The sequence below is a fragment of the Nocardia halotolerans genome, from assembly GCF_042650145.1.
Classification (GTDB): Bacteria; Actinomycetota; Actinomycetes; order Mycobacteriales; family Mycobacteriaceae; genus Nocardia; species Nocardia halotolerans.
In genome coordinates this window covers 399,429-455,993 of sequence record NZ_JBHSDL010000014.1, presented here as the reverse complement: position 1 = coordinate 455,993, position 56,565 = coordinate 399,429, and the positions used below count along the sequence as shown (strand labels likewise).

At 67.8% G+C, this 56,565-nt stretch carries 53 protein-coding genes and 1 pseudogene (2 of these 54 running past the window's edge); 39 read left to right on the top strand and 15 right to left on the bottom strand.

From position 1 onward, the window contains the following. On the bottom strand, positions 1–132 hold the 5' end (the start) of the coding sequence (locus tag ACFO5K_RS12665; protein ID WP_378560854.1) for an amino acid-binding protein. It extends 519 nt beyond the left edge of the window; 132 of the gene's 651 nt are visible here — the first part of the coding sequence; its start codon is at positions 130–132; the stop codon falls past the left edge of the window. A 210-nt stretch (positions 133–342) separates the two neighbouring features. On the opposite strand from ACFO5K_RS12665, the gene gatC reads away from it, so the two are divergent. Both gatC and gatA read left to right on the top strand, forming a co-directional pair. Further along, entirely contained in the window at positions 343–639 is a 297-nt protein-coding gene (gatC, locus tag ACFO5K_RS12660) for an Asp-tRNA(Asn)/Glu-tRNA(Gln) amidotransferase subunit GatC (protein WP_067987962.1), read from the top strand. Further along, positions 636–2,123 (top strand): Asp-tRNA(Asn)/Glu-tRNA(Gln) amidotransferase subunit GatA, encoded by a 1,488-nt coding sequence (gene gatA, locus ACFO5K_RS12655; RefSeq protein WP_378560851.1) that lies wholly within the window; start codon positions 636–638, stop codon positions 2,121–2,123. Before gatC ends, gatA begins: the two co-directional genes overlap by 4 nt. Before the next feature lie 54 nt (positions 2,124–2,177). Here the strand turns inward: gatA and ACFO5K_RS12650 are convergent, their stop codons facing one another. Together ACFO5K_RS12650 and ACFO5K_RS12645 are read right to left on the bottom strand one after the other, a co-directional pair. Next, entirely contained in the window at positions 2,178–2,612 is a 435-nt protein-coding gene (locus tag ACFO5K_RS12650) for an SRPBCC family protein (protein WP_378560848.1), read from the bottom strand. A gap of 40 nt (positions 2,613–2,652) precedes the next feature. Continuing rightward, the gene (locus ACFO5K_RS12645; RefSeq protein WP_378560845.1) at positions 2,653–3,408 is read right to left on the bottom strand and encodes a hypothetical protein; all 756 of its coding nucleotides are present in this window, start codon (positions 3,406–3,408) and stop codon (positions 2,653–2,655) included. A 166-nt stretch (positions 3,409–3,574) separates the two neighbouring features. Between ACFO5K_RS12645 and ACFO5K_RS12640 the strand changes: the two genes are divergently transcribed. Further along, on the top strand, positions 3,575–4,738 hold the full coding sequence (locus ACFO5K_RS12640; protein WP_378560842.1) for a sensor histidine kinase: 1,164 nt from the start codon (positions 3,575–3,577) through the stop codon (positions 4,736–4,738). A 9-nt stretch (positions 4,739–4,747) separates the two neighbouring features. Next, entirely contained in the window at positions 4,748–5,413 is a 666-nt protein-coding gene (locus ACFO5K_RS12635) for a response regulator (RefSeq protein ID WP_378560839.1), read from the top strand. 10 nt (positions 5,414–5,423) lie between these two features. On the opposite strand, the gene ACFO5K_RS12630 is transcribed toward ACFO5K_RS12635, so the two are convergent. Further along, entirely contained in the window at positions 5,424–6,320 is an 897-nt protein-coding gene (locus tag ACFO5K_RS12630) for a hypothetical protein (RefSeq protein ID WP_378560836.1), read from the bottom strand. A gap of 259 nt (positions 6,321–6,579) precedes the next feature. Here ACFO5K_RS12630 and ACFO5K_RS12625 point away from each other — a divergent pair. Both ACFO5K_RS12625 and ACFO5K_RS12620 read left to right on the top strand, forming a co-directional pair. Next, positions 6,580–7,236 (top strand): annotated as a pseudogene (locus ACFO5K_RS12625) (serine/threonine-protein kinase); the annotation flags it as partial. A 1,920-nt stretch (positions 7,237–9,156) separates the two neighbouring features. Then, the gene (locus tag ACFO5K_RS12620) at positions 9,157–9,798 is read left to right on the top strand and encodes a hypothetical protein (RefSeq protein ID WP_378563949.1); all 642 of its coding nucleotides are present in this window, start codon (positions 9,157–9,159) and stop codon (positions 9,796–9,798) included. Between the two features lie 37 nt (positions 9,799–9,835). Here the strand turns inward: ACFO5K_RS12620 and ACFO5K_RS12615 are convergent, their stop codons facing one another. The 3 genes from ACFO5K_RS12615 to ACFO5K_RS12605 are packed head-to-tail and all read right to left on the bottom strand — an operon-like array spanning position 9,836 to position 13,404. After that, entirely contained in the window at positions 9,836–12,328 is a 2,493-nt protein-coding gene (locus tag ACFO5K_RS12615; RefSeq protein WP_378560833.1) for an ABC transporter permease, read from the bottom strand. Next, the gene (locus ACFO5K_RS12610) at positions 12,325–13,047 is read right to left on the bottom strand and encodes an ABC transporter ATP-binding protein (protein WP_378560830.1); all 723 of its coding nucleotides are present in this window, start codon (positions 13,045–13,047) and stop codon (positions 12,325–12,327) included. Before ACFO5K_RS12610 ends, ACFO5K_RS12615 begins: the two co-directional genes overlap by 4 nt. A 33-nt stretch (positions 13,048–13,080) precedes the next feature. After that, complete coding sequence (locus ACFO5K_RS12605) at positions 13,081–13,404, bottom strand: hypothetical protein (protein ID WP_378560827.1); 324 nt, start codon at positions 13,402–13,404, stop codon at positions 13,081–13,083. A gap of 156 nt (positions 13,405–13,560) precedes the next feature. On the opposite strand from ACFO5K_RS12605, the gene ACFO5K_RS12600 reads away from it, so the two are divergent. The 7 genes from ACFO5K_RS12600 to gatB all read left to right on the top strand — a co-directional run bounded on the left by ACFO5K_RS12600 (position 13,561) and on the right by gatB (position 23,948). Beyond that, on the top strand, positions 13,561–14,868 hold the full coding sequence (locus tag ACFO5K_RS12600; protein ID WP_378560824.1) for a sensor histidine kinase: 1,308 nt from the start codon (positions 13,561–13,563) through the stop codon (positions 14,866–14,868). After that, positions 14,865–15,554 (top strand): response regulator, encoded by a 690-nt coding sequence (locus tag ACFO5K_RS12595; RefSeq protein WP_378560821.1) that lies wholly within the window; start codon positions 14,865–14,867, stop codon positions 15,552–15,554. The genes ACFO5K_RS12600 and ACFO5K_RS12595 overlap by 4 nt, the downstream gene beginning before the upstream one ends. A gap of 118 nt (positions 15,555–15,672) precedes the next feature. After that, positions 15,673–18,852 carry a serine/threonine-protein kinase gene (locus tag ACFO5K_RS12590; protein ID WP_378560818.1) on the top strand — a complete coding sequence of 1,060 codons (3,180 nt, stop codon included), beginning with the start codon at positions 15,673–15,675 and terminating at the stop codon, positions 18,850–18,852. A 158-nt stretch (positions 18,853–19,010) separates the two neighbouring features. Further along, positions 19,011–19,898 carry a hypothetical protein gene (locus tag ACFO5K_RS12585; RefSeq protein WP_378560815.1) on the top strand — a complete coding sequence of 296 codons (888 nt, stop codon included), beginning with the start codon at positions 19,011–19,013 and terminating at the stop codon, positions 19,896–19,898. Between the two features lie 28 nt (positions 19,899–19,926). After that, a complete protein-coding gene (locus ACFO5K_RS12580; protein ID WP_378560812.1) occupies positions 19,927–20,961 on the top strand; it encodes an ATP-dependent 6-phosphofructokinase in 1,035 nt (344 codons plus the stop codon). Between the two features lie 59 nt (positions 20,962–21,020). Next, positions 21,021–22,397, top strand: a complete 1,377-nt coding sequence (locus ACFO5K_RS12575; protein WP_378560810.1) for an alpha/beta hydrolase family protein — start codon at positions 21,021–21,023, stop codon at positions 22,395–22,397. A gap of 45 nt (positions 22,398–22,442) precedes the next feature. Beyond that, positions 22,443–23,948, top strand: coding sequence for an Asp-tRNA(Asn)/Glu-tRNA(Gln) amidotransferase subunit GatB (gene gatB / locus ACFO5K_RS12570; protein WP_378560808.1), 1,506 nt, complete (start codon positions 22,443–22,445; stop codon positions 23,946–23,948). 62 nt (positions 23,949–24,010) lie between these two features. On the opposite strand, the gene ACFO5K_RS12565 is transcribed toward gatB, so the two are convergent. After that, entirely contained in the window at positions 24,011–25,129 is a 1,119-nt protein-coding gene (locus ACFO5K_RS12565; protein ID WP_378560806.1) for a PQQ-dependent sugar dehydrogenase, read from the bottom strand. Between the two features lie 204 nt (positions 25,130–25,333). Between ACFO5K_RS12565 and ACFO5K_RS12560 the strand changes: the two genes are divergently transcribed. From ACFO5K_RS12560 to ACFO5K_RS12525, 8 genes are all read left to right on the top strand, one after another. Continuing rightward, the gene (locus tag ACFO5K_RS12560; protein ID WP_378560804.1) at positions 25,334–26,065 is read left to right on the top strand and encodes a DoxX family protein; all 732 of its coding nucleotides are present in this window, start codon (positions 25,334–25,336) and stop codon (positions 26,063–26,065) included. 330 nt (positions 26,066–26,395) lie between these two features. After that, positions 26,396–26,608, top strand: coding sequence for a type II toxin-antitoxin system RelE/ParE family toxin (locus tag ACFO5K_RS12555; protein WP_378560802.1), 213 nt, complete (start codon positions 26,396–26,398; stop codon positions 26,606–26,608). Positions 26,609–26,755: 147 nt separating this feature from the next. Beyond that, a complete protein-coding gene (locus tag ACFO5K_RS12550) occupies positions 26,756–27,052 on the top strand; it encodes a helix-turn-helix transcriptional regulator (RefSeq protein ID WP_378560799.1) in 297 nt (98 codons plus the stop codon). 934 nt (positions 27,053–27,986) lie between these two features. Then, positions 27,987–28,439 carry a phage tail termination protein gene (locus ACFO5K_RS12545; protein WP_378560796.1) on the top strand — a complete coding sequence of 151 codons (453 nt, stop codon included), beginning with the start codon at positions 27,987–27,989 and terminating at the stop codon, positions 28,437–28,439. 31 nt (positions 28,440–28,470) lie between these two features. After that, positions 28,471–29,136 (top strand): phage tail tube protein, encoded by a 666-nt coding sequence (locus ACFO5K_RS12540; protein WP_378560793.1) that lies wholly within the window; start codon positions 28,471–28,473, stop codon positions 29,134–29,136. 26 nt (positions 29,137–29,162) lie between these two features. Next, positions 29,163–29,321 (top strand): hypothetical protein, encoded by a 159-nt coding sequence (locus ACFO5K_RS12535; RefSeq protein ID WP_378560790.1) that lies wholly within the window; start codon positions 29,163–29,165, stop codon positions 29,319–29,321. A gap of 104 nt (positions 29,322–29,425) precedes the next feature. After that, the gene (locus ACFO5K_RS12530; RefSeq protein ID WP_378560787.1) at positions 29,426–29,776 is read left to right on the top strand and encodes a hypothetical protein; all 351 of its coding nucleotides are present in this window, start codon (positions 29,426–29,428) and stop codon (positions 29,774–29,776) included. A 167-nt stretch (positions 29,777–29,943) separates the two neighbouring features. Then, positions 29,944–30,225 carry a hypothetical protein gene (locus ACFO5K_RS12525; protein WP_378560784.1) on the top strand — a complete coding sequence of 94 codons (282 nt, stop codon included), beginning with the start codon at positions 29,944–29,946 and terminating at the stop codon, positions 30,223–30,225. 8 nt (positions 30,226–30,233) lie between these two features. Here ACFO5K_RS12525 and ACFO5K_RS12520 read toward each other — a convergent pair whose 3' ends face one another. The 3 genes from ACFO5K_RS12520 to ACFO5K_RS12510 form a co-directional block, all read right to left on the bottom strand. Continuing rightward, positions 30,234–30,545 (bottom strand): hypothetical protein, encoded by a 312-nt coding sequence (locus ACFO5K_RS12520; RefSeq protein ID WP_378560781.1) that lies wholly within the window; start codon positions 30,543–30,545, stop codon positions 30,234–30,236. Positions 30,546–30,706: 161 nt separating this feature from the next. Continuing rightward, positions 30,707–31,780 carry a hypothetical protein gene (locus tag ACFO5K_RS12515; protein WP_378560778.1) on the bottom strand — a complete coding sequence of 358 codons (1,074 nt, stop codon included), beginning with the start codon at positions 31,778–31,780 and terminating at the stop codon, positions 30,707–30,709. A gap of 197 nt (positions 31,781–31,977) precedes the next feature. Next, entirely contained in the window at positions 31,978–33,033 is a 1,056-nt protein-coding gene (locus tag ACFO5K_RS12510; RefSeq protein ID WP_378560775.1) for a hypothetical protein, read from the bottom strand. A 131-nt stretch (positions 33,034–33,164) separates the two neighbouring features. Here ACFO5K_RS12510 and ACFO5K_RS12505 point away from each other — a divergent pair, with 131 nt between their 5' ends. The 10 genes from ACFO5K_RS12505 to ACFO5K_RS12460 are packed head-to-tail and all read left to right on the top strand — an operon-like array spanning position 33,165 to position 44,290. Further along, on the top strand, positions 33,165–35,933 hold the full coding sequence (locus tag ACFO5K_RS12505; RefSeq protein WP_378560772.1) for a hypothetical protein: 2,769 nt from the start codon (positions 33,165–33,167) through the stop codon (positions 35,931–35,933). 30 nt (positions 35,934–35,963) lie between these two features. Continuing rightward, positions 35,964–36,842 carry a phage tail protein gene (locus ACFO5K_RS12500; protein ID WP_378560769.1) on the top strand — a complete coding sequence of 293 codons (879 nt, stop codon included), beginning with the start codon at positions 35,964–35,966 and terminating at the stop codon, positions 36,840–36,842. Next, a complete protein-coding gene (locus ACFO5K_RS12495; RefSeq protein WP_378560766.1) occupies positions 36,839–38,506 on the top strand; it encodes a Gp37-like protein in 1,668 nt (555 codons plus the stop codon). The genes ACFO5K_RS12500 and ACFO5K_RS12495 overlap by 4 nt, the downstream gene beginning before the upstream one ends. Before the next feature lie 27 nt (positions 38,507–38,533). Further along, positions 38,534–38,950, top strand: a complete 417-nt coding sequence (locus ACFO5K_RS12490; RefSeq protein ID WP_378560763.1) for a phage gene 29 protein family protein — start codon at positions 38,534–38,536, stop codon at positions 38,948–38,950. Further along, entirely contained in the window at positions 38,947–40,494 is a 1,548-nt protein-coding gene (locus ACFO5K_RS12485; RefSeq protein WP_378560760.1) for a hypothetical protein, read from the top strand. Before ACFO5K_RS12490 ends, ACFO5K_RS12485 begins: the two co-directional genes overlap by 4 nt. Next, positions 40,491–42,137: a hypothetical protein gene (locus ACFO5K_RS12480; protein ID WP_378560757.1), complete on the top strand. Its 1,647-nt coding sequence runs from the start codon at positions 40,491–40,493 to the stop codon at positions 42,135–42,137. The genes ACFO5K_RS12485 and ACFO5K_RS12480 overlap by 4 nt, the downstream gene beginning before the upstream one ends. After that, positions 42,134–42,325 (top strand): hypothetical protein, encoded by a 192-nt coding sequence (locus ACFO5K_RS12475; RefSeq protein ID WP_378560754.1) that lies wholly within the window; start codon positions 42,134–42,136, stop codon positions 42,323–42,325. The genes ACFO5K_RS12480 and ACFO5K_RS12475 overlap by 4 nt, the downstream gene beginning before the upstream one ends. A gap of 2 nt (positions 42,326–42,327) precedes the next feature. Continuing rightward, positions 42,328–42,657 carry an LtfC-like domain-containing protein gene (locus ACFO5K_RS12470; protein WP_378560751.1) on the top strand — a complete coding sequence of 110 codons (330 nt, stop codon included), beginning with the start codon at positions 42,328–42,330 and terminating at the stop codon, positions 42,655–42,657. Positions 42,658–42,711: 54 nt separating this feature from the next. Then, positions 42,712–43,074, top strand: a complete 363-nt coding sequence (locus ACFO5K_RS12465) for a phage tail fiber protein (protein WP_378560748.1) — start codon at positions 42,712–42,714, stop codon at positions 43,072–43,074. 16 nt (positions 43,075–43,090) lie between these two features. Then, a complete protein-coding gene (locus ACFO5K_RS12460; protein ID WP_378560745.1) occupies positions 43,091–44,290 on the top strand; it encodes a hypothetical protein in 1,200 nt (399 codons plus the stop codon). A gap of 120 nt (positions 44,291–44,410) precedes the next feature. Here ACFO5K_RS12460 and ilvD read toward each other — a convergent pair whose 3' ends face one another. Both ilvD and ACFO5K_RS12450 read right to left on the bottom strand, forming a co-directional pair. After that, positions 44,411–46,252, bottom strand: a complete 1,842-nt coding sequence (ilvD, locus tag ACFO5K_RS12455) for a dihydroxy-acid dehydratase (protein WP_378560742.1) — start codon at positions 46,250–46,252, stop codon at positions 44,411–44,413. Between the two features lie 291 nt (positions 46,253–46,543). Continuing rightward, positions 46,544–47,395, bottom strand: coding sequence for a PH domain-containing protein (locus ACFO5K_RS12450; protein ID WP_378560739.1), 852 nt, complete (start codon positions 47,393–47,395; stop codon positions 46,544–46,546). A 306-nt stretch (positions 47,396–47,701) separates the two neighbouring features. Between ACFO5K_RS12450 and ACFO5K_RS12445 the strand changes: the two genes are divergently transcribed. The 8 genes from ACFO5K_RS12445 to ACFO5K_RS12410 all read left to right on the top strand — a co-directional run bounded on the left by ACFO5K_RS12445 (position 47,702) and on the right by ACFO5K_RS12410 (position 55,834). After that, positions 47,702–49,660, top strand: a complete 1,959-nt coding sequence (locus ACFO5K_RS12445) for an acetolactate synthase large subunit (protein ID WP_378560736.1) — start codon at positions 47,702–47,704, stop codon at positions 49,658–49,660. After that, a complete protein-coding gene (gene ilvN / locus ACFO5K_RS12440; protein WP_189024559.1) occupies positions 49,657–50,160 on the top strand; it encodes an acetolactate synthase small subunit in 504 nt (167 codons plus the stop codon). The genes ACFO5K_RS12445 and ilvN overlap by 4 nt, the downstream gene beginning before the upstream one ends. A gap of 74 nt (positions 50,161–50,234) precedes the next feature. Then, complete coding sequence (gene ilvC, locus ACFO5K_RS12435; RefSeq protein ID WP_378563768.1) at positions 50,235–51,236, top strand: ketol-acid reductoisomerase; 1,002 nt, start codon at positions 50,235–50,237, stop codon at positions 51,234–51,236. 73 nt (positions 51,237–51,309) lie between these two features. Further along, positions 51,310–51,510, top strand: a complete 201-nt coding sequence (locus ACFO5K_RS12430) for a hypothetical protein (protein ID WP_378560731.1) — start codon at positions 51,310–51,312, stop codon at positions 51,508–51,510. After that, positions 51,507–52,091: a nucleotidyl transferase AbiEii/AbiGii toxin family protein gene (locus ACFO5K_RS12425; protein WP_378560728.1), complete on the top strand. Its 585-nt coding sequence runs from the start codon at positions 51,507–51,509 to the stop codon at positions 52,089–52,091. The genes ACFO5K_RS12430 and ACFO5K_RS12425 overlap by 4 nt, the downstream gene beginning before the upstream one ends. A gap of 85 nt (positions 52,092–52,176) precedes the next feature. Continuing rightward, on the top strand, positions 52,177–53,541 hold the full coding sequence (locus ACFO5K_RS12420) for a DUF2252 domain-containing protein (protein ID WP_378560725.1): 1,365 nt from the start codon (positions 52,177–52,179) through the stop codon (positions 53,539–53,541). A gap of 44 nt (positions 53,542–53,585) precedes the next feature. Beyond that, a complete protein-coding gene (locus tag ACFO5K_RS12415; RefSeq protein ID WP_378560722.1) occupies positions 53,586–54,479 on the top strand; it encodes an AAA family ATPase in 894 nt (297 codons plus the stop codon). Next, positions 54,476–55,834, top strand: a complete 1,359-nt coding sequence (locus tag ACFO5K_RS12410; protein ID WP_378560719.1) for a vWA domain-containing protein — start codon at positions 54,476–54,478, stop codon at positions 55,832–55,834. Before ACFO5K_RS12415 ends, ACFO5K_RS12410 begins: the two co-directional genes overlap by 4 nt. Before the next feature lie 153 nt (positions 55,835–55,987). Here the strand turns inward: ACFO5K_RS12410 and ACFO5K_RS12405 are convergent, their stop codons facing one another. Both ACFO5K_RS12405 and ACFO5K_RS12400 read right to left on the bottom strand, forming a co-directional pair. Beyond that, positions 55,988–56,437, bottom strand: coding sequence for a nitroreductase family deazaflavin-dependent oxidoreductase (locus tag ACFO5K_RS12405; RefSeq protein WP_378560716.1), 450 nt, complete (start codon positions 56,435–56,437; stop codon positions 55,988–55,990). A gap of 28 nt (positions 56,438–56,465) precedes the next feature. After that, positions 56,466–56,565, bottom strand: partial view of a carboxymuconolactone decarboxylase family protein gene (locus ACFO5K_RS12400; protein WP_378560713.1) — the final stretch only. Its footprint extends 356 nt past the window's final position; 100 of the gene's 456 nt are visible here — the last part of the coding sequence; the start codon falls outside the window, past its right edge; its stop codon occupies positions 56,466–56,468.

The following is a 56,565-nucleotide window of genomic DNA, read 5'->3' as shown; positions in this document are numbered from 1 at the left end:
GACGGCGAAACCGGCGCCGCGTTCCACGACATCGAGCGAGAGAATGTCCGCGCCGACCCCGCCGAGAGCGAGTGCCAGGGAGCCGAGGCTTCCCGGTCGATCCGGAAGTTGCACGCGGAGCAGGTATGACACGTGCGTTCCTTTCCCTCAGGCGGCCGAGTCGAGCACAGGAGTTGTACCCGGTGGCGCAGGAGATACACCCCGCATGCTTGCGGGGGCATCGAGTCGGAGTTTAGCCGTTGTCCGCCGTCGCAGCCCGGTGATGCCCGGCCCGGACCGCGCCGGACGCGCTGACTAGGCTGTAGCCGCTACTTCCCATCCGAAGCCGAAAGGGGTCCCGCGGTGCCCGCAATCTCCCGCGACGAGGTCGCTCACCTCGCCCGGCTGTCCCGGTTGGCGTTGACCGACGCCGAACTCGACCAGTTCGCCGGTCAGCTGGATTCGATCCTCAGCCACGTGCGGACCATTACCGAGGTCGCCGCCGACGTCCCCGCCACCGCGTCGCCGAACCCGACGACCAATGTGACCAGGCCCGATGTGGTCGTGCCCGGTCTCACCCCCGAGCAGGCGCTGGACCAGGCGCCCGCTGTGGAGGAACAGCGTTTCCTGGTCCCACAGATTCTGGGAGAGGGCGAATGAGCGAGTTGACGCGGCTCTCGGCTGCGGAGCTGGCGAGCAAGATCCACGGCGGCGAGGTGTCCTCCACCGAGGTCACCCAGGCGCACCTGGACCGCATCGGCAAGGTCGACGGCGAACTCAACGCCTTCCTGCACATCGCGGCCGACGAAGCGCTGGCCGCGGCCGCCGTCGTCGACGCCGCGCTCGCGGTGGGCGAGACCCCGGCCTCGTCGCTGGCGGGAGTTCCGTTGGCGCTCAAGGACGTTTTCACCACCACCGACATGCCGACCACCTGTGCCTCGAAAATCCTCGAGGGCTGGATGTCGCCGTATGACGCCACGGTCACCTCGCGGCTGCGCGCCGCGGGCATCCCGATTCTGGGCAAGACCAACATGGACGAGTTCGCGATGGGTTCCTCCACCGAGAACTCCGCCTACGGCCCCACCCGTAACCCGTGGGACACCACCCGCATCCCGGGTGGTTCCGGCGGTGGTTCGGCGGCGGCGCTGGCCTCGTTCCAGGCGCCGCTGGCGATCGGCACCGACACCGGTGGTTCGATCCGGCAGCCCGCCGCGGTCACCGCGACGGTCGGCGTGAAGCCCACCTACGGCACCGTGTCCCGGTACGGCCTCGTCGCGTGCGCGTCGTCGCTGGATCAGGGTGGTCCGTGCGGTCGCACCGTGCTCGACACCGCGTTGCTGCACGAGGTCATCGCCGGTCACGACCCGCGTGACTCCACCTCCCGCAAGGTGCCGGTGGCGCCGGTGGTCGAAGCCGCCAAGCAGGGCGCCAACGGTGACCTGGCCGGCGTGCGAATCGGTGTGGTGCGCGAATTGCATTCCGACAGTTACCAGCCCGGTGTGCTCGCTTCCTTCGACGCCGCCGTGGCGGTGCTGAAGGAACTGGGGGCCGAGGTGATCGAGGTGTCGTGCCCGAGCTTCGAGTACGCGCTGTCCTCGTACTACCTCGTGATGCCCTCGGAGGTGTCGTCGAACCTGGCGCGCTTCGATGCCATGCGCTACGGCCTGCGCGCCGGTGACGACGGCAGCCACAGCGCCGACCAGGTGATGTCGCTGACCCGCGAGGCCGGTTTCGGCCCGGAGGTCAAGCGCCGCATCATGATCGGCACCTATGCGCTCTCGGCCGGTTACTACGACGCCTACTACGGGCAGGCCCTCAAGGTCCGCACGATGATCGCGCGCGACTTCGACGCCGCCTACGAGCAGGTCGATGTGCTGGTCTCGCCGACCAGCCCGTTCACCCCGTGGAAACTGGGTGAGAAGGTCGACGACCCGCTGGCCATGTACCTGTCGGACCTGTGCACCCTGCCCACCAACCTGGCGGGCCACCCCGGCATGTCGGTGCCCTCGGGGCTCTCGGCCGACGACAATCTGCCGGTGGGTCTGCAGATCATGGCACCGGCCCTGGCCGACGACCGCCTGTACCGGGTCGGCGCGGCCTACGAGGTGGCGCGCGGTGCGCTGCCGCTGCCCGGCACCGACTGAGAATGTCACCGGCGGGGTGTGCCGGGTTCGAAAGGACCTGGCACACCCCGTTTCTCAGTGTGAGGTGGCGCGCTGGGCCACGCCCGCCGTCATCGCGCCGAAGCCGGCCCGCAGGTGCTTGCCCAGGGCCAGCGTCACCACGGGGCTGAGCCAGCCCGCGAGGGTGAACCTCGACTCGTATCGGCTGCGGTTCGGTCCCAGCGGTACCACGGTGTGCGAGCGCAGACTGTGCAGTGCGCCCAGTGGCACCGGCTTCATCGCGTAACTGAACTCGGTGCCCTCGGTGTGGCTGCGGATCCATTCGCGCTGGGCCCGGCGGTTGCCACCGAGGTTCACCTGCATGTCGATCGGATCGCCCGGGCGCAGGGTGCTCGCCGCCTCGACGCAGAAGGTGTTCCATTCGCCGTAGCGCTCGAAATCGGTGAGCACCTGCCACACCTCTGCGGCGGGCGCGTCGATTTCGATGGTCTCGTCGATGACTAGTGACATGGGTGCAAGTTAGGACATGTTCTAGTTTTCGGCAACCCGCTCAGGCCGGCTTGCGGCGGCGTTTGCGCAGCGCGTCGATGATCACCGCGCACGCCGCGGTCACCGCGAACAACCCCAGCGCTGTCCGGGCCAGCGGCCACAGATTCGGCTGATCGGCCGGGTGGGTCTGGGCGAAAACGTTCTCCACCACCGGGGCGCCGTACTCCTGCCTGCGCGAATTCACGTCCACCGCGGTGAAGGCGATGTCGGCCATCACCCCGCAGCGGGCCCGGGAGAACTCGTCGTCGCGTCGCTCGCAGGCGGCGTGGATGCGCCGGTTCAGCGCGGCATCGACCGAGCGCCGCGCCCACGCACCCAGCGGTTCGTCGACCCGCTCGGCGTAGCGCAGCATGTCATAGCCCAGGTCGTGGGCTTTGCACGCCGGACCGAACTCGGCGGGCAGCGACACCGGCGAGGAACAGTCGCCGTGCGGATTCACCAGCATGCCGTGCTGCTGGGCCGGGTCGTAGCCGAACTTGTAGCCGAAATCGCGCGGGATCAGCGAGGGCGCGTCGAGGGTGTCATCGGTGAGCGCGCGCACCGCCGCGGCGGCCACGGCGTTCTCGGTGCCCCCAGGGGTGGTGCCCATCGCACCGGGCGCCGACATGACGACCGCCGCGGCCATGGCCAACCCGGCCGTGCACAGCGCGACACCACTGCGGCGGCGGTGCGGAACTTCGGCGGGAACGGGGGAGGCGGCGGAAACTGCGGTACGGACGCGCGCGGCGGCGGGTACCGGGCGAAGCGGGGTGTTCATGGCCTCCGACGGTAAGGAGCGGGTCGTGCGGCGGGCATCCCGCTGCGGACCGGTTTCTCGGGGCGCGCGGGTGGTGGCCCGACGCCGGGGTCACACCAGGGTAGGGGGTCGCGATTGGCCCGTGGGTATGAGGTCCGTCGACGCCGCGGTTCGTAGGCTCACCGGTATGACCGCACAACTGCGCCCCGCCGCTCGCCGCATCGATGGGCGCACCTGGTTCGACTTGGCAACAGTGCTGGTCGCGCTGATTTTGTACAGCATCGCCTGGCCCACGCTGTTCGTCACCCACGAGGTGCCTGCCGCCCTGGCTCCGCTGATCTCGGCCTTCGCCGCGTTCCCGATCCTGTTCGTCCGGACCAACCCGGCACTGGGGTGGGCGATCTCCGCGGGTTCGGCCCTGCTGATCGCGTTGGGCGTGGCACCGTCGGCGGGCAACGACCTGCCGTTCCAGGTGGTGCACGTCATCGTGCTGTTCGTGCTGCTGTTCGCGGTGGCGGTGCGGGCCTCGGTGCCGATCGTGGTCGTCACCTGGGCGGCCACCTCGATGCTGTTCGCCACCACCATGCCCGGCTCGGCCGACGGGCCGCTGTGGGGCTGGCCCATCGGCTTCGGCGCCCTGGCACTGTTCGGTTACCTGCTGCGCACCGTGGTCGCCTCGCGCCGCCAACTCGAACACCAGGAGGAGGCGACCGAACTCGAACGCGCGCGCAGGGCGATCCTCGAGGAGAAGGCGCGCATCGCCCGTGACCTGCACGATGTGGTCGCCCATCACATGTCGATGGTGGTCGTGCAGGCCCAGACCGCCCCCTACCGGATCACCGACCTGGACCCGGCGGCGCGCACCGAATTCGACTCCATCGGTGCCACGGCCCGCACCGCGCTCAACGAGATCCGCGGGCTGCTCGGGGTGTTGCGCAGCGACGGACAGTTACCCGAACACGCGCCGCAACCCCGCGCGGCCGATGTCCCCGACCTCTGCGCGTCGGCGGCGCGCGCGGGGCTGCCGGTCGAATGGACGGTGGACGGTGAACTGAGCAGCGTGCCCGAGACCACGGGGCTGGTGGTGTACCGCGTGGTGCAGGAGTCGATGGCCAACTGTGCCCGGCACGCGCCCGGCGCGCCGGTGCGGGTGGAAGTCGTCGTCGCTACGGGGCTGGTGACGGTGCGCGTGCACAACGGCGCCTCGGCCACGCCCGGGCGTCCGGGAGCCGGCGGCGGACACGGGATCGACGGCATGCGCACCCGGGTCGCGGCCGTCGGCGGCGAACTGCGTGCGGCACCCGACTCGACCGGCGGATTCGAGGTCTCGGCCAAACTACCCACCCCGTAAGGTGGTTGGGTGGCTATTACCGTATTGATCGCCGACGACCAGGCGATGGTGCGCCAGGGTTTCGGAGCGCTGCTGGGCGCGCAACCCGACATCAGCGTCGTCGGCGACGCGGCCGACGGCAAGATCGCCGTCGCCGAAGCCAAACGGCTCCGTCCCGACGTCGTCCTGATGGACGTGCGGATGCCGCAGATGAACGGTCTCGACGCCGCCCGCGCCATCCTGGACGCGCGGTTCGAGCCGCCGGTGCGGGTGCTCATGCTCACCACCTTCGACATCGACGACTACGTCTACGAGGCGCTGAGCCTCGGCGCGAGCGGGTTCCTGCTCAAGGACGCGCCCGCCGAAGAACTGGTGCGAGCGGTGCGCGTGGTCGCCGACGGGGAAGCGCTGCTGGCGCCGACCATCACGCGCCGGCTGATCGCCGACGTCACCCGCCGGCGCAACACCGTGCGCGCCCCCGCCGCCCCCGCGTTGACCTCGCTGACACCACGCGAACGCGAAGTGCTGGAACTGGTCGCCAAGGGCCTGTCGAACACCGAGATCGCGACCTCGCTGTTCGTCGCCGAACAAACCGTGAAAACCCACGTCTCCAAAGTCTTTTCGAAGCTGGGTCTGCGTGACCGGGCGCAAGCGGTGGTGCTGGCGTATGAATCGGGCCTGGTCGTTCCCGGCTGAGCCGGCGCGCTCAGCGCGGGCAGACACCGCCGCTCAGTTCCGGCAGGTGCTCGGCCAGCAGCCGCGCCAACCGGTCCAGCAGCGCGGTGGTGTCGGCGAAGGAGCCCGAATCCGCCTGTGCGGCAAGGGCGACCGCAAGCTGACCGTTACCGACCGGCACCAACCCGAACTGGCGCACCGTGTACACCCCGGTCTCGTCGTCGGGGCCCCAGCCGCCCTTGAACTCGGTGCCGTCGAGCAGGCCCAGACCCCACCCCTGTTCGGGGGTGATCTCGCCCATCAACCGGATGACGGTCTCCGACTGCGGCAGGCACGGCAGCCGCGACGCGAAACGCACCTGGTTGACCAGCGACCACTCGGTGCTGCCGAACGAGGTGTCGTCCATCTGGGTGCGGGGACCGACTCCGTCGCTGGCCAGCGTCCCGGCCTCGTCGAGCACATGCTGCACCGCGTCGGCGGCTTCGTGACCGTCGCCGAGAGACTCCCACAGCTCGGCGGCGGCGTCGTTGTCCGACACCGTGATCGCGGCCCGCGCCATCTCGAAGATCGACTGATCCTGATCGTGGCGCAACGCGGCGACCGCGAGCGGGACCTTGATGGTGGACCAGGCGATGCCGGTGGTCCAATCGCCGAAGACCGTCGCCCGGTCACCGCCGACCGGCATCAACGCCATGCCCACCTGACCGGGCAGCGCGGCCTGCAACTGGGTGAACTCCGCGGCCAGCGAATCGGGCAACACGATCGACATCCCGCGATGCCAGTCCTCGATACTGTTCACTTCCACGACCGGCGCGGTGACCGGGGCCGGGTTGCCCGACACGGCACACGAGGTGGACACCACCGCCGACACCAGCAACACACCTTGCAGCAGCCTGTGACAGGCGGCCGCCCTTCCGGTCGACTTCACCGTGGAATCCTCCCCACCGCCGGTTGCGCATACGCGCCCTGCTCCGGCGGTGCAAACTTCTCGTCGAGCGCGTCCGGACGATACCGGACGTGTGCCAACAAGTTTCGCCGATCGACGGCGAGAATCCGAATGAACGTGGTCACACGTGCGCGGGACGGCCGAGGCGGTCCGGCGAGGGTGCTGAGAGGGGATCGCCGTGCACGACATCGGTGAGGTGTTCGCCGGGTTCACCATCGAGCGAACGCTCGGTCAAGGTGGTATGGGCACGGTGTTCCTGGCGCGCCACCCGCGCCTGGACCGGTTGACCGCGCTCAAGCTGCTCAACCCGGATCTGTTCGCCGACGGGCGGATTCGCGCCCGGTTCGAACGCGAGGCCGACCTCGCCGCCGGACTCGACCACCCCGGCATCGTCACCGTCTACGACCGCGGTACCGAAGGCGAGCAGCTGTGGATCAGCATGCAGTACGTCGACGGAATCGACGCCGCCACAGTCGATCCGCTGACGCTGCCGCCCGAACGCGCGGTGCAGATCGTCGAAGGGGTCGCCGACGCACTGGATTACGCGCACGGCTGTGGTGTGCTGCACCGGGATGTGAAGCCCGCCAACATCTTGCTGGCGCGCTCCAGCGGCGGCCAGGGCGAGCGGGTGTTCCTCACCGACTTCGGTATCGCCCGCCTGCGCGCCGACTCCACCCACCTCACCCAGCAGGGCATGTTCACCGCCACCCTGGCCTACGCCTCACCCGAACAGATGACCGGCTCCGAACTAGACCACCGCTCCGACCAGTACTCGCTGGCGTGCTCGCTGTACTGGCTGCTCACCGGCATCGCCCCCTTCGACTCACCCGACCCGAACGAGATCATCCGCGGCACCCTCTACCTGGCCCCGCCACCGCTGGCCGTGCGCCGCCCCGGCCTGCCCGCCGCCCTGGACGCCGTCCTGTCCGCCGCGATGGCGAAACACCCAGCGGCCCGCTTCGATTCGTGCACCACCTTCGCCAAAGCCGCCCGCCAAGCCCTCACCTCCACCACCCCACCCAACCTCCCGCGCCCACCCGCCTACGCCCCCGCACCACCCACCCACCCTCCGGTAGGGCCGCCCCCCGCCTACCCACCGAACCCTGCGGCACCCGCCGCCTACCCACCTGGTCAGCGGGCTCCATACCCACCGAACCCCGCGCAACCGCGGTCTCCGGGATACCCACCGAACCCCGCGCAACCGCAGTCACCGGGCTACCCACCGAACTTCGGCCGGCCGTCAGCAGCGACACCGGGTTATCCCCCGAACCCTGGTCAATCGGCAGTGGTGCCACCGGGCTATCCGCCGAACTCGGGGCCGCCGGCAGTGCTGCCACCGGGTTATCCGCCCAATGCCGGTCAACCGGTGTCACCACCGTCCTCGAGCCATGCGCCGAATCCCGCCCAGCCCTCAGCGGAGGCGCCGAATTCTGGTCAGCCTGTTGTGGCGCGAGACGCTGGCCAGCCTCCTGCGTCGCCGAACGCGGGTGAGTCTGCTGTGGCGCCGAATCCCGGCCAACCCTTTGCGTCGCCCAACCCCGGTCGGCCTCATGCGGCGCCGAATCCTGGTTATCCGTCCAGTGCCGATCAGCCGTCGGATGTGGGTCAGTTGCCTGGTGCGTCGGCATGTCAGCCGCCGGATCAAGGTAGTCCTGCCCACGCTCGTGCCGGTGTGGCCGACACAGCCACCACCGAGGATTCCGAGGGGGCGACCGCTGGTACAGCCGGGGGTGGTGAGGTTTCCAGCACCGCGGCGACGGACGTGGTGGCGGTCGCGGATACGGACCGTCCGGGCTCGGACCACGCGGCGGCACCCGCCGAGGCGAGTGCGGTCGCCGCGGGACCGCGAGACCGTCGGCTCGGTCCTGAAGTCGAAACAGATGTGTTCGGGGCCGAAGGGGTCGGCGTCGGCGCGGCGACTGGTGCCGATGAACCAGCGGCGACCGGACGTGCCCCTGCGGACGACGCAGCCGTGAGGCCGGATCCAGGCAATGTTGCACCGGGCGAGGCTGCGATCGGCCGCAGTTCGGATTCTGTGCCTGCGTCGGGGGTCGGGTCCGCTTCGGGTTCTGTGTCCGGCTCCGGGATGGCGTCTGTCTCGGGTTCTGTGTCTGGCTCGGGACTCACGCCCGCCCCGGGTTCTGTGTCTGCGTCGGGGGTCGAGTCGGCTTCGGGTTCTGCGTCTGGGTCGATGGTCGAGTCGGCCTCCGGTTCCTTGTCTGGCTCGGAGGCGGCGCTTGCTTCGGGTTCTGTGCCTGACTCTGGGCTTCCGTCCGCTTCTGCGTCTCCCTCAGGACTGACGACCGCCACACGTTCTGCGTCTGGTTCGGAGGTCGCGTCTGCGTCGGGCTCCTCGACCGCTTCAGCACCGGCCGCCGCTTCAGCACCCGCCTCGGCCTCAGCACCCGCATCCGCTTCGGAATCTGCGCCCCGTGCGGAATCTCCGCCCGCTTCGGCACCTCCGCCCGCTTCGGAATCTGCGCCCCGTGCGGGATCTCCGCCCGCTTCGGCACCTCCGCCCGCTTCGGAATCTGCGTCCGGTGCGGGATCAGCGCCGGCTCCGGGATCTGCGCCCGGTGCTGGACCTGGACCCGTGCAGCAGGTGGCGGTCTCCGGGGCTGCTCCGGCGGCCTACGGCGGGCAGCACCCCGTGGTAGCGGGCTCAGAGACCGGGGGCATGCCCCGGTTGCCGCGCGGGGGAGTGCCCGGGGAGCCGGGCCGGGGAGGACCGGTCGGGCCGGGGGTGCCGCAGCAACCGTGGGCGGGTCCGCAGCGACCAGTTCCTCGGCGGGCGTCGGGATTGCAGCGGTTCGGGTGGGTGGTCTTGGCGGCGCTGGTGGTGGCGTTGTCGGTGATCTTGGTGGCGCTCGTTGTCGTGGTGCTGCCCGATGACGATGCGGACGAGGCGGCCGGATCGGTGACGACATCGTCGAACGTGGTGACGACGGCGGGAAATTCGTTCACGAAGAGCAGGCGGGTGTTTCCCACGCTGGTTCCGCAGGGCGTCGCCGCGGAGGGCACCGGGTATGGCGGAGCGGAGTGTGTGGCGGTGCGGATGACCAGTGATCTGGCGTGGAAAGAGCCTGCACTGCAATGGAACCCGATCACGGCGGGCTGGCAGTGCGCGGAGGGTGCGAACAGTTCCGCGCCGGTCACCTACCTGGTGCTGGAGTACGCGAACGCCGCACAGGTGCGATCGGTGGTGGAGGCGATGCCCGCCGCGGTGCGCTACGACAGCGACAAGGACGACGTGCCGGTGACCGTGCGCCGCTGGGTGGTTCCGGATCCGGCGAGCAGCCGGGTGCACACCGCCCACCAGGTGCTGACCTTCCCCGGCAACTCCGACCGGGCCGACTACCTTGTCGCGGTGAGCCGCCGGGGTAGCAGCGGTACCGGTGGCGCGCCTCGCCCGTCCGCCCAGGACCAGGTCGTGGCGTGGTGGGAAGAGGTCGAGCTCTGAGCAGGGGTGCGGTTCCGGGGAACCGCACCCCAGCGGGTCAGTCCACCGCCAGTGCGGCCACGATCGGCATCCGCGCGGCCCGCATGGCGGGCGGAATGGAACCGAGCAGCGCCAGGCCGAGCGCGACGACGCCGTAGACCAGCACCAGCGGGCTCGCCGAGTACACGATGTCGATCGTCATCGCGTGCCCGATCGCCACCGTGCCCAGGTACTGCACCGCCACCCCGATCACGAGTCCGATTCCGGCACCGACGAGTCCGATGCCCGCTGCCTCGGCCAGCACCGAACGCAGCAGGAACTTGCGGTTGGTGCCCATCGCCCGCAGCACCCCCAGTTCTCTGCGCCGTTCCAGCACCGACAACATGAGCGTGTTCAGCAGCGCCACCGTCGCCACCAGGACCACGATCCACAGGATCATGTTGCTCATCGCGGCACCCTGCTGCACGCTCGACGAGATGGCGGCCAGCATCGTCGCGCCGGTGTCGACATGGATTTCCGGCGGCACCGCCGCGCGCACGGCCGCCTGTACCGCGGCGGGGTCGGCGCCGGGTGCGAACTCGATCGTCAGGATCGTCTCACCGGGACGCTGATACCACTCGCGCATCTGGTCCAGACTCATCATCACCACCCCGGAGACGGCGGTGAAGTACGGAATCACCTGCAACACAGTGGTGGTGCGCTCACCCGATGGCGTGGGCATGGTGATCTCGTCGCCGACGGCGAGGTCGAGCGATCGGGCCACATCGCGGGTGATCACCACGCCGTCGCCACGCGCCATCCGGTCGATCACCGCCGGGTCGACGGCACCGAGCCGGGCATCCTCGGCCTGCGGGGGATAACCCTGCAACATCACCCGGCCACTGCCCAGCGTCGCGAACGCCATCTGCGCGGGGTGCACGCCCGCCACACCGGGTACCGCCGCCACCCGGTCGGCCAGTTCGGCGGGCAGGGCGGGGCCGGTCGGGAACTGTTCGACCGGGCTCGGACTCACATACAGGTCGGCCTCGCCGAGGCTCTGGAACGATTCGGTGGCCGAGTCGACCATATTGCTGGAGGCACCGCCGAGCGCGACGACGGCCGCCACCCCGATCATCACCGTCATCGCGGTGGCCCACACCCGTCGCGGCGCACGCTCGAGGGTGGTGGCACCGAGAGCGCCCGGCGCACCGAACCAGCGCGCGATCGCGGCGGCGGCGCGCACGATCGGGCCGGTCGCGGCGAAACACAGCAGCACGGTGGCGGTGAACGACAGGGTGATCGCACCCAGCGATACCCGGCCGAGGTCGGTGAACGCCAGGGCCACCGCCCCGGCGCCGAGAGCCAGGCCCCCGGCCAGCGCCGCCCAGCGCAGGCCACGGCCGGTGGCGGCGGCATCACTGGCCTCCACCGGCGCCAGCGCCTCCACAGGGGCGACCTTGTACACCTGCCGGGCGGCGAGCGCCGCCGCGAGCACCGTGGCCAGCACGCAGGCGACGATCGCCACGGGCACAGCGTAATTCGGCACCAAGAACTCGGTACGTGCCTCGACCGACTGCACGATCGCGGCGGGTAGCCGTCCGATCGCGATCCGGCCCATCAGCACGCCGATCGCGGAACCGATCACCCCGCCGACGAGGCCCAGCAGGGCCGCTTCGACGAGCAGCTCGCGCACCATCGGGCCGCGCTGCCCACCGATCGCGCGCAACAGCGACAGCATCGGCCTGCGCTGGGCCACCGCCATACTCATTGCGTTGTAGATCAGGAACGCCGCCACGATCAACGCCGCGGCCGAGGACATCAGCGTGGAATACCGCATGATCTGGATGGCGCCACCGGCCTGCGCGGTGCGCAGACTGGGTTCGGCGACCACAGCCCGGCCGTCGACCGCTGTGGTGAGCGCGGTCCGCAACTCGGCGATGTCGGTGCCGGGTCGCGCGATGATCTGTACCGAATCGAGCTTGCCGACCCGGTCGGTCAGGAACTGCGCCAGCGGCAGCGGCGCGGCGATCAGGTGTCCACCGTTGAGTCGATTGGTGGCCTCGTCGTCCAGTACCGCGGCGACAGTCGCGGAACCACCGCCGATGGGCACCGAATCCCCGACCTGATAGCCCGTCGCGGCGCCGACCAGCACGCCCCGCGGCGTGCTGGTCAGCTTGCGCGTGTGCTCGGCCATGGGACCGGCGAGGTCGCTGTCCAGGGCGCTCACGTTCTGGTCGGCACCGATGAGCAGGGTGCGGTCCGGGCCCCCGCCGAGACTCACGCGCAGCATCGGGACCGCGGTCTGTACGCCCGGGGTTTGTGCGATGGCCGGCAGCAGATTCTGCTCGAAGCCGGCGTCGGTGATGCCGGTGATCTCGAGTTCGGCGTTACCGGCCAGCCCCTTGGTGAGCCGGTCGACCGAGCCGGTCACCGAACCCGAAATGCTCAGCACCGCCACGAGCAGCGCCGCCGACACCGCCATCACCGCCGTCGACATGATCGTGCGGCCCGGATGACGGATCAGTTCACCGAAGTTGAACAGCCGCAACCGGTCCCAGGATGCCGCGATCATGCCTGCACCCGGGCCGGCACCACGTCGTCGGCGCCGATGCGCCCGTCGCGCAGGGTGATCACCCGGTCGCAGTAGGCCACCGCGCCCATGTCGTGGGTGACCATCACCACCGAATTCCCCTGTGCGGTGATGTCTCCCAGCAGCGCCAGGATGGATTCACCGGTCTTGGAGTCGAGATTGCCGGTCGGTTCGTCGGCCAGGATCAGCGGCGGGTCCATGATCATCGCGCGCGCCACCGCCACCCGCTGCATCTGGCCACCGGACAGCTCGCCCGGCCGGTGCTGGGCCCGGTCGCCGAGCCCGACCAGTTCGAGCAGCTCCAGCGCCCGTGGCTTGGCCTTGCGTAATCCGGTGCCGTCCAGCAGTTTCGGTACCGCCACGTTCTCCCACGCCGACAAGGTGGGCAGCAGATTGAAGAACTGGAAGACGAAACCCACCTGCTCGAGCCGGAAGGCGGCCTGCCGGTCCTCGTCGAGCCCACCGATCTCGCTGCCGCGGAACCGGATCGAGCCCTCGTCGGGGCGATCCAGGGCGCCGAGCAGGTGCAGCAGGGTGCTCTTGCCCGAGCCGGATGGGCCGATGATCGAGGTGAACTGTCCGGTCTCGATGCGCATGCTCACCTGGTCGAGCGCGCGGACCTGCTGATCGCCGACGCGGTACTGCCGGACCACGTCACGCAATTCCAGCATCGGCGCCTGCGATGGGCTGGTTTCGGTCATAGCTTGTCCCCCAGGGGTATTCGGGTGGCGGTCTCAGCGCGCGAGGGCGCGGTCGCGGGCAGTCTGCCCGATGTCGGCGCGGGCGTCGAGCAGTGCGCGCAGCTCCGGTTGCTCGGCGGCCAGTTCCAGATAGGCCTCCACCTGCGTGCGACCGTCGATTTCGGCCTGTTCGATCTTGACGTGCAGGTGGTTGTTCCAGCGATTGGTCAGTGCCCGCACGAGTCCGTCGATGCCGCCGAAGAGCCGGTCGAGGCCGGGCAGCTCGGCGAACAGCGCGGGGTCGTTCGGGTCGATCGCGGCCCTGGCGAGCACGGTGTGCACGATCTCGGTGCGTTGATGCAGGTCGGTCCAGGTCATGAACTTCACCTTCCGTGAGCGGGTGCAACCGACGCTACGGAGCCCAGCGGCCCGAATCGTCGTGCCGGGGACGCGACTTGTTCTCCTACCCCGGTAGGACAGCGCTACCGCTCACGGCACGATGTCGGGCACCGCGGTGACGGCTAGCCTTGCACCATGGAGGTGATCCACGCCATCCCCGCGAGCGAGACCGGCCGGGCGCGACTACCGGCCCGGCTGCGGGCGCTGGCTCGCCGCTGCACCGAATCGGTGCGGGTGCGGATCGAATCGTTGCCCTTCGACTATCCGCCCGCGGTGATCATCGCCGCCGACCTGGCCCTGCTGGCCGTCACCGGCGCCGCCGTCGTGCAGCGCCACGCCTACTTCCCGACCGTGCTGCCGCTGCTGGCGATGCTGGTGGCGTTCCTGCCGGTGCCGCTGTTCGCGATCTTCGGGGTCAAACCCAGCCCGATGCTGCTCAAGAGTTGTGGGCTGGCCTCGTGCGCGCTGTTCCTGCTGCAACCGGTGAACGCCGACTTCGCGCCGTTCGTGCTGGTCATCGTCGCCGGCGAGGTGGCGGCGGTGGCCACGCGCGGCATCACCCTGGGGTTCACGCTGCTCGCCATCGGCGAACTGTTCGCCTTCGACCTGGCCGGGCATCTGGGCTGGGGTGGACAGCGGCTCGACGGTCTGCCGATGTACGTGCTGGGCATCGTGCTCGGCATGTTCGTCGGGGTGATGTTGCAGTACCAGCGCCGATTCCTGTACCAGGAACGCGAGAATCAGGCCATCCGCGCCGGGCACGCGGCCGACGAGGAACGCCGCCGGATCGCCAGGGAAGTACACGACGTGATCGCGCATTCGCTGTCGATCACGCTGCTGCACCTCACCGCCGCCCGGCGCGCACTGCAAACCGACGACGACGTCACCGAGGCGGTGGAGGCCCTCGTCGACGCCGAACGCCTCGGCAGACAGGCCATGGCCGACATCCGGCGCACCGTCGGGATGCTCGACACCGGCCCCGCCCGGCCGGGCCCCGAACCCGGCGCCGCCGATATCGACGAACTCGTCGGCGACTTCCACCGCGCCGGACTCGCCGTCGACTACGCGCGCACCGGCGACCTGGCCGTCGTCACCGGCGCGGTGGGGCACGCCCTGTACCGGATCGCCCAGGAATCGCTGTCCAATGTCGCCAAACACGCGCCCGGTGCGCCGGCGACCGTGCGCCTGGCGGTCACCGCCGAACTGGCCACACTGGTGGTGTGCAATGTGTCCGAGGTCGGACCGCCGCCCCGGCGCGGCACCGGCATGGGCCTGCGCGGCATGCGCCAACGCGCCGAACTGCTCGGCGGGTCCATCACCGCGGGCAGCGGCGACGACGGCTGGACCGTACGGGCGGAGTTCCCCTTGAAACCCGGTGCCTGCACCACACTGTCGACGATCCTGCCCGCCAAATTTCGCCCCAAACCCCAGGAGGATCTGTGACGGCCGCTGCGCCGATCGAGAACCCGGTCACCGTGCTCGTCGTCGACGATCAGGAACTGGTGCGCGGCGGACTGCGCCGCATCCTGCGCCGTCGCGACGGCTTCACCGTGTGCGAATGCGCCGACGGTGACGAGGTGGCCGCCGCGGTCGCCGCCGGACGCCCCGACGTGGTCCTGATGGACCTGCGGATGAAGCGGGTCGGCGGCATCGACGCGACCCGGTTGCTGCGGGCTCGCCCGGACGCGCCACCGGTGCTCGTACTCACCACTTTCGACGACGATCAACTGCTCTCGGCAGCGCTGCGCGCGGGCGCGGCCGGGTTCCTGCTCAAGGATTCACCCGCCGAGGATCTGATCCGCGCGGTGCGCACGGTGGCCGCGGGCGGCGCCTGGCTCGACCCGGCGGTGACCGGACGGGTGCTCACCGCGTACCGAACCGTCAAACCGGTCGGTACCCGCACTGACCGCCGCCTCGGCGAACTCACCGCTCGCGAATACGAAGTGCTCGAACTGATCGGTCGCGGCCGGGTCAACAGCGAGATCGCCGCCGAACTCGGCATCTCCGAAGTCACCGTGAAAAGCCATGTCGGACACATATTCGGCAAGCTGGAGCTACGCGACCGCGCCGCCGCGATCGTGTTCGCGTTTGACCACGGCGTGGTGACACCGGGAGAATCTGCCTTCTGACACGCAGGCTCTTCGGGCCTGCATGAGCTGGGAGGCGACGCTGGTGCAGGCACCTGGGTCACGGACGGGGAGCAGCTTCGGCCCGTACGAGTTGCGGTCATTGCTGGGCAAAGGCGGAATGGGTGAGGTCTACGAGGCCTACGACACCGGCAAGGACCGGGTGGTCGCCCTGAAGTTGCTGGCCCCGGAACTCGCGCAGGACCCGACCTACCAGGTCCGGTTCCGTCGCGAATCACAGGCCGCGGCGAAACTGGCCGAACCGCACATCATCCCGATCCACGACTGGGGCGTGATCGACAGTGTGCTGTTCATCGACATGCGCCTGGTCCCCGGGACCGATCTGCGCACCGTGCTGCAAACGGGCGGGCCGCTGAGCCCGGATCGCGCGGTCGCGGTGATCGAGCAGATCGCGGCCGCCCTCGACGCCGCACACGCGAGCGGGCTCGTGCACCGCGATGTGAAACCGGCCAACATCCTCGTCACCCCCGCCGACTTCGCCTACCTGGCCGACTTCGGCATCGCCCACACCGAGGGCGACAGCGCGATGACCCAGGCGGGCACGGCGATGGGCTCCTACATCTACATGGCGCCCGAACGCTTCGACGTCGCCCCCATCTCGCACCACGCCGACGTCTACTCACTGGCCTGTGTGCTGCACGAATGCCTCACCGGCGCCTCACCGTTCCCGGCCGCGAGCATGAGCGTGCTGGTGCGCGCCCACCTCTCCGACGCACCGCCGCGGCCCAGCGACATCCTGCCCGGCCTGCCCGTGGCCCTCGACGAGGTCATCGCGCTCGGCATGGCCAAGGATCCCGCCGAGCGCTACCCGAGTGCGGGCGCGCTCGCGGTGGCGGCGCGTCAGGCACTGGTCGGCGCGGTGCAGGACGTTCCGGCGATGCCGGTTCGTGGTCCCGCCGGTGTGCAGCAGGTTCCCGGGCATGGTGTGCCCGGCGCCGGATACAACGCGACGCCTGGTTCGTCCACCGGACCTGGTCGTACCTTTCCCGGCCCCGGCCCCGGCCCCGGCCCCGGCCCCGGCCCCGGTGCCGGGGCCGGGGCTGCGTCGGCAGACGCGCAGACAGCTCGGGGCGGACGCTTCGAGCCCGCAGCGCCGGTCGGTGACTCGGCTGCGGAACGTGATGGTGCCAGTGGTGGGCGCAAGCCTGTCGGCGGTGCGGCGGCGGAGCCGGGTCGTGTCGGCGGGTCCAGGAAGTCCGGTGGTCCGGGCGACGATGCGGAGCCGGTGCAGCCGACTCCGACCGGGGAGTTCCGTGTCGTCGGCGCGGTGACCGCGACCGGTGGCATCGAGACCTCACGCAGCAAGTCCGCCGGTACCGGCCCGCAGCCGACCTTGATCATTCGACCGCCCGAGCAGCGTGTGGGTGGTGCGGAGACCAGCGGTTTCCGGCGTGTCCAGGCGGAGGGCTCGGGCGAGGTCGCCATCCCGGCGCTGGTCCAGCCGACCAGCCCCACCGAGATCCGCCCGGCCGACACCTATTTCGCGCCCCTGCCCACCGATGACGACCCCGCGCCGGTCCCGGAAGCCCCCCCGGCCTACACGCCCGACCAGGGGCTCCCACGGACGCGCCCCTTCCCGGACGCCCACCTCTACGGTGACGCGCAACCCGGCCGAACCTCCGGCCCGGTCCCACAGCCCCGCAACGGACCGCACCCCGATCCGGCTCCACACCCCGGCCGGGCCCCGCACCCCGCTCGAGCACCGCACCCTGTCCAGGACCCGCAGCGCGCGGCTTACGACGCGCACCGTGCGGGCCAGGACGCGAAGCGCTCAGTCGAGGACTCGTACCGTACGGGCCAGGATCCGCAGAGCTCTGCCCAGGACCCGTACCGTGCCGACCCCGCCCAGCGCTACTCCGGTGAGCATCCTCTGCCAGGTCGGCCGGGGCCTGCGTCGGCTCGTTCTGCTCCGACCGAGCACTATTCCGGTGAGCATCCTCTGCCAGGTCGGCCGGGGCCTGCGTCGGCTCGTTCTGCTCCGACCGAGCATTACTCCGGCGAGCACCCTCTCCCAGACCGCCCCGGCCCCGTCCCTGCCCGCTCCGCCCCGACCCAGCGCTACAGCGGCCCGCCTCTGAATCCGCCCGCGCCACCATCCGACGACACCCGCGCCGCGAACCCGACCGAATTGCACGGCGGAGCTGACGGTTTCGCTGCCGCCCGTCGCGGCGACGCGCCGGAAGACCGGTTCGGCCCGGCGAACGAGTGGGCAGCCGAGAGGCCGCAGTTCGGTCCGCCGAGCGGGCGACCGGACGGTGCGCAGTTCCGTCCGACCCCGGCGCCGCTGGGTGGCATGCCGCCGGCGCACCCGCCACACGCGGATGCGCAGTTCGGTCCGCCGACCGAGCAATACGCCGCGGGCTCGGCGGATGATCCGCAGCGTTTCGCCGCCACAGAGCATTTCGGTGGCGCGCCGGAGGACCGGTTCGGTCCGCCGGACGCGCAGCCCAGTCCGCCCACCGAGCAGTTCCGCCCGATGTCCCCCGACGCCCAGCGTTCCGCGCCGACTCAGCACTTCGGTGAGCCGGATCCGCAGCGCGCTCAGGCGACGCACCAGTACCGGGGCGGCGCTGCGCCGTTCGGCGCGCACCAGGCCGCGCCCGGTGAGTTCGACGACCGGGCTCGCTCGGCCGCGATCCAGCAGTACGGCGGTCCGCCGCCGAATGCCTACTCGCAGTACGACGATCAGCACAACGCCTATGGCGACCATGCTTACCAGGACCCGGCGTACGGGCCGGACCTGTACGCTCCCGAACCCGCGTACGGTCCGGATCCGGCGTGGGGGCAGCAGGACCCGGGTCGCAAGCGTTCGCTGCTGCTGCCCGTGCTGGTCGGTGTGTTCGGGGTGATCGTGCTGGTGATCGGCGGTGCGATCGGTTGGCGGTTGATGTCGTCGGCGGATTCGGAGAACACCGCCGCCGCCGCGTCGACGACCGCGATGGTGCCCGCGGGCCCCGTCGCGACCACGGCACCGCGCCCGACCACCGCGGCGCCGAGCACCTCGTCCGCTCCGGTCACGCTCCCGGTCGGCGCTGAGCCGTGCGACTCCGGCTCCGCCACCGGCGCTTTCGGGAAGTCAGCGGCCGGAAACTCGGTCACCAGCTGCCCCTTCGCCAGCGCGGTACAGCAGGCTTATGCGGCGGGTGGCACCACTGCCGGGCCACGAACGGTGGTGGCGGCGAGCCCGGTCACCGGGCGGACGTACACGATGTCGTGCACCCCGGACGGCGAACTGGTCACCTGCACCGGCGGCGAGAACGCCATCGTCTACGTGTACTGACGGCTGGTGAGCAGCCGCCCGCCGGCCCCGGGAATACCTGGTGACCTGAGCTTTTACCGGTCGAGGTGGGCGATCGGACATACTCCCCAGTACGGTGTCGGGACGGCTACCCAGCATCGCAAGCCCGGGGGAGTTTACAAACGAAAATGCTTCACATAATGACGAACAACCGACGCCGCCGTCTCCGGGTGGCGCTGTCGACCGTGCTCGGCACGGTCGTGGTGCTCACCGCCGGGTGCGGTACCGAGCCCGCACCGCCCGCCCCCGAGGTGACGACGACGGCAGCGCCCGTCGTCGATCCGGGCACGGACGTCGGCAGCTTCTCCGTGGCGCTACCGGGCAGCCTCGCCGGCGATTTCAGCGAGCTGCAGCGGAACTTCCGTGGTCGCGCCGGGCTGGCGATCATGCCGGTCGGCGGCGACAAGATGGTCACCCTCGGCAACTGGACGACGGGTCCGGCCTGGTCGACGATCAAGATTCCGCTCGCCATCGCCGCCCTGCGTGCCGACGCCGCCTACAGCACCTCCGCGGCCGCGGCCATCACCGCCTCCGACAACAGCGCCGCCGACACCCTGTGGGGTTCGCTCGGGCGTGGCGCCGAAGCGGCCGCGGCCGTGGAATCGGTGCTGCGCGAAGGCGGTGACACCAACACCACCGTGCCCGCGGTGCGCACCCGCTCGGACGCGTCGGTGTTCGGGCAGGCCCAATGGGCGCTGGCTGATCAGGTGCGTTTCGCCTCGCAGCTGCCGTGCCTGCCGCGCAGCGAACGCGTGGTCGGGCTCATGCAGCAGATCGTGGTGAGTCACCGCTGGGGTCTGGGCGCCTTCACCAGCGCCGAGTTCAAGGGCGGGTGGGGTCCGGACACTTCGGGCAACTACCTGGTCCGCCAGTTCGGGCTGATCGATTCGCCGTCGGGCCGCGTCGCCGTCGCTTTCGCCGCGCAACCGGATTCGGGTGCCTTCGCCGACGGTATGACCATGCTCGACAAGATGTCGACGCTGTTGTCCGGGCACCTGAGCGAGCTCGCCGGAGGCCACTGCCCCTGATCGCGGCCGGTGCGGCAAGATGGGCGACATGCGCATCGGAGTCTTGACCGGAGGCGGGGACTGTCCAGGGCTGAACGCGGTGATCCGGGCGGTGGTCCGCACCGCGAACGGCCGCTACGGCGACGCGATCGTCGGCTTTCAGGACGGCTGGCGCGGCCTACTCGAGGACCGCAAGATTCGCATCAACAACGACGACCGCACCGACCGCCTGCTCACCAAGGGCGGCACCATGCTCGGCACCGCTCGCACCAACCCGGAGGTGCTGCGTGCCGGACTGCCCCGCATCCAGCAGACCCTCGACGACAACGGCATCGAGGCGCTGATCCCGATCGGCGGCGAAGGCACGCTCACCGCCGCGAGCTGGCTCGCCGACGAAGGTGTGCCAGTGGTCGGCGTACCCAAGACCATCGACAACGACATCGACTGCACCGACGTCACCTTCGGCCACGACACCGCCCTGTCCATCGCCACCGAGGCCATCGACCGCCTGCACACCACCGCGGAGTCCCACCAGCGGGTGATGCTCGTGGAGGTGATGGGCCGCCACGCCGGCTGGATCGCGCTCAATTCCGGCATCGCCGCGGGCGCGCACCTGACCCTGGTGCCCGAGGAACCCTTCGACGTCGCGCGGGTGTGCTCGATGATCAAGAGCCGGTTCCAGCGCGGGGAGAAGAGCTTCATCTGCGTGGTCGCCGAGGGCGCGCATCCGGCGCCCGATTCCGGATTCGCGCTGCGGGAAGGCGGAATCGACGAGTTCGGGCACGAACGGTTCACCGGTGTCGCCCAGCAGCTGGGTTCGGAGATCGAACGCCGGATCGGCAAGGAAGTACGCACCACCGTGCTCGGCCACGTCCAGCGCGGCGGCAGCCCCACGCCGTACGACCGCATCCTGGCCACCCGGTTCGGCGTGCACGCCGCCGAAGCCGTACACGCCGGGCACTTCGGGATGATGGTGGCGCTACACGGCACCAGCATCGGCCTGGTGCCGCTGTCGGAGGCGACGAAACAGCTCAAACGTGTCCCCGCCGAACGACTCAGCGAGGCGCAGGCCTTCTTCGGCTGAGGGCGCCACCGGCGACGAGAAATCGCGAACTTGTCGGTGCGGATGGGTACCGTGGCCCCATGCGCACCGCTCGAGTGATCATCACGGTCCTGTCGGTCGTCGCCGCCCTGGTGGCGGGATGCTCGCAAGACACCGACTCCCCGGCGCCCACCGTGCAGGGCAGTTGGCACGGCGACATCGAAGTGCCGGGCCGGCCCATCCCGGTCGGGGTGACCTTCGCCGAAGACGGTTCGGCCACCATCGACATCCCCATGCAGGGCGTGCGCGCAGCGCCACTGAAAGATGTGCGCACCGAACCGGATCGGGTCGAGTTCACGATGCCCGACGTTCCCGGCGACCCGGGCTTCCGCGGGACATTGGAGAACGACCGGCTCACCGGTGACTGGGCGCAGTCCGGTGAGACGGTGCCGCTCACCCTGCAGCGCGGTGCCATCGAAGGACCGGCCCGGCCGCAGGACCCGGAACCGCCCTTCCCGTACCGCAGCGAGGACGTCACCTATCGCAGCGGCGACATCACCATCGCGGGCACTCTCACCGAACCCGAAGGCACCGGTCCCTTCCCGGCCATCGTGATGATCACCGGCTCCGGCCCGCAGGACCGCGACGAAGAGATCATGGGTCACCGCCCGTTCCGGCTGCTGGCCGACACTTTCACCCGTGCCGGCTACGCCGTACTGCGCACCGACGACCGCGGTGTCGGCGGCACCGGCGGCACCCTCGACGAAGCGACCTACCCCGACCTGGCCGCCGACGCCGCGGCCGGCATCGACTTCCTGCGTGACCGTGCCGAGATCGATCCGGACAAGGTGGGACTGTTCGGCCACAGCGAGGGCGGCTACCTCGCCCCGCTGGTCGCGTCCCAGCCCGACAGCAACGTCGCCTTCGCGATTCTGATGGCGGGCCCGGCGGTCTCCGGCGCCGACGTGCTGATCGAGCAGAACAAGGTGATCATGAGCTCGGCCGGCGCCCCGCAGGAAGAGATCGATGCCCAGGTCGACTACCTCACCAGGTGGTCGGCACTGCTGGAAGCCGGCGACATCGACGGTGCCAAAGCCTTCTCCCGGCAGCACAACGACTCACAGCCCGAAGGCGAACGTGCCCCCCAGGAGGCGGTTGACACGTTCAACACCCCATACATGACCTCGTTCGTCACCTACGACCCGAAACCGGCGCTGGAGGCGTTACGGGTGCCGGTGCTCGCCTTCTTCGGCGGCAAGGACCAGCAGGTCCCCGCGACACAGAGCGAACAGCCGATGCGCGAGTACCTGGCGGGCGCACCCGAGGCGACCGTGCACACCTTCCCCGGGGTCAACCACCTGATGCAGCCCACCGAAACCGGCAAGCCCAGCGAGTACGGCACCATCGAGACCACCATCGATCCGGCCGTGCTCACCTATGTCACCGACTGGCTCACCGAGCGCGTCCCACCCCGGTAGGACCACCAGCCGAAGCCGTCGGTGGCTTTACATAGACTCCTCACCATGAGTGCACCCACGGTCGAGTTGATGGATTACGCCGATGTCATCTCCCGGTACGAGCCGGTGCTCGGCATGGAGGTCCACGTCGAGTTGTCCACGGCGACCAAAATGTTCTGCGGTTGCCCCACCGAGTTCGGCGCCGAACCCAACACCCAGGTGTGCCCGGTGTGCCTCGGCATGCCCGGTTCACTGCCGGTGGTGAACGAGAAGGCCGTCGAATCGGCCATCCGCATCGGTCTCGCGCTGAACTGTTCGATCACCCCGTGGGGCCGGTTCGCGCGCAAGAACTACTTCTACCCGGACCAGCCGAAGAACTACCAGATCAGCCAGTACGACGAGCCGATCGCCACCGAGGGCTTCCTCGACGTGATCCTCGACGACGGCAGCATCTTCCGCGTCGACATCGAACGCGCGCACATGGAAGAAGACACCGGCAAGTCGCTGCACGTGGGTGGTGCCACCGGGCGCATCCACGGCGCCAGCCACTCGCTGCTCGACTTCAACCGGGCGGGCGTGCCGCTGATCGAGATCGTCACCAAGCCGATCACCGGTGCCGGGGAACGCGCCCCGGAGGTGGCCCGCGCCTACGTCACCGCGCTGCGTGAGGTGCTGCGGTCGCTGCACGTCTCCGACGTCAAGATGGAGCAGGGTTCGCTGCGCTGTGACGCCAACGTGTCGCTGATGCCGATCGGCGCGCAGGAATTCGGCACCCGCACCGAAACCAAGAACGTGAACTCGCTCAAGAGCGTCGAGGTCGCGGTGCGCTACGAGATGCGCCGCCAGGCCGCCGTGCTCACCGCCGGTGGCGAGATCGTGCAGGAGACCCGCCACTTCCAGGAGGCCGACGGGTCCACCGCCGCCGGGCGGCGCAAGGAGACCGCCGAGGACTACCGCTACTTCCCCGAGCCCGACCTCGAGCCCGTCGCCCCGGCCGCCGAGTGGATCGAGGAACTGCGCGGCACCATCCCCGAGTACCCGTGGCTGGTGCGCGCGCGCATCCAGGCCGACTGGGGTCTGTCCGACGAGGTGATGCGCGACCTGGTCAACGCCGGTGCCCTCGACCTCATCGTCGCCACCGTCGAGGCGGGCGCCCCCGCCAACGAGGCGCGCTCCTGGTGGGTGGCGTACCTGACCGAGAAGGCCAAGGAACGCGACGTCGCCCTGCCCGAACTGCCCATCACTCCCGCCCAGGTGGCCGCGGTGATCGCCCTGGTGGAGGCCAAGACGGTCAACAACAAGGTCGCCAAGCAGGTCGTCGATTTCGTGCTGGCCGGTGAGGGTGAGCCCGCCGCCATCGTCGAGGCCAAGGGCCTGGGCATGGTCAGCGACGATTCCGCGCTGCAGACCGAGGTCGAGAAGGCCCTCGCCGCCAACCCCGACATCGCCGACAAGATCCGCGCCGGCAAGGTGCAGGCCGCGGGCAAGATCGTCGGTGACGTCATGAAGGCCACCCGCGGCCAGGCCGACGCCGCCCGGGTCCGCGACCTGGTCATCGCCGCCTGCAGCTGAGCTGACGAGAACGGCCGCCCGTACTGCGCAGTGCGGGCGGCCGTTTCGTGCTCGGGCAGGGTCTAGTCCGGACCGCCCGCACTGCCACCGGTCAGCGGGATGCGCACGACACGGTCGTCGAATTCGCCGGGTTCGCCGCCGGATTTGTTGATGGTGGTCACCCAGACGGTGCCGTCGGCGCCCGCGGTGGCGCCGAGGAGCTTGCCGTACTTGTCCTGCGAGATGAGCGTGGGGTCGGCGGTGACGGCGTAGGTGTTGGGGTCGGCGGTGACAACGGCGAGGGCCTTGGCTTCGCTCATGGCCACGGCGACGCCGTCGGGAGTGCCGGTGCAGCCGCCGGCACCGGGGTGGTCCGGCCAGGTCCAGGAGACGGTGAGGTTGCCGTCGGGGCTCAGATGCTGCAAGCGGTCTTCGGCGGCGGTGCGGTCGGTGACCCACATGCCGTCCTTGCCGTCGCGGCAGATGTCACCGGCCGAGCCGATGCCCGAGGCCACCACCTGCGGCGTGTTGGTGCCCGAGGACGGCGAATCCAGCCGCAGCAGTTTGCCGCCCAGCGATGCGGGATCGGCTGCGGCACCGGGGCGTCCGGCATCGCCGGTGAGCACCATCAGTTGTGAGGGCGTCGCCCACTCCAGTGCCCCACGGTTGCCGGTGGTGCCCTTGGGGATCCCGGTGAGAATTTCCTTGGGGGCGCCGTTGCGGGACAGTCGCACCACCCGGTTGTCGCTGCCGGTGGTGATGTAGGCGTAGATCAGCCCGTCCTCACCGAAGGTGGGGGAGAGGACGAGATCGGAGATGCCGCCGTCGCCCGACCCGTCGACAGCCAGGCTCGCCACTTCCTCCGGCGGGGGTTGCGGCGTGCTCGCGTCGACCGGCGTCACCGCGAGAATCCGGCCGGTGCGCCGCTCGGCCACCAGCGCCCGCTCGCCGAGCCCGACCAACCCGGCGCCCGAATCCATGCAGGTGGCGATGACATTGGGATCGGGGTCGATGCACGGGCCGGTCGGCCGCGGCGCCTGCCCGGGCGGATCCTCGGGCGGTTTCGGCTCCGCGTCGAGACCGACGGTCGGTTCTTCGGTGAACGGGCTCGACGCCGACTCGTCGAAGCGGGCGCACCCGGCGACCAGCGCGGTGCACACTGCCAAGCCGACTACTACGCGGGCCGCGAATACCGAACTCATGGCCCAGACGTTACCGGCAGTCGAGCGGGGCGGACACGCCTGATGCGGAGAAGGACAGCACACCACGTGCACACGTCATAAGGTGAGGTGGTGACGGACAAGTCGAATGACCCTTCGAAGGCGGATGACCCGGCGCAGGCCGGAGCGGCTGATCCCTCGGCTGGTCACCCGGTGGCCAGCCCGTACGATTCGCCGACGGGGCAGATGCGTAAGCCGGACCCGAAGGACGTCCCCCGCACCGACGAGGACCTCGGGCTCGACCCCGGCGACGAAGTGCCCGACGCGAGTACCGCCCGGACCACCGGCGGGAGCGGCGACGACTACGGGTACGCGACGATCCCGCCCGCGACCGCCGCGTCGGCCGACTCGGTCCGCCTGCAGCGGCGCAACCGCGAAGCCCGCCGCGGCACCTTGGACCTCGGCCTGTTCGTGCTGCGGCTCGTGGTCGGTTACACCTTCATCTACCACGGCCTGCAGAAGCTGGCCGGCTGGTTCCACGGCCCCGGCCTCGACGGCACCGAGTCCATGATGGAGAACGGCGGCTGGGATCACCCGTCGCTGGCGACCGCGCTGGTGATCGCCGGTGAACTCGGCGGCGGCATCCTGCTCGTGATCGGCCTGGCCACCCCGCTCGCCGCGGGTGCGGTCCTGGCCACCATCGCGACCGCATGGATGTGGAAGCAGGGCATGGTCCCCGGTTTCCAGTACAACGCGGCCACTCCCACCGGCGTCGAACTCGACACCATCCTGGCCGGTTCGGCCCTGGCGATCATCCTCACCGGCCCCGGCCGCTGGTCCCTTGACCGCACCCGAGGCTGGGCCACCCGCCCCGCCTACGGTTCCGCCGTGGTGGTCCTGCTGGCCCTCGCCGCCGCCATCGGCACCTACTGGTTCCTGCACGGCGGCAATCCCCTGCAGGGCATCGGCCCTTTCTGAGCCGACCGACACGAATTCGGCCCCGCTCATCGGCGGGGCCGAACTCATATCTGGACCATCTGATACACGGGGAACACCGGCGACTGGCCCGACCCCGTGAAAGAGACCAGTCTCGCTCTGGCCCCGATCCGCCATCGCCAGCGGCGCCGGCTCGCGCTGGCGGATAAGGCGTCGCCACTGAACATGGTTCGCACCTCGGCCTCGGCCTGGAGGTCATCGGCTTGGTGGGGCTCGGCGCCTTCGTCTGAACAAGAAGTCTGGTGCCGCCGTGCAAGTCCTGCGGGGCCAGACTTGCGACTATATCACGTGTAGCATATATGCATTGATAGCATGATGCTGTTCGACTTGGAAGTCGAACCCGAGGTCCGGGCATGGTTGGAGTCACTGAGTGATGAACACTACGGTCGAGCGAGGTATCGAGCGGAGATGCTGGCAGAACAGGCGGATACGTTAGGTGAGCCGTACTCGAGACATCTCGGGGGCAAGGTTCGGGAACTGCGCTCAGCCTGGACGGCCGAGCCGTGCGGGTTACGTATTGGCTAGCTCCGCAACGACGCGTAGTTCTACTTACTGTCTTCTATAAGACCCGGCAGCGAGAATCAGGCGAGGTTGCCGGAGCGCTGCAGGCGCAGAAGGAGTGCGAGGCCAATCACGGCCACGCAGTGGACAGTTTCGAGAGAGAGGTCTGACATGGGCGAGAACCCGCATGTCAGGTGGGATATCGGTCAGGGAACGCCGCGGGACGGATCAATCGTTCGGGCAGGCTACGAGGCGGAGAAGCGGGCGGTCGAGTTGGGTCGAGCCGTCCGTGAGCGGCGGGTCGAGCTCGGTATTTCGCAGACCGAACTCGCCCGGCGCGCGGGAACCAGCCAAGCCGCGATCTCGCGGCTCGAGGCCGGTGAGCATGTGCCAACGCTGACCCTGCTCGATCGGCTTGCAGCCGCACTCGGTGCCACAGTCGATGTCTCATTCACCAGCGCTGCCTGATCGAAATCGCCGGGGGCACCGCGGCTGTGGAGTCGCCGCGATCGGCCCGGTGGTCCGGCCCGCCGCCTTCACCGGTGCTGCGGTGTCGGGAGCCGCTCCGGGCAGTGGTCTCGGCTGTCCGCGTCCGGCACTCTGTCTGGACGCGGCCCGCTGAGCCGACTGCGTCGGACTACCGCCGGGTGCTGGATGTCTGACGGTCGATCAGGCGCCGAAATCGCTTACGCCAAGGTCGTTTCAGCGGAGCGTACGGCCACCAGTAGCTCGCTGGAACCGCCCTCGAGCTGCGGTTTCGAGGAATTCTGGGGCGGGCCTTGACAATTCGTAGCGCAAGTCCCAAACTGGTTGCAGCGGGCTTCGCCATGTCCAATTACTGAAATTGGCTGACGTGCAAGAGGTTTCCCGCCGCACCGCCTCACTCGAGGCTTCCTTGGTCTGAATCGCCACGCACCAGCGCCTCGTCGGTTGCACCCGCTATCCGCACAGCGGTGATCGCTTCAGCCACCCCGGGCGCCCTTCCCCGCGGCGGCTGCCCCGTCACCGGCCCCGGGCTGCACCTGGTCGAACCGCACCGGCGACAGCCCCCGGCCGCAACGACAACCGAACAAGGACCTGAGACCCCGATCCGCCGGATCGGGGTCTCGTCGTATCCGCGGGTTGATCGCCCGCCGCATGGCCCGCCCCGATCCGGTCAGCGCACCCGTCTCCCGCAGGTGGTGTGCGGTCGCAGACGCGATTGCTGCGCGACGGCACCGGGGCGCCTCGGTCCCGCCCCCGGGAACTACCCCGGGGGCGGGACCTCTGACCCGATTCCGCTGTGCCAAAGCAACTCCCGGCACGGCCGATCCGACCGAATGGAGACATTCATGACCGCCGAACAGCATGACGAGGACTCCGCAGGCGCCGGAGCGTTGCACGTCGACATCGAGGTGAAGCAGTGACCTCGCCGTACCCGGCGACGGGGGAGTTCCCCGACTTCGAACAGTTCCTGATCGACCTGTACTCGCCGATCGCCACGACCGTCGCGGAACTTCCGGCCACCGGCACCGAACTGGACGGCGCGCTGCCGATCCTCTGGGTCCGCCGGCTCGACGGCAGCCTCGACGAGAACGCGATCACCTACGTCGCCCAGGTGCGGATCGCGGCGCTGGCCGCCGATCGCGCCGCCGCGGCCCAGCTCGCCGCGCAGGCGCGGGAAGCACTACTCGATGCACCCGGAACCGATGTCAACGGTGTGCTGATCGATTGGGCGCGCGAATCACCGCCCGCCCGCATCCCGTACCGCGCGACAACCTTGCAGCGTGACCAGGGAACCACACAGTTCCCTGATCTGGACCCTCTGGCCGCCGTGGTCGAACTCGGGTTCACGCTGCACGCCCGCCGCCAGTAGGCGGCAAACCCCTCGAAGAAATGGAGAATCCATGCCCGTCACCGATCTGACCACATTGAAGGACGCCCAGCGCGAGCTGCTGCTGAAGCCGCTCGACGCCGCGGTGTTCCTGGCGCCCTGGTACACCGCTGTACCGGCCAACTTCACCGACGCCACCGGCGCGCTGCAGTCGCTGCCGCCCGAATTCAAGTCGGTGGGCCTGATCGACAAGAAGACCGGCGTCTCGTTCGCCCGCAAGCAGACCAATGCGTCGATCGAGTCCTACGGTGAGCTGCAGGCCACCCGCGACGACATCACCAGCGATATCACCACGCTGGAGTTCGAGCCGCAGCAGACCAATGCGATGACCCTCGAACTGACCACCAGCGCCAACCTGGCCCAGGTGGAGGCGGCCGCCGATTCGGGTGAGGTGTTCTTCGCCCAGCCGACCTCGGAGCAGGTCACCTACTACTCCGCGATCGTGATCGGCAGGGACGGCAACGAGGCCGCCCCGATCTACGTGTTCAAGGTGATGCCGAAGGTCGCCGTCACCAAGTACGCCGGCGAGCAGTGGACGCCCACCAAGGTGCTGTCGCAGAAGCTCACCCTGACCGCGTTCAAGGACGACACCGCCGGTTACGCCGTCGCGCACGGATTCGGTGGTCTCGGCTGGAAGAACCTGCTGGACAAGACCGGCATCACCGTCGCATCCGTCTGATCGAAAGAAGAAGAGGAACCAACATCATGAGCGCCATCCCCACCCAGTTCCCGGTCACCATGACCGACGGCACCACCGAGTACCAGGTGCACGACGCGAGCAGCTACGTCAACGCCGTGTATTCGCTCGGTCACCGTCCCCAGCGCACCGCTCGCCCGACGGCTGCCGAGAGCAACCACAAGTAGTAGTCCGGGCCGGAGCTCCGACCCCCGATCGTCGGTCGGAGCCCGGTCATCCGGAAACCGGATGCGGCTGCGCATTCGCCACGACACCACCCGGAGCATCATCTATGGCAACACAGCGAAAGACCCCGGCGGCCACCGCCACGAAGCCCCGTGTCAGCGACGAGGGCCGGTTCTACGAGATCCAGCAGGAGCTGGCCGCCAAACGCCGCGGCCCGTACCGGCTCACCGCGGATATCGTCATCGAGCCGATGACCCGCCGCCAGGCCAAAGCCCTGCGCACCACCGAAGACGAAGAAGAACAGCTCGCCGTGCTGCTCGGGGAGCAGTTCGACGCGGTCGAGGAACTCTTCGACGACCGCCCGCTCGACGAGTGGATCGCCTTCCAGGAGGACCTCTACGCCCACTTCTTCGGTGCCGGCGCGGCGGAGCTGCCGGGGGGATCCGAGGGCTCGTAGAGTTCTGGGACCGCTTCGGTGCCGCGCTCGACTACGACCTGCTCGAGCGTGGCATCGATGTCCGGGACTGCTTCGGGCCCGCCCAGCTGCGTACCCGCGACTGGCGAACCATCTGGCGTTTCAAGGACCGGCTCCCGCGCGGATCACAGTTCAAGACCGCCGTCGCCATGGACCGGGATCTCGCCGAGCAACTGCTGGCAATCGAGGACCGCGACGAAACCTTCGACGGCGCGGCAACTCCCGAGGGCTACACCCTCGACACCTACCTGCTGCTGACCATCGTCGATGCGGTACAGGGCGTCCAAGCGGCCGTGATCGCGGCCGCCGGTGCCGACCCGCCCGCCTTCGACCCGATGCCGCGGCCCGAAACGGCCCTGGATCTGGTCCGGGAGGAACACCGGCGACGGTCGATGGAACGCCTGATCGCCGAGTTCACCCACCCCGGGTGAGCTGTCGCCTACTGGGTCCCGAACAAACAGAACATCTCGACAGACGCCGCACCCGAACCGGTCCCGCCGGTCTGGCACGGCCGGTTGGGATCGTTGGTCTGCAGGTACAGCACGTAGTAGTAGTCCCCGGTGGCCTGATTCGGCGAGGTGGCACTACACCGGTACCCCAGCACCTCACCGTGCAGCTGCGCCTTGCCGGCACTCTCACATGCCGCCCGCGTGGGAAAGGACCCGGCATCGATCGTCGCCGCCGATGCCGCTCCGATGGCGAGGCCGGTGGCAGCGGCGCCGGTGAGGGCCAGGGTGAGAATGCGCTTCACGATGAAATTCCCTTCGTTCCAACCTGATTCGAGCACCAGGAGGTGGCCGGAACGTACCAACCGACCCCACCCGCAGCAACCGGTGACACCGAAATCGCTGAGTGCACCAGATCGAGTGCGGCACAACGAGTACCCGGCTCGCTCCGAGCATCGCCATCTCGTCACCCGTCTCGCCTACGGTTCGGATGCGATTCCGCTCGCCGCGGAGCCAGCGATTTCACCGCTTCCGTTCGGTCAGAGGAGTGTTCGACAAGTTCCCGGATTGCGGAAGTGACCGCAGTCACGTGGCGAGCATGGTTGCGAGATCCGTCCGAACCAAGAGATTCGAGTTCATAGCCCACGGCGAGCGGCATGGCGTGGCGCGCTATCTCCTCGGCGCGACTGGCGGTCGAGGAATGAGCTAGTTCCTGATCCAGCGAGGTTACGGCGTGAGCGAGGGACTCGAGGCCGGCGATGCGGTCGCGGAGTCCCGTCCAGACGTCGGCGAGGACCTCGACAGTGAAATCCCACTCCCGGGTGGCCAACAGCGCCGAGGTTCCGTCGCCTTGCGGGCGGGGACCGAGGTACTGCTCGCTGGAGTGCAGGTCGATCGTTGCGTTGATGATGGCGGTTCGCTCGGCTCCAGGATCGAACTGGGCGCGTTGACTCCGGAGGTATTCGCTGGACCAGGCGTCGGCATCCACGATTCGCCGGCAAAGCCCATCCGCGGTCCGGATGAGATCGCCGCATGCGCAATTTTCTGGAGTGAAGGAAAGCTCCTCAGACGATAGCACTCCGCCCAACATGAGAGTCTCGGTTGCTCTCTGGATCTCGAATCTTTCTCGGTCGGCCAGATTCAGACGATCCTTCCTGATGTTCCTAGATTTGCGTAGATCCTTCAGCAGTGTCGCGCAGGCAAAGGGGAATATAATAGCCGCTGGACCTACGAAACCGACTGCTATTGCGATACTGCGCTGCGTCGAGTTCGGTGGCCCGCCGAATAGGAGCAGAATGGGGAGAAATGAAACCATAGCTAGCCCGAGCCCTCTGAATAGAAGGTTTTCACCGAATCTTGAGACTATTGATTTGAGCTGCTCAGGCTGTGGATCTGCATCTTCGAGCGAAGATCGCCGCGCCGAAGTCCGCGATCCAATCTTCTCCTGTAGAGAGCCTTGAACCAGATGAAGGTTGATATAGTCGACTGACCTGTTGTCGATATCTACCCGGAAATTATGTTCTGAGCGTAGCTGTTGCATGGATCAGGAAGCTCTCTCGGTTCAATTTTCTGTCGAGGGGGGTAAAGGATTTTAAGGTTTCCAGCCTACTCGGCGAGTGTTCGACCAATTCGTTGATCGCCGAGTTGATTGCCGCCACATGTTCAGTGTGGCTGATGGTCGATAATTCGGAACTCTGGTCGGCCATGTTGTAGGTGCCAGATTCTGCCAGGCGACGGTCATTGCCGAAGGCGGTCAGGCGCGATGGCTTGTATCGCCTCCAATCGGCTTGGGGCGATTTCTACCAGTTCGGCTATTGCAGAGGTTACTGCGGCCACGTACCTTGATTGGTTGTGGAGGTTGGATTCAGATAAGGCGTGAATCTCGCGACGGCCGGCGAGGTGTGCTGCTCGTTCGGAAACTGCTCCCGCACGTACAGTTATGGATGAATGCTCCAACACTTGGTCTAGCTCTGAAACAGTCCGATTCAACGCTTCGTAACCACTGGCCCAATCGGTGAGTGTAGACCAGGCAGCGTCGAGTACCTCGTTGGCGAGGTCCCATTCGCGCTTGGCGAGTTCGGCAGCTACTCCAGCACCTTCGGGACGGGGTCCTAGATACTCCTGATCAATGTGGAAGCTGAGGATGTCTCGAACTATTTCGCGGTATTGAACATCCAGGCTCAGTTCTGAACGTTGATCGGTGAGATGGGGTCCTGACCACGATTGGGATCCTACAATCGAGCGGTGTAGTAGAGATATTCGACCTGCGAGCTTGCGGCAGCGGCATTCGCCGGGTTCGAACTGTCCGATATTCGGCACCTTCCCATCAGTGAAGTCTAGCCGATCCGTTGCTCGCCTTATGGAGTCTGTGTCTCGGTGATTAAGAGTTAAAGGATTGTTGAGAATCTTCCACTCTCTATATCGACGCCAGATTGTCGAGATGGAGAACGTGAAAATTCCAGCGAGTAAAGGTAGGGCTATGCAAACTACCATGAATGGGTCGTCGGCGCCGAGTAGTGCCGACAGTCTGTCATCGCCGAGTATTACTATCAGCAGGAAGCCGAAGATAAGTAGGCCGATGCCAGTGTGGTGCGCCTTCATCAAGGCGTGTTGAATCGTTGCGCCAAATGGTGTCGGTGTTTCGGCATCCGCGTCGATCGAGTGGGCGCCGTGAATGCTTCTCTTTGTGACCTTCTCTTGGAGTTCGGGGGTAATTTTGGAAGCGTTGATGTATATCGCAAACGACTGGCCATCGTGATGTCTGACCTTCAGGTCGGGAACGCTTTCGTGCATGTCCGATATTGTGCGCGACCACGTGTAATTGCGCAAGGCCGTCGGTGTCACTCCGCAGGTGGAGGTGGTTCGGCTACGCGTAGAAGGCATTGTCGTGTGTGCGGTACTGAATTGGACCCAACTTAGGTAGGATGAAGATGTTGCAGGAAACGTACAGTGAAGTTTCTGTTCCGGTAAATATGAACGATTCTATAGCGCCTCTTGCGGTTGGAACTAATTCCAGCGTGCGCCTGAACCTAAATGTGCAGGTCGACCCCAGACTCGCGGAGGCGCTAGGTGCACAGGCCGCTGGGTATGGTGGTCCGCTGCCGCGGGCTTCCGAATCCGATTCTACCAACTGGTTTCAGCAAGCGTTGGAAGCGTTGAAATCGTGGGCCGAGGCAGAGTGGGAAGCGACGGAGGGTGGCGACTCAGGTTCCAGTAGTGGCGAGCAATCAGCAAAATCTGATTTCGTGACCATCAAAGACCGCATTGGAATGATGTATGCCAAGGTCTCCGACATCAAGGAGCTGTTGTCCGATATTCGTACTTCGACCAGTTCCCTGAGTAGTGGGGGGATGGCCGTATCTCGGGTCGAACCTGGTGGTGATTCTAATGGTGGCAGCCAGGACAGAAATTCTGGTTCAGCACGGACTGTTGGAAGGTTTCATGACAGTTTTCTTGGCGGGGCTGATGCATCGATGGCCTTTGCTGATTTCAATTCGTCACTATCGACGGCGCTTGATGATGGAAAGTCGGCCGAAGAGCGGATTTTCGGGACTTTCTCTGCTCTCGCGAGTGTCACCACGGGACTAAAGGGCCTCAACGACGTTGGTGTGGGGTCGCTGATCGGCAAGGCTCGTGAGCTTGGTTCGACGGGCCGTTCTGGTGGGCCCGGCGACGATGATAGGACGTCTGGCGAGACTGTGTCCGAACCACGCCAGGTTCGTGGAACTGGTCGAATGGCGAGCTTTGGCAACGCACTCCGGGAAAAGTCCAAGGGGTGGTCGAACGCAGCTCTGGAGACAGGAAATAGGGCTGTCGGCACCTTCGGAGATGGGCTGCAGTCGGTCTCGTCGATGGCTGGACGAGGCGCAGGTCAGGTAAGAGCCCGAGCAGCTGCGGTCGGCTCGAGATCGATGAAGTGGGTAGATGCAGCTCGTTCGGGAGCGGGGGGTGCAGCCAAGACTTTCAACGATGGTCTGGACACGATCACTTCGAATGCATCCGGTGCTGCAAACCGGCTCAAGGACCGAGTTGGACGCGGTAAGTCCGAGGGGGCTGGAAAGACCGGTGGACGCCCCAGGCCAACGGGGATGTTCCGCAGAGCCGGCGCTGTGACTGCTGTGACCGGTGCGCTTGTCGCGGGTACGCTCGGGCTGGGAGGCGGAACGGGTGCCGCGGACGCCGCCGCCGCTCCGTTGGGGTCCGCGGTCGCGCAAAGTACATCCACCGGTGTTGCCGGAAAAAATTCTTCACAGCCAGGCATCGGCGTGGGAATTGCTGCCGGTGTTTCGGGTCTGAGTGGCGCTGGCGTCGGGCGGGGTCGCAGTCGCGGGATCGGTGGTGTTTCTTCAGGGGCGGTCAGTAGCTCCGGCGGGGGCATGGACAAGGCCATGGGTGACCGGCTCAAGGCGACGAAGGACTTCTCGAAGGCCGCGACGGCTGCTGACAAGGCGCAGCAGTCGCTGGACAAGACGGTGAAGAAGTCCGCGGGCTCGCAGAAGTCGGCGACCTCGGCGACGAAGAAGGCGACGATCGCCACCAAGGCTTTCAACTTTGCGACGCGGATGAACCCGCTCGGCCTGGTGGTTACCGCTGTCGAGTTGCTGATCTCCAACTGGGGGAAGTTGGGCAAGGTCTTCAACAATGTCAAGAAGAAGATGCTGGATCCGCTGGCGAAGTGGGTCGTCACCATGTGGAACGAGAAGATCCTGCCGATCTTCAAGGTTTCCAGTGGGAAGATCGGCGGCTTCTTCAAGTCGATGGGCGGCATCGTGAAGGGTGCCTTGGACGGGGTCGTCGACAAGATGCGCAGTGTGGTCGGCTTTGTCGCCAATGTCCTGGACAAGATTTCGAGTGTTGCGTCCTATATTCCAGGGGCGCCCGACCTCAGTGGCGTTGTCGGTAAGTTGCGGGCATTCGCGGACGGCGGACAGAAGAAGGCCGATGGTGGTCTGCTCCGCGGGCCGGGTGGCCCCCGCGATGACCTCATCCCGGTGATGGCGTCCAACGGTGAGTACATCGTGAACGCTGGGGCTACCGCCGAGAACCTGCCGCTCCTGGAAGCCATCAACAGCGGACAGCTGTCCTGGTTCGCCGGTAGCGACCGGATCGGTGAGTACTCGTCGTGGTCGGACTGGGCCGGCGGCGATGTGAAGTCGGCTGCGATGCGTGGCTTCTTCGGCGGCAAGGGCGAGGCGCCCGTCCTGGAGGACATCGAGGACCCGCGCGAGAAGGCCAGGCAAACGGCTCTGGTAGAGGGCAAGACGGCCATCGCCGGAGCGCTGGGTACAGGTGCGAGCGGATTCCTGGGCGATGCCCTCGGCGTCTTCGGTGTAGACCGCGTGCCCCCGCTGGTACAGGCGGCGATGAAGACGCACAACGCCATGGTCGACCAGCAGGCAGCTGCGAACGAGAAATCGGCCGGCGGCTCCGAGGCGGAACTCGTTGCGGCGGCTGCCCAGTCGAACGATTCGCTGCTGGCGTCGGTGAGCCGCGACGCTGCCGGACTGGCCGGGCTGGAGGGCCTGCAGCCACTGCGGCTGCCCGCGATGTCGGGGGCAGCCGGCCGCGGGAACTCGACGGTGGACCAGTCGATGAGCATCTCGCTGTCCACTCCGGATATCGACACCGCATTCAACAAGGCGAAGACCTGGGAGGCGCAGCGGGCGCTGACCTACACCGCCCGCTGGAACTGACACTCCCGATCGAACAGAGGTGATGAGATCGTGGCCGAAGCCGCATTGATCGAAGTAGAAGGTGTCGACGGGTCCTGGTGGACGCTGTCCGGCGCCGGACAAGGAACCGAAGGCGTCGAGCTGGGTACGACCCCGGTCGGACTCTACGACGCCCCGGTGACCACGATCTGGAACTCGTCGGCGTTCCAGATCGGCGCCAGCTACGGCGGCGCCAATTGGCTCAAGCGCGACGTCGTGTTCGGGGTGAACATCTTTGAAACCGACTCGGCTACTTGGGAAGCGGTGGATTCCGCGTGGCGCAAGGCGTGGGCCTACGACCGCGACACCAAACTGACCGTGACGACCGAGTACGGATCGCGCAGTCTGCATCTGCGGTTGGCCCAGCAGCCGGACTTCAAGTCGGCCAAGGACCCGCATCTGAAGCGGTGGGGTCAGGTCACCATGACCTGCACGGCCGGTCTCCCGTGGTGGGTGGAGGAAGACGTGACCGCATCCGCGGTCTCGACCACCGACACCACCGGCGCCGGCGCATCGGAGACGATGTGGCTGCCGGTGTCGAATCCGACCGATCAACCGTTGTGGCTGAAATGGGTGGTGACCGCGCCGGGTACCTGGACCCTGCCGGACTTCTCCTGGGCCGATGACGAGAACGAGGATCGGGTGATCACCCTGCCGGTACTCGCGGCGGGGCAGGACGCGACCGTCGACACCGATCCGATGGAGGAGATGATCGTCGCCGCCGACCGCAGCTCGCTGTGGGCGCGGATGAACGGCGTGCTGTTCTTGCACCCGGTGCCCGCGTGGACGCCGGAGACCCTGGTCCCGGTGACGGTGCGCGGTGCGACGCCGGGTGCGGCGGTTCAGGTGCGCTGCCCGCGGAACTGGTCGCGGCCGTGGGGTCTGCAATGAGTGCCGACCTCGAAGCGGTCTACCGCAATGCGGTGCGGGTGCGTCGGGCCCGTAAGGACAAGCGGATCGAACCGCCACTGGTGCGGCTGTGGGACGGCGACTGGAACCTGCGCGGTATCTGCCGCGCGGAGATCGCCGCCGACTTCACCTGGCTGCTCAACGAATCCGGTACCGGGCAGCTGGTTCTCCCGGCCGATCACTATCTGGCCGAATGGGTGATGGACGCTTCGGCGCGCAGCACCCAGAACGTCCACATCACCGTCGACAAGGACGGGGCACGGTGGAGCGGCCGGATGAAGACGGCGACGCTGCGCAAGGCCGAAACGGGGCTGCAGACAGTGGTCCTGCAGTTCATGCACGACTACGAGGAGCTGAAATGGATCCAGGCGTGGAGCAATCCGTTCCTGCCTGCGATCTTCCAGTTCCCGCGGGTGTTCATGCTGGCCGGCCCCTCGATCTGGTGCCTGAAGCTGGCGCTGTTCCTCAACGTGCTGCGCAAGGAAGCCAGCCTGTGGGCGTTGCCGGACGATCCGCTCGACCCGGGGCAGTGGTTCGACCTGGATCAATCGAACTGGTCGATGGTGGTGGCGCCGAGCGACTTCGGGACCGACACCTCGATCTGGACCGTGCTCTCGTCCAGGTGGAAGACCTGGCACGAGATGGCGCAGGGCACCCTCGAGGACGCTCAGCTCATGGTCACCTGCCGCCGCTATCTGGACGGTGACCCACCACCCTGGCCGGGCGCGCAGTTGCGGCACGGGTGCCTGGTGTTCGACATCGTCGACAAGTCCGGGTACTTCAGCGGGACCTCGGAGGGCGGCACCGCGCTGGACGGGCTGGTCCACACGGTCCAGCAGTTCGTCGGCGACTTCGAGGAGCAGGAGCCGAACATCCTGCCCGACCCGAACGCCCCCGAGGAATATCACGAACCGGGCTGGCTCGGCACCAGGCCGTCCAATCCGTGGGTCGTGTACCGCGAGTCGGAGTACACCGGTATCCAGACCTCCGAGTTCACCATCTCGCCGGCCACCGCCGTGCAGATCAACGCGGGCGGCCACAGCATGCCCGGGGTGAACGAGGTGATCTCCGCGGTCGTCCAGATGGTCGGCAACCTCACCTCCACGGTGACGCTGAGCATTCCCGGCATCGGCGGTGCCGGGGTGAGCCTGCCACCGCTGGGCGGACCACTGGACGCCTTCCTCAAACCGCTCTACGAGGACACGGTGCTGGCCTGGATGTCGTTCAAATCGCCGCTGCGCCCGCCGAAGACGGGCTGGTCGCACTATTTCGAGTACTTCCAGTCCGGCGCCGACAAGGCATACACGTTGTCCTCGCTGGTCGCGATCCGGGCCGGCCTGTGGGCGACGCGCGGGTTCACCTCGCACAAGGTCACCGTCGCCGACGGCGCCCCGTATCTGATCGGGGAGAACGGTCGCGGTCATTTCTTCCTCGGCGACCGGATCGGTGCCACCGTCGCTGGTCTGCCGAAGGGGCAGATCTTCGTCGAGCAGGTGACCGAGCTGAACATGTCCTGGTCGCGGGGCGTCACCCCGGCCTGGCACGTCACCATCGGCACCGACAAGGCCCGGGAAGACCCGGTGGCCAAGGCGCTGCGCCATGTCCAATCCATCATGGGCGACCTGCAACAGCTGGGCGTCATGTGAGTCGTCACCCCTGAAACGGAAGAGATCATGCCGCTTCCCCTGCAACATCAATGCAATCCGAACGACCCCGAAGAAGCCTTCCTGTGGGCGCTGATCGGCCTGCCCGGCCCGCGGAACGGACCGCTCCTGGTCCCGCAGCAGGTGCTCGGAAAGTGGTCGAAACACCTGTGGGAGCTGGGTTTCCGCCATCATCCGGAGGAACAGGCTCTCGAATACCATCCGGCCGACCCGGCCGGCGAGCACTGGCTCGCCCAGTCGGGCAACTGGGTGCCGGTGGGCACCCCGCGACCGGTGCGGGAATCGGTACCCACCATCCGGGACCTGCCGGTGGACGCCCGCCGGGAACTGGTCCGGCAACTGCGGGAGGCCGGCGACCTGGCCGAACCGGCGCCGGACCGGACGGATGGCGCACATGCGGGCACCACCATTGACGGCACGCCATGACCAGCCCCGACCAGATCGTGCCGGAGGGCGCTCACACCGGTGGTACCGGGATCCCGCAGCCGACCGAGGACGCCGCTCGGTCGGCGATGGCCGCGCCCATCGTTCGCTCGTTCTCGAATGTCGCGATCAACTTCGGCGCGGTGATCGAGGCCGGGGTCAAGGACTTCCTGGCCGACCTGTGCGATGCGATCACCGGCGCGACAGGCGGATTCGTCGATCTGAGCGGCTGGGCCCGCACCTTGCGCGCCGACGCCGATGAGGCCATCAACGATTCCGTCACCGCCAAGCAGACCGCCTCCGGTGCGCAATCGGCGGCCGACAACCAGACGGTGATCCTGGAGGCCACCAACTCCAAAGTGCAGGTGGTGATCGACGGTTTGCCGGTCAAGCCGTACTGGGAGACGATGAACCTCACCGAGGAATCCTCGTTCCCCCGCACGCTGCTCGACCGCTGCGTGCGCGCGATCTCGGTCTCGGGTTCGGTGGTCTCGGTGCAGTACGACCCGGCCTTCGTGCCGCCGGCGAACACGCTGACCGGCGCGTTCATCCGGTGCCTGTACAGCGGCGGCCGCAAGGTGGTGAGCTACACCCCGGCCCAGGTGTCCTCGCCCTGTGCGTTGCATCTGGTGGTCGGGCGGATGCTGCCCTCGGGTGACGTCCGGATCGAATGGGTTTCGCCGGACCAGACCCCGGAGATCACGAACAACCCGGCCGAGCGCACGGTCGAGCTGCCCACCGAACTGGTCTTCGAGCAAGGGGAGACCGCCTTCGTCGGTGTGCACCAGCTCGGCTCGGGTAACCGGCGTCCGCTACACGGGATCGAGGCCGCGAACATCCCCCGGCCGCCGACGGTGTGGCCCCCGCAGCTCAACGCCGAGTTCGCGGCCTCGGCACCACTGGTGGCGGGTACGAACCTGGCTGCGGGCGCATTGGATTTCGGCTCTCGGCGCATTCCCTACGTCTCGTTCGGCAAGTCCTCGGTCACCGGCGAGCCGGTGCCGTTGCGCTTCTACGAAGATTTCGAATCGGGGATGCCGACGGCGATGGTGCGGAGCTCGGCCCGCTACGCGACCGTGTCCGGTGGCGTGTTCGTGGTCTCCGGACTCGACGACGGCATCCGCCGCTACCTGTACGGGCAGACGCTGAACTATGACGACCAACTCGTGTCCGGCCGGATCCGAGAGCCCAGCATCCAATATGCCCGTCTGCTGATCCGCTCCAACGCGGCGAACACCGACTACGTGACGCTGTCGGTGAACAGCAGTGACATCGGCATCTACCGCTGGACCGGGGGATCGTCGACGACACTGGCCGTTTTGGCCACCACGGTCGCTGACAACGACCAGTTCCGGATCCGCGCCGAGGGCAACGTGTTCTCCGTGGAACGGCCGGTGGACGGCGAGTGGGTGGTGGTACTGAGCCACACCGATGTCGATGACGTCATTCCGCGTGGCTCCAGCTACCGATACACCGGGCTCGGCGTCACCCGCCAATCCTGGACGAACAGTGGTGGTTGGGGCGACTGGAAGGCGGAAGACCTGTGACCAGCCCCGACCACCAGCTACCCGATGGCGCCTACGGTCCGGTGCCGCAGGGCAACTCCCTTGCCGGGTTGTCCTCGGTGAATCAGCGCCAGATCGAGGAGCGGGTGCGCGCTCAGGTGGTGCGCAGTTTCGTCGCGATTCCGGTCAACCTCGCCACGGCGGTCCGGGTCGGCCTGCACGAGTTCGCCGCCGACTTCTGCGAAGCGGTCACCGGATTCACCGGTGGTCTGGTGAATCTGCAGGGCTGGGCCGGGGTGCTGCGCGAGAAGGCCGCCGAGGCCCGGGCATCGGCCGGCGATTCACAGCGGGTGGCCGACCTGGCCGAACGGCTGGTCACCGAGAGCGGTGACGGGTTGGCGGCGACGAATTCCCGGGTGCAGGTGGTGATCGACGGCCTGCCGATCAGCCCCTACTGGGCGGCGATGAACCTCGCCGAGGAATCCTCGATTCCGCGGGCATTGCTGACCCGCAAGGCTTGGGACCTCGTCTACGGAACCAAAGCCGGATACACCGCCTACACCTATACCTACGTCGCCTACTACGACAGCAACGGGCTGCCGGTCTATTCGGCGCAGACGTTCTCCGTCCGCTGGACCCCGGTGCACACTCCACCCGCGAATGCGCTGGCCGGCGCATATATCCGGGCCAGGTTCGATGGCGGCCGGCAGATCGTCACCTACATGGTCGACGCGGCGCCGGGTGATCCGTGTGCGCTGTACGTGGTGGTGGGCCGGGTCTTGGAATCCGGTGACATCCGGATCGAATGGGTGTCCGGTGACCAGACCCCGCTCATCACGAACTCCCGGTTCGAGCACTCCGTCGAGATGCCCGTCGACCTCGTCTTCGAGGTCGGCGAGTCGGTGTTCGTCGGCGTGCATCAGTGTGGTCCGGGCGCGGTGCGCCCGCTGTTGGGCATCCCCGCCACCGAGTTGCCGCGCCCCGCGACCGCTCAGCCGGCCCGGGCCGCGGCCACGTTCCCGGCGGCCACCCCACCGGCGGTGGGGGAGACGCTGGCCGAGACCGCACTCGACTTCAGCTCCGGCGACATTCCCTACGTGGGTTTGAGCAAGAAGCTGCTCAGCGGCGACCCGCCGAAGCTGATCCGGTACGAAGGGTTCGACCGCGGCGTGATCCCCACCGCGTTCGCCCGGATGACGGCGTTGCCCGCGTGGGTCGCCGGTGGCGTGTTCGTGGTCTCCGGCGGATCGGACGGCATACGCCGGTACCTGTACGCCAAGTCGATGAACTACGACGACCACATGGTCACCGGCCGCGTCATCGACCCCACCGTGCGCCACGCCTGGCTGATGCTGCGATCCGGCCCCGACAACCGTGAGTTCGTCTCGCTGAACGTGGTGCAGAACGCGATCGGGATCTACCGGTTCTCCGGCGGCACCTGGACCCAGTTGTCCGCAGGCGAGACCACGGTGAACAGCGGTGATGTGTTGCGCCTCAGAGCAACCGGAAATGTCTACCTCGCGCAGCGCCGGATCGCCGGTGACTGGGTGGACGTAGTCACCTATATCGATGCCGACGGCATCTTGCCCAGCGGCCGGGCGCACCGATACGCGGGACTCGGAAACGAACGGGTGTCGTGGGTGAACGGCGGCGGCTGGGACTTCTGGAAAGTAGAGGATCTATGAGCAAGTCAGTCGTAATCGCAGGAATCGACCTCGAATTGGAGGTGAACCAGCAAACTTTGCACGTGTCCACGGTGTCCGATGGAGTGCCGCGACGTCGCGGCAGTATCTTCCTCGGCACGCTGGACCCCGTCCCGGAACCGGTCTTCGTGGAACCGGATCCGGTCGCACCCGTCGACGAGGTGAGCTGATCATGGCCGCCGCGAAGCAACTGGGCCACGATCCCACGAACCTGACCCTGGTCCTGTCCAAAGGCGCCGACTTCGTCCACACCCTGACCCTTCCCGAAGGGTCGGCCTTCCCGGCCGGTAGCTCCGTGCGCATCGTCGTGGTCGACAACGGCGAGAACGAGATCGCGAACTGGCAGGCGGTGCTCACCGAGTCCGAAGCCCGTTTCGTGGTCCAGGCCGAGTTGGCCGACACCGTGCCCGCCGGCGCCAAGTACCGCCTCTACGTCTCCTATCCGACCACCCCCAGCACCGAATACCTCTGGTTCTTCGGCGCGGTCCGCCGCAAGCAGTAAGTAACCGCTGCGGCGCCCTCATCTCATTTCGTATCTCCCAGAAGGATTTTCATCATGGCTATCACTGTGTCCGCAACCCGGCAGGTCCTCGCCGACGCCTACAAGACCATCGCCGGCTCGAATGTCGCCTTCATCAGTGTCCACACCGCCGACCCGGGGACCACCGGTGCCAATGAGGCCGCCGGCGGCACCCCCGCTTACGAACGGAAGCAGACCACCTGGACCTCCGGCACCGGCGGTGTGATCACCGGCGCCCAGGTCACCATCGATCTGCCCGCCGACACCTACACCCACGTGGGTCTGTGGAAGAGCGCCACCGGCGGTGAGAGCGACTTCATCGACAAGGTCGCGATCAGCTCCACCACCCTGGGCGCCCAGGGGCAGCTGCTGATCACCCCCACCTTCACCCAGTCCTGAGAAAAGGGGAATCAGCATGGCCACGCAACAGATCTGGACGCGCGCCGTGCCGCCCTCGCAACCGGCCTCGGCCGTGACTCGACCGGTGTCACCGGTCGACCAGGTTACGTTGCCGACCCCCGGATTTTCTCACCTCGAAGTCGACGTACCGGTGATCGAGCCGTATTCGGTGGCCTCGTTCGGTGGTGCGGGCAGCGTGGCCGCCGTCGTCGACGCAGCGCGAGCTACCGGAGTGGCCCGAACCGCTGGTGAGGGCAGGCTCTTCGCCTCGAAGTCGTGGCGGTCGACGGTACCTCTGCCCGGGTCGGGCGTCGGATCACCCGTTGCCGCGGTGGCGATCCGATCCGGTGGCGCCGTGGTGGCGGCCCCGTTCGCCGCCGTCGGTGGTGCCTCCGGTGCCGTCGATCTCGGCACCACCGGTGCAGGTATCGCGGTCGGCACGGCCGAGGTCGCGTTCGAAGTGGTAGCTGCGACGTCGGCGTTGTTCCGCGGCACCGGCCGCTACTCCGGGCTGGCTCCGGAGAGCGCGCTCGGCATGGCCGAAGGCACCGCGACCGCGGAGGTCGCCGCAGTCGGCCCGGTGGTCCGGCCGGCGGCCTTCGCCGGTTCCGCGGTGTCCGGGGCCGGCGCCGGACAGCGGCCACCGACATCGGCGAACGGCACTCTGTCTGTCCGGGTGGGAAACCCAGCCGGGGCGACGGGCGCCGGAGCGGTGTCGGTCGATCAGGAACCTCGTGCGGCCGCCGCGGCTGCCGCGGCCGGTGCCGGAACGCTGGAGGTCGCCTACCACACCGCGTTCAGCCCGTCCGGCATGATCAAGGACGGCAGCTGGCCCGGCATCACGACCACGTGGACCACGGTCCCGGGCTGGGCCGCGGATACCGTGGGCTTCCCGGGCACCACACTGTCCGGCGACGGCCTGGTTGTTGTCACGGGCTCGGTCGGCGCCGACATCTCCGCCGCGGCGGTGTTCACCGCCAGCAGCATCTTCGCGGTGGACGTGACGTTGCGGCTGCTGGTGGATGGTGTGGTCGTGGCAACCGGATCAGTCCAGGAAGTGCCCGGAAACGGAGCAGCCACGGCGACGGTGTCGACATCGCTCGACCTGAGTACCGGTGCCGTTGTCACTGTGCAGGCTGTGAGCGATCAGTCGTTTTCGGCGTACAACCCGTCTCTGGATCCCGGGGCCGGCACCTACGTGCGGGTGACCCGCTGACCACGACCAGTTCCCCGTCCGTACCAGTTTCCGGCTTTGTCGGTGATCACACCGAGCTACGTAAACCGCCGGCCCCGAGTCCTGTTCGGACTCGAGGCCGGCGGTTTTCGTCGTTTCGCGTCAGGGCACCTGGCGGACCGCACCCTTGTCGGCCGACGTCGCCAGCGCCGCATAAGCGCGCAGAGCGGTGGTGACAGTGCGATCGCGGTTCACCGGCTGCCACGGACGCTCGGAGGCTTCCATCTTCGCGCGACGTTCGGCGAGAACCTCGTCGGCGACCAGCACCTCCAGCGCACGGGTGTGCACGTCGATGCGGATGCGGTCGCCGTTCTCGATCAGGCCGATCACGCCACCGGAGGCGGCTTCGGGGGAGACGTGGCCGATCGACAGGCCCGAGGTGCCGCCGGAGAAGCGGCCGTCGGTGATCAGGGCGCACACCTTGCCCAGGCCCAGGCCCTTGAGGAACGAAGTGGGGTGCAGCATTTCCTGCATGCCGGGACCACCCGCGGGGCCTTCGTAGCGCACGACCACCACATCGCCGGGCTGGATCTTCTTGCCCAGGATCATCGACACCGCCTCCTCCTGCGACTCGACCACCACGGCCGGGCCCTCGAAGGTGAACAGTTCTTCGTCGATGCCCGCGGTCTTGAGGATCGCGCCGTCGGGGGCGATGTTGCCGCGCAGCACGCACAGTCCGCCTTCGACGGTGTAGGCGTGTTCGACGTCGCGGATGCAGCCACCGGCGGCGTCGGTGTCGAGCGAGGACCAGCGGTTGCTGGTGGAGAACGGTTCCACGGTGCGCACCCCACCGGGGGCGGCGTGGAACAGTTCCAGCGCTTCCTCGGAAGTCTTGCCGGAGCGGATGTCCCAGGTGTCGAGGAACTCCTCGTAGTTCGTGGTGTGCACGGTGCTCACGTCCAGCTCCAGCAGACCACCGCGCCGCAATTCGCCCAGGATGGCGGGGATGCCACCGGCGCGGTGCACGTCTTCCATGTGGTAATCGGAGTTGGGCGAGACCTTCGACAGGCACGGCACCCGGCGGCTGATCTCATCGATGGTCTGCAGATCGAAGTCGATCTCGCCCTCCTGGGCGGCGGCGAGGGTGTGCAGCACCGTGTTGGTGGATCCGCCCATCGCCACGTCGAGCGCCATCGCGTTGCGGAACGCCTTGGCATTGGCCACGTTTCGGGGCAGCACCGAAGCGTCTTCGTCCTGGTACCAGCGCTTGGCGATGTCGACGATCACCGTGCCGGCGCGCTCGAACAGCGCGCGCCGCGCGGAGTGGGTGGCCAGGGTGGAACCGTTGCCCGGCAGCGCGAGGCCCAGCGCCTCGGTCAGGCAGTTCATCGAGTTCGCGGTGAACATGCCCGAACACGAACCGCAGGTCGGGCACGCGGACCGCTCGACCTCGTCGAGCCCCTCGTCGGACACGGCCTGGTTCGCGCTCGCCGAGATGGCGCTGACCAGATCCAGCGGCGCCTGCGCGACACCGTCGACGATCACGGCTTTACCGGCCTCCATCGGCCCGCCGGAGACGAACACGGCCGGGATGTTGAGGCGCATCGCGGCATTGAGCATGCCGGGGGTGATCTTGTCGCAGTTGGAGATACACACCAGCGCGTCGGCGGTGTGCGCGTTGGCCATGTACTCGACCGAGTCGGCGATGATCTCGCGCGAGGGCAGCGAGTAGAGCATGCCGCCGTGGCCCATGGCGATACCGTCGTCGACGGCGATGGTGTGGAACTCACGCGGCACGCCACCGGCGGCACGCACGCCCTCGGCGACGATCTCACCCATGTTCTTCAGGTGCACGTGGCCCGGAACGAACTGCGTGTAGGAGTTCGCGATCGCCACGATCGGCTTACCGAAATCGGAATCGGTCATGCCGGTCGCGCGCCAGAGCGAGCGCGCGCCCGCGGCATTGCGGCCGATGGTGGTGGTGCGTGAACGAAGCGGTGGCATGAGAATCCTCGTAATGTCGCTGGGTGCGCTCGAGCGTGCGCGCAGGGGGCTGACCTGCGCGGCACCGTGCACGTGCGCGGTGCGTCCGGCAACCGTGCACGTTACTCGGCGGGCGATGGGTCGCGTCGCGCCGGTGGGTGCACGGGGCTGGTGAAACCGGGGCTCGAGGCGGGAGTGTCGCTCCGGAGGGTGTCGCCGCGGTGGTGCCGTCGGCGCGGTGGTGCCCGGTCGCCGTCAGCTTACCGGTTCAACGGCTGTGGCGATCCCCTCGAGTGACCGAGCCGACGGTCACTACTCGGCGCCGGACTCCTTGGTCTTCGATCCGGTCTCGGTCTCGGACGCCGACTTCGCCTCGGATTCGGTCTCGGTCTCGGGCGCCGACTCGGCCTCGGATTCGGCCGCGGTCGCGGGCGCCGACTTGGTCTCGGTCTCGGTCTCGCGCGCCGCCTCCGCCTGGGCGCGCTCGGCGGCGAGGCGTTCGGCCTCGGCCTGCTCCGCGGCGGCGAACACATCGGGCAGTCGACCACCGGAGGCTTCGATCAGCTCGCGCAGCCGGTCGTAGCTCACCGCGGGCAGCTTCACTTCGGAGTCGTCGGTCAGCCGTGCCTTGACGTAACCGCGCTTCGGAATGCTGATGCCCTTGACCTGTGCCCAGTCGAGGTGGCGGGTGCGGCCGAACATCGTGCTCAGGTCCAGACCCGCGTCGGAGATCGTGGTGTGGGTGCGCACCACCCAGAGCACCGCGAGCACCGGTGCCAGCAGCAACCACCACAGCAGGGCCGGCCAGCCGACGAACGGGAAGAACACGCAGAACGCCAGCACCAGCACACCGATGTAGGCCAGGCGCGGTACGCCGATCACGTGCAGACCGGGGGTCGGGGTGTTCGTCCGGCGGGGGATCAGCAGCCAGACGATCACCGCGGTCGGCACGATGAGGCCGATCCGCACCCCGAGTGAGGTGTCCTGCACGGTGCCGACCACGACGAAGGTCAGGTACGCCAGTACCACGATGCCGATCGCCGCGAGCCGTCCCGGACTGGCCGCGCGCAGGCCGCCGGGTCGGCGACGGCGACCCGTATCGGTTCCCTCGTCGGTGGTGTGGGACGATTTAGCCGGTGGCACGGACTGATGCGGTGATGACACCCCCCTATCCTCGCATCTTGGTACACGGACCCACGCAACCACTCGAGTCCCACATAATGGGACACGGCGGGTAGCCTGTTTGACTCATCGGTCCACGCGCGCATAACGTCGTGTGTGTGAACCGAAACGAGTTGCTCGTACTCGGCCGGCGCGTCCAGCGTCGAGCCTGACTACCTGAGTCGAATACGTCAGCTCGCGTTGCGACGCGCCACCCTCGAACAGCATGCGCTGGTCGGGGGCTTTTTTGTGTTCCGGCGAATTCCGCGCCAGTCCGGAGTCAGAACAACACAGTGAGGAACGAAGACGGTGAGTGCTCCAACCGCACGACCCGGGCCATCGGCCCGCAGGTCAGCGCCTTCAACGGGACAGCCGAACCAGGCTGACAACCCGGCGGCCAACTCCACCCGGCGCCAGGTGGCGCCCGAGCGCGTCACCGGCGCGCAGTCGGTGGTCCGGTCGCTCGAGGAGCTCGACGTCGACACCGTATTCGGCATTCCCGGCGGCGCGGTGCTCCCGGTCTACGACCCGCTGTTCGATTCCGAGAAGGTCCGCCACGTGCTGGTGCGCCACGAACAGGGCGCCGGTCACGCGGCCACCGGGTACGCGCAGGCCTCGGGCAAAGTCGGTGTGTGCATGGCCACATCCGGTCCCGGCGCCACCAACCTGGTGACCCCGCTGGCCGACGCGCAGATGGATTCGGTCCCGATCGTGGCGATCACCGGACAGGTGGCGTCGAGCCTGGTCGGCACCGACGCGTTCCAGGAAGCCGACATCTCCGGCATCACCATGCCGATCACCAAGCACAACTTCCTGGTCAAGGACGCGGCCGAGATCCCGCGCATCCTGGCCGAGGCGTTCTACCTCGCCGCCTCCGGCCGCCCGGGCGCGGTGCTGGTCGACATCACCAAGGACGCCCTGCAGGCCCAGACCACGTTCTCGTGGCCGCCGGAGATGCGGCTGCCCGGCTACCGGCCGGTCACCAAACCGCACGGCAAGCAGGTGCGCGAAGCCGCCCGGATGATCATGGAAGCCAAGCGGCCGGTGCTCTACGTCGGTGGCGGTGTGATCAAGTCCGACGCCTCGCCCGAACTGCTCGAGCTGGCCGAACTGACCGGCATCCCGGTGGTCACCACCCTGATGGCGCGCGGCGCGTTCCCCGACAGCCACACCCTGAACATGGGCATGCCCGGTATGCACGGCACCGTCGGCGCGGTCGCGGCGCTGCAGAAGTCGGATCTGCTGATCACTCTCGGCGCCCGCTTCGACGACCGTGTTACCGGTCAGCTGGACTCCTTCGCTCCCGAAGCCAAGGTCATCCACGCCGACATCGACCCGGCCGAGATCGGCAAGAACCGCCACACCGACGTCCCGATCGTCGGCGACGCGCGTGAGGTGATCGCCGAGCTGATCGAGACCCTCAAAGCCGATCCGCAGACCGGTGCCGCCCCGCTGCTGACGCTCACCGAATGGTGGTCCTACCTCAGCGGTATCCGCGAGAACTACCCGCTGGGCTGGCAGACCCCCAGCGACGGTTCGCTGTCGCCGGAGTTCGTCATCGAGTCGCTGGGCCGCCTGGCCGGTCCCGACGCCGTGTACTGCGCCGGTGTCGGCCAGCACCAGATGTGGGCCGCGCAGTTCATCAAGTACGAGAAGCCGCGCACCTGGCTCAACTCCGGTGGCCTGGGCACCATGGGCTACGCCGTGCCCGCCGCGATGGGCGCGAAGATGGGCACCCCGGAGAAGGAAGTCTGGGCGGTCGACGGTGACGGTTGCTTCCAGATGACCAACCAGGAACTGGCCACCTGCGCCGTGGAGGGCGTGCCGATCAAGGTCGCGCTGATCAACAACGGCAACCTCGGCATGGTCCGTCAGTGGCAGACCCTGTTCTACGAACAGCGCTACTCCAACACCGATCTCGGCACGCACACCCTGCGCATCCCCGACTTCGTGAAGCTGGCCGAGGCGCTGGGCTGTGTCGGCATCCGGGTCGAGTCCGAAGACGAGGTCGAGGCCGCTATCCGGCAGGCGCAGGCGATCACCGACCGTCCGGTCGTGATCGACTTCATCGTCGGCAAGGACGCCCAGGTGTGGCCGATGGTCGCCGCGGGCACCAGCAACGACGAGATCATGTTCGCCCGTGGCATCCGCCCGCTCTTCGACGAGGACGAGGCGGTCGCGGAACCGGCCGTCATCCACGAGGCGATGGAACGCGAGCAGGGCGCATTCAACGAGCAGGACGCACCCCAGAAGGGTAATCAAGCATGAGTACCACCCACACGCTGAGCGTTCTCGTCGAGGACAAGCCGGGCGTGCTGGCGCGTGTCGCGAGCCTGTTCTCGCGCCGTGGCTTCAACATCGAATCCCTGGCCGTCGGTGGCACCGAGATCCCCGAGATCTCGCGGATGACCATCGTGGTCACCGTCGACGACCTGCCGCTCGAGCAGGTCACCAAGCAGCTCAACAAGCTGATCAACGTCATCAAGATCGTGGAGCAGGACGCCGACGCCTCGGTGGCCCGCGAACTGATCCTGGTGAAGGTGCGCGCCGACGCGTCGGTGCGCACACAGGTGATCGAGGCCGTGCAGTTGTTCCGCGCCAAGGTGATCGACGTCTCGCCCGACGCGCTCACCATCGAAGCGACCGGCACCCGTTCCAAGCTCGACGCGCTGCTGCGCATGGTCGAGCCCTTCGGGATTCGCGAGATCGTGCAGTCCGGTGTCGTGGCTGTGGGCCGCGGTCCGAAGTCCATCACCGCGACCCGCTGAACCGACCTCAGCGACCTCCGCGATAGCTTTTTCTTAACCATCACCAGAAGGGACCAACCAAAGTGGCAGTCGAGATGTTCTACGACGACGACGCTGACCTGTCGATCATCCAGGGCCGCAAGGTCGCCGTGATCGGCTACGGCAGCCAGGGCCACGCGCACTCACTGAGCCTGCGCGACTCCGGCGTCGACGTGCGTGTCGGCCTGGCCGAGGGCTCCAAGTCGCGCCCGAAGGCCGAAGAGGCCGGTCTGACCGTCGGCACCCCCGCCGAGGTCTCCGCGTGGGCCGACGTGATCATGGTGCTGGCCCCCGACACCGCCCAGGCGTCGATCTTCACCAACGACATCGAGCCCAACCTGAAGGACGGCGACGCGCTGTTCTTCGGCCACGGCCTCAACATCCACTTCGGTCTGATCAAGGCTCCGGCCAACGTGACCGTCGCGATGGTCGCGCCGAAGGGCCCCGGCCACCTGGTGCGCCGTCAGTTCGTCGACGGCAAGGGCGTGCCCGCCCTGATCGCCGTGGACCAGGACCCCAAGGGTGAGGGTCAGGCGCTGGCGCTGTCCTACGCCAAGGGCATCGGCGGCGCCCGCGCCGGCGTCATCAAGACCACCTTCAAGGAAGAGACCGAGACCGACCTCTTCGGTGAGCAGGCCGTGCTCTGCGGTGGCACCGAAGAACTGGTCAAGACCGGTTTCGAGGTCATGGTCGAGGCGGGCTACGCCCCCGAGATGGCCTACTTCGAGGTCCTGCACGAGCTGAAGCTGATCGTCGACCTGATGTACGAGGGCGGCATCGCGCGCATGAACTACTCGGTGTCCGACACCGCCGAGTTCGGCGGCTACCTGTCGGGCCCGCGCGTCATCGACGCAGGCACCAAGGAGCGCATGAAGGCGATCCTGGCCGACATCCAGGACGGCACCTTCGTCAAGCGCCTCGTCGCCAACGTCGAGGGCGGCAACAAGGAGCTCGAGGGCCTGCGCAAGGCCAACGCCGAGCACCCCATCGAGGTCACCGGCGCCAAGCTGCGCGGCCTGATGAGCTGGGTCGACCGCCCCATCACCGAAACCGCGTAAGTTCTTGACACCCGCAAAGGCCCGTTCGCCACGCGCGAGCGGGCCTTTCGGTGTTCTGACGTAACCTGACTGTGTGACGGAAGGAACGCCAGCGCAGCGGCTTCGCCTAGCCCTGGAGATGTCCGAATTCGGCGTGCAGATGTATCGCACGCGGATGCGTCGGATGTACCCCAGTGCATCGCAGTCCGAGCTCGACGACATGGTTGCTTCCTGGCTCATGTCCCGCTCCGGAGCCACGGACGCGGTCACCAGCCCATCGCGCCGGTTCGTGTGAACGCACTCGAATCCGCGCTGCGGCGCGCCCGCACAGACATCGACAAACTGGGTTACCGCTGGGCACTGGTAGGTGGGTTCGCGGTATCGGCTCGTTCGATTCCTCGTTTCACCCACGACATAGATCTCGCCGTCGCGGTCGCCGACGACGGTGACGCAGAAGCGCTGGTCCGCAGCATGTTCGACGCAGGCTACGTCATGTACGCGTCTGTGGAGCACGACAGCGGACGGCTCGCGACGATTCGCCTCCGCAGGAATTTCGGTGGTGTCCCGGTTCTGGTGGATCTGCTCTTCGCGAGTTCCGGAATAGAACCGGAGATCGCCGTTGGCGCCGAGGAGCTCGAGATCGTGCCCGACCTGAGTCTGCCCGTGGCGACGACAGGACACCTCATCGCCCTGAAGCTGCTTTCGCGTGATGACGATTCGAGGCCGCAAGATATCGCTGATCTACACGAGTTGCTCGCCGCCTCGACAGAGCAAGATATCGAAGTTGCTCGCGACGCGGTCCGACTCATCACGGAGCGCGGCTTTCATCGCGATCGCGACTTGATCGTCAGTCTCGAATCGCTTGTTGCTCGCTGACCTCCGTGCAAGCTCGGCGGTTTCGGTGGGAGGCGGGGCGGCGCGGAAGCTTGCTGTCGGGCGCTGTTGGCGGGAGGCTTGCTCGATGACGCGGGCGACGGTGCGGGGTTGTGAACGGGATGCGGCCGAACGGGGGAAGGCGGCTCGGCAGTCCGTGGGGCGCGCCGAGTTGGGGCAGTGGCGGCCCGGGCCGGATCGGGCGGATCCGGTGACGATGCTGGTGCGGCAGGGCCGGGGCCGGGTGCCCGAGTTGCTGCCGATCCGGTATGCGCGGATGGCGCAGTCGCCGTTCGCTTTTCTGCGTGGCGCGGCCGCGGTGATGGCGGCCGACCTGGCCGCGACTCCGAACACCGGGCTCACCGCGCAGCTGTGCGGTGATGCGCACCTGGCCAATTTCGGGCTGTACGCCTCCCCTGAACGCAATCTCGTCTTCGATGTCAACGATTTCGACGAGACGCTGCCCGGTCCGTTCGAGTGGGATGTCAAGCGCCTGGTCGCCAGCGTGGCGGTGGCAGCACGCGACAACGGTTGCACCGACGAGCAGGCCGGTACCGCGGTGGTGGCGGCCGCGCGGGCCTACCGCGAGACCGTCTCGGCGATGGCCGGGCTCGACAGCCTCGCCGTCTGGTACGACATGGTCGACGCCGACCAGGTGGCCGAGCTGGTGCGTAAACCCAAGCGCCGCAAGCAGGTCGAGAAGACCGTCGCCGGTGCCCGCAAACACACCAGCCTGCAGGCGCTGAGCAAACTCACCGAAACGGGTTCCGACGGCCGGCCGCGGATCAAGAATCAGCCGCCGCTGCTCGTGCCGATCGAACTTCGGGACGAGTCGGTGGTCGAGCAGGTTTTCGCCGATTACCGGCGCAGTCTGGCCGATGAGCGCCGGGTGTTGCTGGATCGCTACGAACTCGTCGATACCGGGATGAAGGTGGTGGGTGTGGGCAGCGTCGGCACCCGCTGCTTCATCGCCTTGCTGATGGACAAGGAATCGGGGGCGCCGCTGTTCATCCAGCTCAAGGAGGCGCTCACCTCGGTGCTGGCCGAGCATGCGCGGTCGAGCAGGTTCCGGCATCAGGGGCACCGGGTGGTGGCCGGTCAGCGACTGATGCAATCGGCCAGCGACATCTTCCTCGGCTGGGCCTCCGGTCCGGCGGGGCGCTTCTTCTACCTGCGGCAATTGCGCGATATGAAGGGTTCGGCCGATATCGACGCGATGAGCCACGCCGAACTGAGCCGCTACGCCGCGCTGTGCGGGTCGGTGCTGGCTCGCGCGCACGCCCGCTCGGGGGACCGGATTGCGCTGGCCGCCTATCTGGGCAGCGGCGACAAGTTCGATCGCGCGATGGGTGAGTTCGCCCTGGCCTACGCCGACCAGACGCTACTCGACCACCGCAGCCTGCTCGACGCGATCGAATCGGGCCGGGTCGAGGCGGCCGCCGACCCCTACTGAGCGCCGCGCCGCGCCCCTGAATCGCACGCCTATACTGGTTACCGATGAGTAACTTCTTTGCGTCGGTAGACCAGGTGACCGATCGGCTGAGCGCGGCCGACTACCTGCCCTCGACCGACATCGCGACCGCGGTCTTCCTGGCCGACCGCCTCGGCAAGCCGCTGCTGATCGAGGGCCCCGCCGGTGTCGGCAAGACCGAACTCGCCAAGGCCGTCGCCACCGCGGCGTCGGCCGAACTCATCCGGTTGCAGTGCTACGAGGGCATCGACGAGGCACGCGCCCTCTACGAGTGGAACCACGCCAAGCAGCTGCTGCGCATCACCGCCACCTCCGGACAGGGCTGGGACAGCACCCGCGAGCACGTGTTCACCGAGGAGTTCCTGCTGGCCCGCCCACTGCTGGCGGCGATCCGCAACCCCGACCCCACGGTGCTGCTGATCGACGAACTCGACAAGGCCGATGTGGAACTCGAGGGTCTGCTGCTGGAGGTGCTCGGCGACTTTCAGGTCTCGATCCCGGAGCTGGGCACCATCACCGCGGTACGCAAGCCCTTCGTCGTGCTCACCTCCAATGCCCACCGCGACCTGTCCGAGGCGCTGAAACGCCGCTGCCTGTACCTGCACATCGACTACCCATCGGCTGAACTCGAGCGCGAGATCGTGCGGTTGAAGGTGCCCGAGCTCGACGCGGCGCTGGCCGAACCGGTGGTGCGCACAGTGTCGGCACTGCGGCAGCTGCCGCTGCGCAAGGCCCCGTCGATCGCCGAAACCCTGGACTGGGCCAAGACTCTGGTCGCCTTGCGGGCCCGCGAACTGAGCTCCTCGGTGGTCCGCTCGACGTTGGGTGTGCTGCTGAAGTACCAGTCCGATCATCGGCTCGCCATCGAACGTCTCGCGCTCGACGACCCCGCGGACGAGCCCAGGCCGAGTCGCCGATGACTTCGCCCACCGACCAGCTCGTCGGCTTCGTGAGCCTGCTGCGCGAGCACGGTATCTTCGCCGGTCCCAGCGAAACCGTCGATGCCGCACAGGCGATCGTCGTGCTGGGCCACGACGACCCCGAACGGTTGCGTTCGGGTCTGGCCGCCTGTCTGCTGCGCCGCAACGGTCAGCGATCGGTGTTCGACCAGCTCTTCGACCTGTACTTCCGCGGTGTCTCGTTGCCACCCGCCCAACCGAGCGACGACCCGGAATCATTGCGCGAGCGACTGATCGCCACTCTCGTACAGGGCTCCGACACCGCCGAACTGGCCCGCGAAGCGCTCAACACCTTCGGCGCCTACGGCGGTGCGGGGGAGACCGCGGGACGCGTCACGCAGGCCTCGGGTGCGGGCTGGTCGTCCTACCTGACCATGAAATCGCTGCGCCCGGACGAGATCTCCGAGCAGGTCGCCGAAACCATGGGTGGCACCGGGCAGTTCGATACCGCGGTGCGCACCATCGAGGCGCGCCGCCGGGTCGACCGGTTCCGCACGGACGTGCAGACCGAGGCGCGCCTGCGGTCGGCGCAACTGCGCGGCACCGACTACATCGCCCGCCGCGGCGTCGAGAACGCCGCGGACCGCACCGATTTCCTGGGTGCCCGCGAACAGGATCTCGCCGAGATGCGCCGCCTGGTGCACCCGCTGGCTCGCAAACTCGCCACCCGGTTGGCGGTGCGCCGCAAGAAGGCGGTGCGCGGTCGGATCGATCTGCGCCGCACGCTGCGGCGTTCGATGGCCACCGGCGGGGTGCCCGTCGACCCGGTGCTGCGGGCCCGCAGGCACGGTCGCCCCGATCTCGTTGTGCTGGCTGATGTCTCGGGCTCGGTGACCGGCTTCGCCGAATTCACCCTGCAGTTGGTGCAGGCGTTGCAGGATCAGTTCAGCCGGGTCCGCAGTTTCGGTTTCGTCGACACCTGTGCCGAGATCACCCACCACTTCACCCCCGGTGAACCGCCACGTCCCGGTTTCGCGCAGGACATCGTCCGCGAAGGCGGCGTCGCCCGGTTCGGCTCCAGCAATTACGGAGAGGTCCTGCAGGGCTTCGTCGATCAGTACCTCGACGCGGTCGGGCCCCGCACCTGCGTGCTGATCCTCGGCGACGCCCGCACCAACCGCACCGACCCGAATCTCGCCGCGCTGGAAACGATCACGCAGCGGTCGAAGGCCACCTACTGGCTCAACCCGGAACCGTCGAGCTCATGGTCGACCGGTGATTCGGCCGCCGACGCCTACACCGAGGTCGTCACCATGCACGAGTGCCGCAATGTGCGCCAGCTCGCCGAGGTGATCGGCCGATTGCTGCCCGCTTGATCCGGCGGTACTTCGTGGTCCAGGCCCAACCGTGCGTTCGGCCGATGTGCGGTCATCGAGCTACTCGTACCGGCACATGCCGCTGACCAGTAGCCCTCTTCGGGGCTCGCCATCGTGTCCCACCAGGCGTCGGCTGTGCCGGGTGGTGCGGGATCACACCGTGGTCAGCCGCACGACCGAGTACTGGCGACCGGCTTTGGCCTGGTACTTGTCGTAGCGCGGTTGTGCGGCGGCGATCCGCTCCCAAGCCGCCGCCCGTTGCGCGCCCTCGAGCACATGCGGTGTCACCGCCACCGCGTCCGCGCCGGGCAGCTGAACGGTCGCCTCATCGGGTCGGCTCATCAGGTTGCGGAACCAGTCCGGATCACCGTCCTTGCCGCCGGAGGCCACCAGCAACCAGGAGCCGTCCCCATCGGGGAACCAGGAGATCGGGGTGTCGCGATGCCGGCCGGTGCGGCGCCCGACGGTGTGCAGGATCAGCACGTTCATACCCATGAACGTGCCCTTGCCGCCGCGGATCTTGCGGTTCATCCGCGCGTTCATCTTGTGCTGCATCCACCGCGAGAAACCGCCGTGGCTCGTGCTGGTTCGCTGCTTCGACATCGGAATTCCTTTCACCGGAGTTGGATTCTCAGCCCCAGGCGCCCGCGATCTGGCGGGTGGTCGCGTTGAGCCGGTTGAACATGTTGGCGATCCCGATCATCAGCACGATAGCGGCGAGTTGGCGCTCG

Excerpts from the sequence above, each read along its gene's own strand:
- ACFO5K_RS12610 (WP_378560830.1), bottom strand. The coding sequence starts at position 13,047 with ATGACCGAAACCAGCCCATCGCAGGCGCCGATGCTGGAATTGCGTGAC.
- ACFO5K_RS12475 (WP_378560754.1), top strand. The coding sequence starts at position 42,134 with ATGAGCAAGTCAGTCGTAATCGCAGGAATCGACCTCGAATTGGAGGTG.
- ACFO5K_RS12650 (WP_378560848.1), bottom strand. The coding sequence starts at position 2,612 with ATGTCACTAGTCATCGACGAGACCATCGAAATCGACGCGCCCGCCGCA.
- ACFO5K_RS12485 (WP_378560760.1), top strand. The coding sequence starts at position 38,947 with ATGACCAGCCCCGACCAGATCGTGCCGGAGGGCGCTCACACCGGTGGT.
- ACFO5K_RS12550 (WP_378560799.1), top strand. The coding sequence starts at position 26,756 with ATGGGCGAGAACCCGCATGTCAGGTGGGATATCGGTCAGGGAACGCCG.
- ACFO5K_RS12600 (WP_378560824.1), top strand. The coding sequence starts at position 13,561 with ATGGAGGTGATCCACGCCATCCCCGCGAGCGAGACCGGCCGGGCGCGA.
- ACFO5K_RS12505 (WP_378560772.1), top strand. The coding sequence starts at position 33,165 with ATGAAGATGTTGCAGGAAACGTACAGTGAAGTTTCTGTTCCGGTAAAT.
- ACFO5K_RS12405 (WP_378560716.1), bottom strand. The coding sequence starts at position 56,437 with ATGTCGAAGCAGCGAACCAGCACGAGCCACGGCGGTTTCTCGCGGTGG.
- ACFO5K_RS12420 (WP_378560725.1), top strand. The coding sequence starts at position 52,177 with ATGACGCGGGCGACGGTGCGGGGTTGTGAACGGGATGCGGCCGAACGG.
- ACFO5K_RS12605 (WP_378560827.1), bottom strand. The coding sequence starts at position 13,404 with ATGACCTGGACCGACCTGCATCAACGCACCGAGATCGTGCACACCGTG.
- ACFO5K_RS12515 (WP_378560778.1), bottom strand. The coding sequence starts at position 31,780 with ATGCAACAGCTACGCTCAGAACATAATTTCCGGGTAGATATCGACAAC.
- ilvN (WP_189024559.1), top strand. The coding sequence starts at position 49,657 with ATGAGTACCACCCACACGCTGAGCGTTCTCGTCGAGGACAAGCCGGGC.
- ACFO5K_RS12580 (WP_378560812.1), top strand. The coding sequence starts at position 19,927 with ATGCGCATCGGAGTCTTGACCGGAGGCGGGGACTGTCCAGGGCTGAAC.
- ACFO5K_RS12540 (WP_378560793.1), top strand. The coding sequence starts at position 28,471 with ATGCCCGTCACCGATCTGACCACATTGAAGGACGCCCAGCGCGAGCTG.
- gatB (WP_378560808.1), top strand. The coding sequence starts at position 22,443 with ATGAGTGCACCCACGGTCGAGTTGATGGATTACGCCGATGTCATCTCC.
- ACFO5K_RS12535 (WP_378560790.1), top strand. The coding sequence starts at position 29,163 with ATGAGCGCCATCCCCACCCAGTTCCCGGTCACCATGACCGACGGCACC.
- ACFO5K_RS12495 (WP_378560766.1), top strand. The coding sequence starts at position 36,839 with ATGAGTGCCGACCTCGAAGCGGTCTACCGCAATGCGGTGCGGGTGCGT.
- ACFO5K_RS12640 (WP_378560842.1), top strand. The coding sequence starts at position 3,575 with ATGACCGCACAACTGCGCCCCGCCGCTCGCCGCATCGATGGGCGCACC.
- ilvC (WP_378563768.1), top strand. The coding sequence starts at position 50,235 with ATGTTCTACGACGACGACGCTGACCTGTCGATCATCCAGGGCCGCAAG.
- ACFO5K_RS12590 (WP_378560818.1), top strand. The coding sequence starts at position 15,673 with ATGGGTGAGGTCTACGAGGCCTACGACACCGGCAAGGACCGGGTGGTC.
- ACFO5K_RS12490 (WP_378560763.1), top strand. The coding sequence starts at position 38,534 with ATGCCGCTTCCCCTGCAACATCAATGCAATCCGAACGACCCCGAAGAA.
- ACFO5K_RS12465 (WP_378560748.1), top strand. The coding sequence starts at position 42,712 with ATGGCTATCACTGTGTCCGCAACCCGGCAGGTCCTCGCCGACGCCTAC.
- ACFO5K_RS12645 (WP_378560845.1), bottom strand. The coding sequence starts at position 3,408 with ATGAACACCCCGCTTCGCCCGGTACCCGCCGCCGCGCGCGTCCGTACC.
- ACFO5K_RS12575 (WP_378560810.1), top strand. The coding sequence starts at position 21,021 with ATGCGCACCGCTCGAGTGATCATCACGGTCCTGTCGGTCGTCGCCGCC.
- ACFO5K_RS12470 (WP_378560751.1), top strand. The coding sequence starts at position 42,328 with ATGGCCGCCGCGAAGCAACTGGGCCACGATCCCACGAACCTGACCCTG.
- ilvD (WP_378560742.1), bottom strand. The coding sequence starts at position 46,252 with ATGCCACCGCTTCGTTCACGCACCACCACCATCGGCCGCAATGCCGCG.
- ACFO5K_RS12585 (WP_378560815.1), top strand. The coding sequence starts at position 19,011 with ATGACGAACAACCGACGCCGCCGTCTCCGGGTGGCGCTGTCGACCGTG.
- ACFO5K_RS12460 (WP_378560745.1), top strand. The coding sequence starts at position 43,091 with ATGGCCACGCAACAGATCTGGACGCGCGCCGTGCCGCCCTCGCAACCG.
- ACFO5K_RS12560 (WP_378560804.1), top strand. The coding sequence starts at position 25,334 with ATGCGTAAGCCGGACCCGAAGGACGTCCCCCGCACCGACGAGGACCTC.
- ACFO5K_RS12530 (WP_378560787.1), top strand. The coding sequence starts at position 29,426 with ATGGCAACACAGCGAAAGACCCCGGCGGCCACCGCCACGAAGCCCCGT.
- ACFO5K_RS12525 (WP_378560784.1), top strand. The coding sequence starts at position 29,944 with ATGGACCGGGATCTCGCCGAGCAACTGCTGGCAATCGAGGACCGCGAC.
- ACFO5K_RS12615 (WP_378560833.1), bottom strand. The coding sequence starts at position 12,328 with ATGATCGCGGCATCCTGGGACCGGTTGCGGCTGTTCAACTTCGGTGAA.
- ACFO5K_RS12555 (WP_378560802.1), top strand. The coding sequence starts at position 26,396 with ATGATGCTGTTCGACTTGGAAGTCGAACCCGAGGTCCGGGCATGGTTG.
- ACFO5K_RS12415 (WP_378560722.1), top strand. The coding sequence starts at position 53,586 with ATGAGTAACTTCTTTGCGTCGGTAGACCAGGTGACCGATCGGCTGAGC.
- gatA (WP_378560851.1), top strand. The coding sequence starts at position 636 with ATGAGCGAGTTGACGCGGCTCTCGGCTGCGGAGCTGGCGAGCAAGATC.
- ACFO5K_RS12410 (WP_378560719.1), top strand. The coding sequence starts at position 54,476 with ATGACTTCGCCCACCGACCAGCTCGTCGGCTTCGTGAGCCTGCTGCGC.
- ACFO5K_RS12510 (WP_378560775.1), bottom strand. The coding sequence starts at position 33,033 with ATGCACGAAAGCGTTCCCGACCTGAAGGTCAGACATCACGATGGCCAG.
- ACFO5K_RS12565 (WP_378560806.1), bottom strand. The coding sequence starts at position 25,129 with ATGAGTTCGGTATTCGCGGCCCGCGTAGTAGTCGGCTTGGCAGTGTGC.